The sequence below is a fragment of the Thermostichus sp. OS-CIW-29 genome (assembly GCF_054058195.1).
The window spans coordinates 55839-100218 of sequence record NZ_JBSSAB010000007.1 but is presented as its reverse complement, the minus strand read 5'-3'; the positions used below and the strand labels follow the sequence as shown (position 1 = coordinate 100218).

Below are 44380 nucleotides of genomic sequence, written 5' to 3'. Positions count from 1 at the left end.
ACTCCGTCCCGCTAACGCGAATGGAAACAAACAGAATGCTATCGCTGCATAGTTGAACAGTGATGTTCAGCAGTGTTCAGCGTAAATGTATCAGCATGTTGTTGGAGCTAACCCCAGAAGAATGCGAATCGGTGATTCCGGTGGTGCCAACGCGCCTTCAGTATGCGGCTTACTGGAGCGATGCCCTCAAGAGCACGGGCCGCATCATCACGGCCATTTTGGTGGGTGTGGCGCTGCTGGTTCTTTCCCGCGCTTTCGGCGAGGGATCCTTTCTGGGGGCAATCGCCTTCCTGGTCGGGATTCTCTCGTTGCTCTATCCCTTCCTGTGGGGGCCGCTCTATACCATCTCCCGCCGTCAGCTAGCCTTTCGCGAGATTCCCTATGGGGGATTGTTTTTTGGGCAGGTGTTGCGCACTCGCCGCTTCGAGGTGGTGGTGGAAGAGCGAGAAAAGCTGGATGAAGAGGGCAACTTCTACATTGAAGAGGTGCGGGAGCGCCAGTTTGAGATGGAAATTGGCGATGAGACCGGAGTCGTCTATCGTGTGCGGGCCAAGGACGATCCCCGCTACAGGCGAATTGTCAAAAAGCAATCGGTGCTCGGGTTGGTGAAAGCCTATTCCCGCGATTTGCAGCGCCGGCCCACTTTGAGCGAGGTCTACGTGGTCAAGCTGGGGGAGTGGGTGGGAGATGTCTCCTATCTGGATCGGGAGGCTTTTTTGGATATGGCAGATGAGCTGTTGGAGCTACAGGCCCAAGGACAAGCTTGATCCCCTGGATCCCTGGTGTTCTCTGGGATGGAGGGGAAGGGATCCCTGCCTTTTTATTCTGAAACCTAAACGGCTGCCTATCCGGGAGCGCCGCTTTTAACGCTGGGTTAGCCGCATTATTGTACTGGCCAGGGGTAGGGTTGGGTAGTTTACTGTGGACTGGCGGGAGCTTTAAACTGAGGGCTGTAAGCTAAAAACAACTGCCATGGGCGATCCTCTCACCCCCCAAGTTAGCGAGCGCATCTGCAAGCACATGAACGAAGATCATGCCGATGCAATAGCCCTCTACGCCAGGGTCTTTGGCCAGGTGGAAGGAGTTACCCAAGCCCGCATGCAGGCCATTGACCCGGAAGGGATGGACTTGCGGGTGCAGGTCGACGGGGCCGTACAAACGCTGCGGATCCGCTTCGACCACCCCCTGCGGGACTCCGAGGACGCCCATCAAACCTTAATTGCCATGGTGAAGCAGGCTCGCGCTCAAGTTAAACAGGCTACAAAGTGATGAGAGATACAGTTGAGGCTTAGCTGGCCTGCTGTAGGAGCAGATCCAACTGGCCGCGAGCCTCTAGCGCGTAAAGATCGTCGCAGCCGCCGATATGCTGGTCGTTGATGAAAATTTGCGGCACCGAACGGCGGCCGTTGGCCCGCTTGGCCATTTCCGCCCGTGCTGCCTCGTCTCCATCGATGGCGTACTCGATATACTTCACGCCTTTGCGATCCAGCAGTTGCTTAGCCCGGATGCAAAAGGGACAAAAACGCCAGGTGTAAATCTCAACAGTCATAAGAAAACAACAAACGCTTTTACATAGCTTAACATTTTCACGGAGCCGGGATCCCTTTCCTTGCAAACCTGGGGTTTTCTGCCTCCCATGGTCTAGTTGGCTTCCTTCCAATTGTGGCCAATTTGGATATCCACCACCAGCGGTATGGAGAGGGGCACTGCTCCTTCCATTTCCCTTTGGATCAGCGGTTTTAGGGCCTGCCATTCCGAGGGATCCACCTCAAACACTAGCTCATCATGCACTTGCAGGAGCAAGCGGGAACGAAAGTTCTGCAGCTTTTGCTGCAGGCGCACCATTGCTACTTTGATGATGTCTGAGGCGGATCCTTGAATGGGAGCATTCACAGCTGCTCGCAATTCCGCTTGTTTGCGATGGCCTGTCAGACGAGACAAATTGGGAAAATAGCGACGGCGACCCAAGATCGTTTCTACATAGCCATGTTTTTCCACAAAGGCTTCGGTGGAGCGCAGGTAGGCGAAAATACCGGCGTAGCGCTCGTTAAATCGCTGTAAAAATTGCTTGGCTTCCGACAAAGAAACCCCCGCAGTGCGGGCAAAGCGCTGCGCTCCCATGCCATAGATCACCCCATAGTTGATCGTTTTGGCCAGGCGGCGTTCTTCGCTGGTTATTTCCTGTTTTTCCAGGAGCAGACGGGCGGTTAGGGTATGCACATCTTCCCCTGAGCGAAAGCCTTCCAGCAAGGCAGGTTCTTGGCTGAGGTGGGCCAAAATGCGCAGCTCAATTTGAGAGTAATCTGCTGCCGCCAATAGCCATCCCTCTTGGGGAATAAAAGCTTGTCGAATCCGGCGACTGAACTCGGTGCGAATGGGAATATTTTGCAAGTTGGGGTTTGAGGAGCTGAGCCTGCCGGTGGCAGTAACGGTTTGGTTAAAGTCGGTGTGGACTCTGCCGGTATCGCTTCTTACCAGGGCGGGCAGAGCATCCACATAGGTCGATTTTAGCTTGGCCAAGGTGCGGTATTGCACAATGGTTTCGATGAGAGGATGATCCCCCTCTAGCTTTTCTAAAACTGAGGCATCAGTGGAATAGCCAGTAGCCGTTTTGCGGGTTTTGCGAATGTCCAATTTCAGCTTTTCAAAGAGCAGGGATCCCAGTTGCTTGGGAGAATTGAGGTTAAAGGTTTCTCCAGCCTGGGCATAAGCTTTCTGCTCCAAACTTTGCAGCTCTTGTTCCAGCTCTTGGGAAAATTGCCTCAGAAACTCGGTATCAACGCGAATGCCGATCCACTCCATCTCTTCCAAAACTTGGGCCAAGGGCAGCTCGACTTGAATAAAAAGATCCCACAGGCGTGGATCGGTTTTCTGCAGCTTTTCGGTGAGGATTGGCACCAGACGATAGGCACAATAGGCGTCGGTTCCACAGTATTCTGCAACTTTGGAAATCGGGATATCGGCAATGGACTGTTCCTTGCCCAGCAACTTTTTGTAGCTGGTGGTTGGCAAACCCAAATGGGTAGCTGCCAAATCGGCCAAGTTGTGGCTGGCTTCTGGATCCAAAACGTAGCTGGCCAACATGGGATCAAACTGGATCCCTTGCAGGCGGATCCCGTGGGCGCGGAAAATGCTCAGGTCGTACTTACAGTTTTGTAGGCTTTTGGGTCGGTTGGGATCTTCCCAAAGGGGTTGCAGGCTTTGTTTCACCAGCTCCCAATCCAGGTTGGATCCCTGGCGGTGGCCGATGGGCAAGTAGGCGATATCTCCCTCTGACCAACAACAGCCGATCCCCACCAATTGGGCATCCCGTGGATCTAGACTGGTGGTTTCAGTATCCCAAGCTACAATCCCTGGGCAGGTCAACAGCTCTTGCCGCAACAGCTCCAGTTGCTCCGGCGTATCGATGATGCGCACCGCCGGCAGAGAAGGGACGGGATTGAGGGCAAAATCAAACCACAGGGCTTCGTCAGGAGCGTTTGCGGGATCCCCGGTGGGATTAAAAGCGCCAACCACCTCTGCCTCGGTTGGGATCCCCCCCAAAGCCGTTTGTATTTTGCGCACTTGGGCGATGAAGCTGTGAAACTCCAATTTTTCCAGCAGCGGCAGCAATTCTGCTTGATCAAACCCGGTTAATTTCATGCTCTCCCAGTCGGGAGAAAGAGGAACGTCGCATTTGATCCGAGCCATAAATTGCGAGTGATGGGCCGCCGGGATCCCTTCTTTGAGGTATTGCTGGACTTTTCCTTGGATCTCGTCCAGGTGGTCGAAAATTTCATCCAAACTGCCGTAGCGCTCCAGCAGCTCCACAGCTCGTTTGGGGCCGATCCCTTTCACCCCGGGAATGTTGTCAGAAGGGTCACCACAGAGGGCCTTATAATCCACCACCTGCCAAGGCCAGATGCCCAATTTTTCTTTCACTTGTTCGGGGCCAAACTCGCTGATGCGATCTTTGCTGTTGAGGTGCAAAACCCGAACTCTTCCATCGGTATCGATCAACTGGAACAGATCTTGATCGCCACTTAAGATCTGCACCCGGTAATCTTGGGGGGCTAGCCTACTGAGGGTGCCCAAAATGTCATCGGCTTCAAAACCAGGCACCACCAAAATCGGGATGCGTAGTGCCGTCAACACCTGCTTCAGGTTCTCCACATCTTCGATAAACTCCGGTGGCGTTTCCGGGCGGCCTGATTTGTAGGTTTCGTCGGCCTCGTGGCGAAAAGTGGGCTGCCGTGTATCAAAGGCAACGGCTACATGGGTAGGGGTGTATTTGTCCAAGACTTCTAACAGCGATTTCAAAAAGCCAAAGCTGACGCTGGTGGGGATCCCAGTGGAAGTGCGCAACCCCCCCTCGCGGCTGTAGGCAAAGGCGTAGAAGGAGCGATAGGCCAGAGAGTGACCATCCACCAGCAGCAGTGTTGGAGTTTGCCAAGCCATCAGCTGATACCTTGAGGGTGAATCTAGCCTATCGGATCTGGGCTATGGGCAGAAGGGATCCCACATCCGTCTCAAGAACTCGAGCGGCGGGCTGCTGCCGACACCCAATGGCAACTTCTGTAATCACAATCTGTAGGCACAATCTGTAATCACAACTGGCTAGGACGAGATCCAAAAGCCCATCGACGGGCCCGCCAACCCTGATTTCCGTTTTGCGGGCTACAATGCTCATGCCCATTTTTTCAATTGGTTGGCTCAATCGGCAATACCTAAATTTGTTACCCAGTTGATCACCCAAAGCATTGCCCTCTGGTTCTGGACAAAATACAGCCCACCACAATGCTCTTCTCTTCTCAGCAAATCCTGCCCCCATCTCTCTACCCACCCCTGCATTGGGGCCTCAAGACCCTTTTTCCCGACGGCCTGTGGGAGTTGCCGGCAGATCCCCATACCCAGCGGGTGGCTCTGACCTTTGACGATGGCCCTCACCCTGAGTACACCCCTGCTTTGTTGCAGGTTTTGATGGATTTTCAGGTGCCGGCCACGTTTTTTGTGTTGGGAGAACGGGTGCAGCGCTGGCCCCACCTGGCCCGTCAGATCCGCCAACAAGGCCACCGCATTGGCCTTCACGGCTGGCAGCATCGCTCCTTCACCCAGCTTGCCCCTGGAGAGCTTTATCAGAGCCTGAAGCGCAGCCAAACCACCCTCGTGGCTGCCTGTGGCGGGATCCCTGACGATTATCGGGCTGTGCGCCCGCCCAATGGCTTGTTTTGGCCGCAGACGCTTGCGGATTTGCGCCGTTGGGGCTTTTGTCCGGTGATGTGGAGCGTGGTGCCTGAGGATTGGCTGATCCCACCGGTATCGGTGGTGGTGGAGCGGGTGCTGGCCCAGGTGCGGCCTGGCTCCTTGATCGTGCTGCACGATGGGGTAGAGGGGGGATCCCAAGTGGCTGAGGTGACGCGGCAGTTGATCCCAACTTTGAAGAAGCGGGGATTTGAATTTGTCCACTTGCCGGATCCCTGAGATCTTTCCAGTTGGGGAGAAATTAAATACAGTAGAGGCACGCGTAGGCAAGAGGGTCAAGCCATGGGCGCACGCAAGATCATCTACGGCATTTTTGGGCAACGGGCCGGCAGCGTCATCGTCGGAACTTGGAACTGGCTGTGGGGGATCCCGGTGGAGAAAGGTGGCACAGGGGCGGTGATGGTGGCGGAAGAATCCCTACGCACGATGCAGGAGACGGTTCAGCGTCTCACGGAAGCCGTTGCCACCCAAGTGGCTGCCTATCAGCGAGCTGAACAAAAGTACATGCAAAAGGTGCGGGAGTACCAGGCCCTGGAGAACAAAGCTCGCCTGGCCGCCCAACGGGGCGATCAAGAGGCTGCCCGTCTGGCTATGTCCCAAGCGCTGCAAATTGAGGCCATTCTCGGCCCCCTTAAGGAGAACGTGGAAACTGCCGAGCGCTACGTCAACGCCGCCAAGCAAAAGCTGGCCCGCGAGAAAGAGCGATTGGCCGCTTACAAGAGCGAGCTGAGCAACCTCAAAGACATCAACGAGGTGAACCAAGCTCTGGAGCAGATGGCCCGCGTCAACAATTCCTACAACATCGACTCGGCCAAGTCGCAATTTGAGGCGGCGAAGAATGCTATCCAGGCTCGCCAGCTCAGATCCCGAGCCATGAGCGAGCTCTCGGAAGATCGCAGCGAGCAGATTGCTGCCCAATTGGATGAAATGGCCATGGACGATGAAATCTCCCGCCGCTTGGCAATGCTCACCGGCCAAGGAGGTGCCCAAGCCAACCTGCCGCTACCGGATCTGGATTTCGAGAAGCGGCTCCCCCAATAGCGGCAGTTGCTTCCAAGCTTGGGGATCCCTCGCTTTTCAACCCACGTCGGCAACCCCGCTGCTAAGTTGCAGGGGGAGTTTTCCGTTGGGAATTGACGGTCAACGGGCTAGAGGGAGTGCGCTCGTACTAGGATGATAAAGGAACAATAGGCAACCCATCTGAGGAGAGGATCCCAGCAATGTCAGCAGCACGAGGCGCGCATTCTGCCCGATCAGGCCTGTGGCCCACTTACGCAACCAGCCCGTGGCTGTCTAGAGCGCTGTTGCTGCTCTGTGTCTGCCTCAGCTTGGTGGTCGGTGCCTGTTCCGCGGGCTCTAACCTGCGGGCCTACAGGGATCCCAGCGGAGCCTTTGCTTTTGCTTACCCCAACGGCATGGTGGCGGTCAATCTTGGGCCGGGGAAAGGGCCGGTGGTACTCCTGCGCGACCTGGTGTACGAGACCGAGAACGTCAGCCTGATGATCGCCCCGTTTGACAAGGGGGAGACGATTGCCGATTTGGGCAGCCCGGCTGAGGTGGGGCAGTTGGTGGCGGAGAAGATCATTGCTCCTGAGGGATCCGGTCGCTCGGCCAAGCTGTTGGCTGCCGAAGCCTTTGAGCGGCAGGAGCACCCCTATTACCTGCTGGAATACCAAACCGATATGGGATCCCAGCTTCGCCACGAGGTGGTGACGGTGACCGTTCGGCACCATCGCCTCTATACGCTGACGGCCTCTACCCAGGAATCCCGCTGGCCTCAGGTGCAGGCTGCTTTTAGGAACGTGGGCCGCTCTCTGAATGTTTCCTAAGGCTTTCTCAAGGGGTTGAACCGGGTTGACGGACTTGGGTAGGTTAAGGTTGAGCCCTTTAGGGCTGAGTTATGGTCATTTTAGGTTGGGGGCGAGACGCCTGGGCTACTGAGAAAAGCCTTGTGGTTCTGGGAATTATTGCTCCGCAACGCTGACGCGAAGACGCGACCAACGTTTCGGGTGTGGGTGCAGTGTCCTAGCTTGAATCGAAATGACCCTACCTACTGGTTCCAGCCGGGCCATCTGGTGTTAAAACGTAAAACGGTAGTGTTTTAAACCTGCGGAGATGGGATCCCACCCTCTTGGGCCTGCTCTATGACCGTATACGTGGTTCAGATCAGCGACCTGCATCTGTTTGCCAAGCCCCATCACCGGCTGCTGGGGGTGGACACGGAAGCCTCTTTCCTGCAGGTGCAAAAGGCCATTGCCGCTCTGGATCCCTTGCCGGATCTGCTGCTGCTTACCGGAGATCTCTCTCAAGATGGCAGTGCGGCATCTTACGCCCGTTTGAGAGCCCATTTGCAGGCTCTCCCCATCGATACTTACTGGTTGGCAGGCAACCACGATCGCCTGCACACCATGAACCAAGAGCTTCATGCCGAGCGGCTATTTGGGGACAAGAGCTTCAGCCGGGAAAATTGGAGCTTTATTTTGTTGAACTCCCTCGTGCCCGGCAAAGATAGCGGTTACCTGACGGAGCGCACGCTGCTGTGGCTGAGACAGGAATTGCAGCGGAGCAAAGCTGCCCAACACCATGTTTTGTTGGCCCTGCACCATCCCCCTTTTTCGGTGGATTCTGCCTGGCTGGATCAAAGTGCCCTGCAGCAGCCGGAGCGGTTGTTTGGGGTTCTGGACGAGTTCGACCACATCCGCCTCGTTGTATTCGGCCATATTCACCAAGACCTGCACCGCCGGCGGGAGGGGGTTGATTACCTGGCTTGTCCCTCAACCTGTGTGCAATTTCGTCCCAAGAGCCCCCAGTTTGGCCTGGAGGTAATTCCCCCTGCCCTGAGGCAGATATGGTTGGAGCGAGATGGCAGCTTCAAAACTCAGGTTCAACGGGTGGGAGCTGCTCTGCAACGGCCCAACCTGGCCCTGAAGGGATATTAGCTCTCCCCCTCTTGAACCTCTGTGGGGGGTAGCCCGATGGCCTGCCCCAAACAGACGCTGGCCCCCAGCAAGGCCAACCACCCCGGCAGCAGCGACAGGAAGGCCACTGCAGCCACCAGGGTATTGTTTCCCCCTTGCAAAAGGCTGTAGAGCAGCATTGGCAGCGTGAGAACCCGCCCACCGCCGACAAAGAAGGTGAGCAAAAATTCGTTCCAAGAGATCAAAAAGGCAAATACCGCCCCAATGGCTGCCCCAGGGGCAATGAGGGGCAACGTCACCTGCCACCACACCTGCCAGGGATCCGCCCCCAAACAGCGGGCCTGCGCCTCGTAGCCGCGGTCGAAACGGGCGAACACACTGCCCATCACCAGAGCCATGTAGGGAATGGTGGGGATCAGATGCACCAGCACCACCCCCAGCAGGGCACCGTCTAGCCGCAGGCGAATCAGCACCCCTTGGATCCCCATCAGCACAGCCAGAGGAGAGGTGATGACGGGCAACAGCAGCAGCAGGCGCAGCCAGGCAGGCACGGGACGGGTGCCCAAAACTCGCCCTGCCGGGATCCCCACCCCCAGGGCCAGCAGGGTGGTGAACAGGGCAATTTGCAAGCTCTGGCCGAAGGCTGCTCGGAACTGGGATCCCCAGCTCAGCAGTTGCTGCCAACCGGCTATGCTCCATGCCCGGGGCAGGGCATCGGGAAAATACCAGGCCCGCGTGAAGGCCCAAAGGGCCAGCACCCCAAAGGGCAAAGCCCAAAGGAGGGCCACTCCGGCCACCCCAAGGCGGAGCAGGGATCCCCCAATCCATCTGCGTCCTTTCACGGCTTTCTCCAAGGACTCCGTCCCGCTGAGCCAAACGGCAGCTGCAGAAAGGATACTCTGGCTGCAAACAGCCCTCCGATTAGGCTGACCACCGCTGCCGAGACAGCCAGCAGGATGATCCCCAGCGCCACCGCCTGCTGCCGCTGCTCCAGGTTGATGTGGGTGAAGCGCTGATAGATCAGAACGGGCAAGGTGCGCGGGTAGGTGGGCCCTAAGAGCAAGGGAACCTCAAAGGCGCTGAAGACAAAGCCGAAGATGAGAATCCCGGTGGCCAGCAGCCCCGGCCTGAGCAAGGGCAGGGTCACATACCAAAACGTTTGGGCGGCAGAAGCCCCCAGCAGCCGAGCCTGTTGCTCCAGCTCGGATCCCATCCCGCGCAGCAGCGTCAGCGCCACCAGAGCGGCAAACGGGATCTCCTTCCAAAGCCAATAGAGCAACACCCCCACATAGCCGCGGTCGTTCACCCACAAGGGAAAATCCTGATCCGAGGCAATCCAGCCCAGTTGGAAGGCCAGCCGCGCCAGCCAACCGCTGGGCCCCAGCAGCAGCAGCATCCCCGCCACCCCCACCAAATGAGGAATCGGCAGCGTCAACTGGCCAAGCCAGATGGCCCACCCCCCCACCCCCCGCAACAGCAGCGCCAGCCCCAGCCCCAAAAGCAGCGCCAACCCCGTTGCCAACAGAGCGATTCTGAGGCTGAGCAACAGGGATCCCCTGACTTCCGCATCCCGCAGCAGCTCCCCATACCCCTGCAGGGTAAACCCCCTCTCGCCCAGGCCGTAGAGGCCCACACTCTGGGCCAGAGCCAGCAGCAGCCCCCCGCCGTAGAGCAGGCCCACCAACCCCAACGCCGGCAAAAGCGGCCCATACTGCCGGATCCCCTTAAGCCCCACCGGCCCAGATCCCCGTCCATTTAAGCTATTCATTGAGCCAGTCCCAAGAGCTGCCTCACGAGAGAATTCAAGATGGGAGCGGATCCCTCCTTAAGAGAGGAAAGAGCAGTGGGTAGTGAGAAGGAAGTATGCTCACGCCTCTTATTCCTCCACACCGCCAACGCGACCAACCATTGCGATCTTTACATCCCATGGAGAGAACCCTAGACCAGATTAACCAACGCATTGCCAAAGGCCAGGTGCGGGTGTGGACGGCCCTGGAAGCCAAAGCCAAGCTGGCCACCTTGGGGATCCAGGAAGCCTTTGAGCAGGTGGATGTGATCACCACCGGCACCTTTGAGCCAATGGAGTCTTCAGGAGCCATTGTGAACCTGGGCCATACGGATCCGCCCATCAAGATTCGCCAAGCTTGGCTGAACGGGGTACCGGCCTATGCCGGATTTGGCGCGGTGGATCTTTACCTGGGGGCAGCCCAACCCAGCGAGCAAGCGGATCAAGCCTATGGGGGCGGCCATGTCATTGCCGACCTGGTGGCGGGCAAGCGCGTCCATTTGCGGGCCATCGGCCAAGTGACCGATTGTTACCCCCGCGCCGACTACGAGACCACCCTGACTCGGGATCAGCTCAACCAGTTTTACCTGTTCAACCCCCGCAATGCCTACCAAAACTTCATCGTCGGGGTGAACGGCGGGGATCGGCCTTTGTACACCTACTTGGGTCTGTTGGAACCGCATCTGGGCAATGCCGTCTATTCCAACCCGGGAGAGCTATCCCCCTTGTTGAACGATCCCCTGTTGCGCCGGGTGGGGATCGGCAGCCGCATCTTTTTGGGAGGCGGCATCGGCTACGTCGCCTGGGAGGGCACCCAACACTTTCCGCTGCAAAAGCGATTGCCCAACCAAACTCCCATCGGCCCGGCGGCCACTCTAGCCCTGATTGGAGATGCCAAGCAAATGCAGGCGGAATGGGTGAGGGGCTGCTACTTCCGCAACTACGGTCCCAGCTTGATGTTGGGGGTCGGGATCCCCATTCCCATCCTCGCTCCTGCGGATTTGGAGGCCATCGCCATCCGGGATGAAGAACTGGTGGCACCGGTGATCGACTTTTCCATTCCCCGCCGGGTGCGGCCCACCTTTGGCTTGGTGAGCTATGCCCAGCTCAAATCCGGCCAGATCACCCTCAATGGCCGCAAGGTTCGCACCGCTCCCCTGGTCAGCCTGCGCCGCTCCATGCAAATTGCCGAAATCCTCAAGCAATGGATAGAAAGCGGCCAATTTACCCTCACCCAACCTGTCGCCCCCCTGCCCCTGGATCGGGAGTTTCTCCCCCAAAACCCTCTCAGGTGACGTCCTGATACATTTACGCTGAACACTGCTGAACATCACTGTTCAACTATGCAGCGATAGCATTCTGTTTGTTTCCAACCAGAATGGCGGTATCCCGCAAAGCTTTGAGTAGAATACCCAAAGCGCAGTTTCCGTGTCGTCTTACTACCAATTTTCTGCTTTGCTTTGGCTACCATGTTGGCAGACTCGAAAGTAAACAGAAAGATCAACTGGTAGTAATCCGTACTGAACATATTATACATTATTTTCAGTATAGTTGAGCTTATTATTGACTAGAGTCATGCTCCCCTCAATGAATTGGGAGCCTCCTCAAGCGGATGCACGCAGCGCTTTGGTTCGGGGACACCGTGCCTCCCTACTTTTGGGGTAAAGCAGCTCTCCAGAAGAACCGCTACCGGAATTCGCCCTGGCAGCAACTTCTCCAGGCAACCCCATCAACCCCACTTCAGGTGCTGTCTCAACAACTGAGCGTGCTGAGCCGATTGCCTCGCCCACAGGTCAGCTTGGGCAGGGCTGAGAGCTAGGCTCTCTGAGTAGCAGGCCAGCCAAGCTTGGTGTAAGGCTTCAGGATCGGTGGGCATCTCCTGCAGATCCCAGCCAGGCATGCCCAATTCCTGGAGCAGCGTTTTCACCTTGGGATCGTAGCTGAGACCAAAACAGGCGCAGCCCTCTGCCGCCGCCATCACCAATCCGTGGTAGCGCATGGTGATCGCCAGCCTGACACCCCGAAAGACTCCTTTCAATAGACAGGGATCCCGAATTTCCAGCACTTGGCTACGGTGGGGTAGGCGCTGCTGAAGCTGCTGAGCCAAGTGGTAGTCTGGCCCAAGGTCAGGGGATCCGGGAGGAGCCAGCTGAAAGGGCACGAAGAGAAGGTATGCCCCCGTGGAAGCCTGGAGACGCTGTAAACCCTGGCTCAAAGCTTCTAGACAGGCTCCAGTCAGTTGCGGATGCGGACGCAAGACCACAGCAATGCGGGGCTGAGGCCACGTTTCCCATTCCGGCAAGGTTTTGGACGGCAAACTCCAGACGGGATCCGGAGCCACCTGGTGAGGGATCCCCCACTCTTGCAGCCATTGGGAGGCAACCCCATCCCGCACACTGATGGCCGTGCAACCTGCCAACGAGCGACGGGCTAGTGCGCGAATCCACCCCCGCTGCAGCGGCCCGATCCCCTGGGCCCAGGCAACGGTTCTTAGCCCCCATCGCTGGGCTAGGCCCATCACCCCCAGGTAGTAGAGAGGGCTGCGCCAACTGGTGCGATCCTGCAGCAGGCCACCTCCACCCCAGATGAAAGCCTGGGCCTCCTGGAGACAGCGCCGTAAAGCCAAACTGTTGAAGCGCGGATAGGCCAGCACCCCATAGGTGGCAGCCGTTTCGGCAGGGCGACGGGAGAGCACCACCGGCTGTACGGGGCTGGGCAACTGCTCTAGCTCTCGTAAGAGAGCCAGCAACAACGCCTCATCGCCGGCATTGCCGTAGCCGTAGTAGCCACAGATCAAAACCTGTGGCCGTTTCATCGAGTCCATCTGAGTAACAGGGATCCTAACTCACCCACAGAGTCCTGTGAGGTTGGAAAAGGCCGCGACGGCAAACCCTAGTTGGATGATGACTCCCTGAGCCATTGGATCAAATCGGCCAGGGTTTGGAAGTCCAACAGCGCTTCCGCCAAAGCCTCCAGTTGCTCGGTAGGTAAGAGGCGGATGGTTTCAGACAGGTCTTCCGGCAAAGATCCCAGCTTGCGCCGCAGTTGACTCAGAGTCAGTCGAGCTGCTTCTTGCTGCAGACCTTGCTGCAGACCTTGTTGCAGACCTTGCTCTAGGCCTTGTTTCAGGCCCTCCTCTCGCCCTTCTTTGAGGGCTTCTGCTCGCCACATCTGATAGATGGTCGATTCCCGCACAGCCAGACCTCCCAGTACCCTGCTAATTTCCTCTGGCGTCCATGTTAATCCTGCCAAAACAGCAGTGGCCGCTTTCAACTCCTGCCGCAGCTTGGGATCCTCCATCTCAGCTATGGCTCTGGCCACCTGCCGCAGACGGGGTTCTGGATTGTCCGGCTCTGCCAGTACCGCCAAGGGCAAGAGGCCTGGGTATCGGGATAGCACCTCTGGATCTTGTTCCCACAGGCGCAAGACCTCAAAGCGATGGGACAGGGATCCCCGTTGAAAAGAAGTCTGGTACACCCGTTCTGACTGGGTTTTTCTTAGGTAGATGACAATCTGCCGCACTTCCTGGGCAGGATAGCGGCGGTAGAGGCGCAGGCAGTAGTCGGCCATGCGCAAGGGAATGTCGGGATCCGGGTCGGTTTGAAACTCCAGATGCAAAATTAAGTTTTGGGCCCGCAGCAGGATAAGAGAGTCCGCGCGGATGGGCTCGGTGGACAGCTCCGTCGGCTGTAGCTGAGCCAAGGAAACAGGGGATCCCAGCAGCCACCGGGCAAAGGACTCGGGGAACCATTCCACCAAGTACTTGCAGACGTTATCGTAGGCCACAGGATCCCTTTCCTACAAAAGCCGATTCTCCCGATGGCCCCTCTGCCGAGATCAGCCGTAGTACCCTTGGTTGATGCGGTTTTCCAGTTGGTTAGCCCCTTCCTGATACTCGCCAAACACGAAGTTCTCGGCGTTGGCTTTGATCAGGGCCTTTTGCTGCTCTGTCAGGCCTGAGATCTGCAACATGTCTTCCAGGCTCTTGTAGGGGGCATTTTTCACCAGGATGCGAGCTAGGGTGGGATAGAAGCCGGGCAGTTGGCGGTAGTTGCGCAAGATGGTGTTGTTCACGTCAATCGGAGTGTCCAAGTGCTTTACCGGGGGAAGCTCTGCGGCCCTGGCCACAACAGGGATCCCCAAAGGAGCGAAGCACAGACAGAGCACTAACACCACACGAACCAAGATGGACAGCAGCCAGCGCATAGCATCACTTCTCCAAGCAGAATCCAAAAGGCTCATCTGTATAGGTTGCTAACATTCTCCGACCATCTAGTGTCTCATCCCCTCCACCCCGAATCGAGGGCCAAGACAGGATTTGGATCCCGACAGAAACAATTTTTAACAACTATGATCAGGAGACAGTCTTTCTTGCTCTCCCTTTCTCGGCTATCGCACCATGTCCGACTTGGCCCTTCTCCACTCGACTCGACTTGACCCCCCCAGCCGGGATCCATCTCCAGGGATCCCACAACCCACGCCTTCTCCGGAGCTGGAGTTGCTGGGGCAGACCGAACTCTTTCTCAGACGGCACATTGGGCCGGATGCCCGGCAAATTGGGCAGATGTTGCAAGTGTTGGAGCTGAGTTCGCTGCAGGAGCTGGTGGAGAAGGCGGTGCCGCCGGCCATTCGCAGCAGCCAGCCTTTGCAATTGGGATCCCCTTGCCCTGAGCTGCAGGTGTTGGCGGAACTGCAGGCAATGGCTGCCCAGAACCAGGTGTGGCGCTCCTTTTTGGGCATGGGCTATTTCAACACCCTGACGCCACCGGTGATTCAGCGCAGCATCCTGGAAAACCCTGCCTGGTACACCCCCTACACCCCCTACCAAGCTGAGATTGCCCAGGGACGGTTGGAAGCCCTGCTCAACTTCCAGACGATGGTGATCGACCTGACGGGGATGGAGATCGCCAATGCTTCCCTGCTGGACGAGGCCACCGCAGCCGCTGAAGCCATGGCTCTTGCCTACACCTTGGCGGGCAAGGGATCCCCGGTTTTCTGGGTGGATCGGGGCTGCCATCCCCAGACGATTGCCGTGGTACAGACGCGGGCGGAACCATTGGGAATCCAGGTGCGCATAGCCGATCCAACAGAACTCTCCCTGGAAAAGGGCTTTGGGTTACTCCTGCAATATCCCAACACCTTTGGGGAAATCCGGGACTACCGGCAGTTGGTGGAGCAGGCTCACCAGAAGGGGATGGTGGTGGCGGTGGCTGCCGACCTGCTCAGCTTAACCCTATTGCAACCCCCAGGAGAGTGGGGAGCGGACATCGTGGTGGGATCCACCCAGCGCTTCGGCGTGCCTTTGGGCTATGGCGGCCCCCATGCGGCTTACTTCGCCACCCGCGAGGCCCACAAGCGGCTGCTGCCAGGACGGCTGGTGGGGATTTCTCAGGATGCTCAAGGCAAGCCAGCCCTGCGCTTGGCGTTGCAGACCCGCGAGCAGCACATCCGGCGGGACAAGGCCACCAGCAACATCTGCACTGCCCAGGTGCTTTTGGCGGTGATGGCTTCTATGTATGCCGTCTACCACGGCCCCCGCGGCTTGCGACACATAGCCGAGCGCATCCACCGCCAGGCCCATCACTTGGCCACTGGGATCTGCCAGTTGGGTTATGAGGTGGGGCCCGAGCATTTCTTCGATACCTTCTGGGTCAAGGTAGCTTCTCCAGAGCAGGTGCAGGCGATCCAGGCCGGCGCTGCCCAGCGACAGATCAACCTCCGCCAGATCGATGACCGGACGCTGGGGATCAGCTTGGATGAGGCCACCACCACTCAGGATCTGCGGGATCTGTGGGAGATCTTTGCCGGAACCCTTCCCGGCAGCGGAACGGAGTCCTTACCGCCAGCTTGGGATCCCGACAGCCCAGAGCTGGACTTGGGCCAGAGCCTGCCGCCCCAGCTCCTGCGCACCACCCCCTACCTCACTCACCCGGTATTTAACCGTTACCACTCGGAAACCGAGCTGCTGCGCTATATCCACCGCCTGCAAAGCCGGGATCTGGCTCTCACCCATTCCATGATCCCCTTGGGCTCTTGCACCATGAAGCTGAACGCCACGGTGGAGATGATGCCGGTCACCTGGCCGGAGTTTGCCCAGCTCCATCCTTTTGTGCCCCTGGAGCAGGCCCGCGGCTACCAAGCCCTCTTTGCCCAGTTGGAAAAGATGCTGGCGGAGATCACCGGCTTTGCCGGAGTTTCTCTGCAGCCCAACGCCGGATCTCAGGGGGAATATGCCGGCCTGTTGGCCATCCGCCGCTACCACCAAGCCAGAGGGGAAGGCCGACGGCAGGTGTGCTTGATCCCCACCTCGGCCCACGGAACCAACCCGGCCAGCGCCGTGATGGCGGGGATGCAGGTGGTGAGCGTAGCTTGTGATGAAGCCGGCAATATCGACATTGAGGATCTGCGGGCCAAGGTGGAGCAGCACGGGGAGCGGCTGGCCGCCTTGATGATCACCTACCCTTCTACCCACGGCGTGTTTGAGGAAGGGATCCGCGAGATTTGCCAGATCGTCCACGAGGCGGGGGGACAGGTGTACATGGATGGGGCCAACCTCAACGCTCAGGTGGGCCTCTGCCGTCCTGCCGAGCTGGGGGCCGATGTCTGCCACCTCAACCTGCACAAGACCTTCTGCATTCCCCATGGGGGAGGTGGGCCGGGGGTAGGGCCCATTGCCGTGGCCCGCCACCTTGTGCCCTATTTGCCTGGCCATCCTGTTTTGCCCGGCTGTAACGGCCCCGTCAGCGCTGCCCCGTGGGGCAGTGCCAGCATTTTGCCCATCTCCTGGGCCTACATTCGCCTTATGGGATCCGCCGGCCTCACCCTGGCCAGCCAAGTGGCCATCCTCAACGCCAACTACATCGCCAAGCGGTTGGATCCCTACTACCCGGTGCTCTACAAGGGGCCGGGGGGGTGGGTGGCCCACGAGTGTATTTTGGATTTGCGCCCCCTGAAAAAAAGCGCTGGCATCGAGGTGGAAGATGTGGCCAAGCGCCTGATGGACTATGGCTTCCACGCCCCCACCATCTCCTGGCCGGTGGCGGGGACAATGATGGTGGAGCCCACCGAGAGCGAATCTCTGGAGGAGCTAGATCGCTTCTGCGAGGCGATGATTGCCATCCGCCAGGAGATTGCCGCCATTGAGCGAGGCGAGATGGATCCGGTGCGCAATCCCCTCAAGCTGGCCCCCCACACCGCCGAGGTGGTGGCTGCCGACCACTGGGATCGCCCCTATCCTCGCTCGGTGGCTGCCTACCCGCTCCCCTGGGTCAGATCCCACAAGTTCTGGCCCAGCGTCAGCCGCATCGACAACGCCTACGGGGATCGCCACCTGGTGTGCAGTTGTCAGCCCTGGCTCGACGAATGATGGCTGCTCTGGAACTTGGCCCAGAAAGGGAGATTGGTTGTATCCAAAGGCGGGATCCGCTATAACCAGTCAGGGATCCCTGGCCAACGGATGAGAAAAAATCCCCGTCTTGAGCGGTTCACGTCAGTGGGGCCAAGTTCTTTGCCTATTCTTACTCGGCTAACCCTGGGGCTGTTGGCGGGATCCCTCGTGGCCTGCTGCAAGATGCCTGATCCGGTTGCTCAAGAAGTGGATCAGGATCCCGTGCGGCGTCACATCGGCAAAGATGGCACGCATTTTGAGGCTTCCCTGGGGGATACCCGCGCCCTTCCCCCTCAGTTTCCCCCTCACTTGCAGTTGCCCAACGCTTCCATCATCTCTTCGGGACAGATTCGGGATCGAGAGGGGGGCCTTGCTTCCCTGATCTTGCAGACCTCTCAGCCTCTGGAGGCGATTGCCGCCTACTATCGCCGCACCCTGTGGGGCCGGGGCTGGGACATCCTCTCGGACATCGAGCAGGCCAATGGGATCCGCACCTTGGTGTTCGAGTCTCCCCCCCACCCCAAAAAGCCTCTCCAACAGGCGGTGGTGCAAGTGGGATCCCCCCGTCGCGGGCCGGATCAGGTGGAATATCGCGATATCTTGATTTTGCTGAGCACCGTATCCCCCTCTGCCACGGCAGAAGACCTCTCTGCGGCCAAGCTCGCTCCCCCAACTTTCCCCTGAGGATGCCCATCTATACCCAGTCGATTCAGATTGCGGCCAGCGTGGCCCAGGTGGATCGCTGCCTCACCGACCTGGAGTTGATGAAGCGCTGGCTCAACCCGCTGTTGGGCTGTGAGGCGGTGGGATCCCCTCTGGCGGAATTGGGCAGCCGCTACCGCTTTTTCCTTCGCCTGCCTTTCGCTTCCCCCAGCTTGGATTGCGTGATTACAGAGCGGGCAGAAGGCTTGGTGCAGTGGCAGTTTAAGGGATTTTTTGAAGGAACCGACCGCTGGGAATGCCATCCCCAGCCGGGGGGTACCCTTCTAGTCAATTGCTTCAACTTCCGCATCCCCAGTCCCTGGGTGGCGGCAGGGTTTTACCTGTTGGCAGCAGGGCCGACCCAGCAGGATATGCGGGCCCAGCTCCGACGGCTGAAGGCGGTGGCCGAGGCTTTGGGTTAGGCTGGTGGCAAGTAGTAAAGAAACGTAAAAAACTGCAATGACCAGCAACAGCGGACTGTTTAACCGTCGCTTTGCCGACAACTTCATCCCCCAACCAGCCAACACTTCTCTGGAAATCGGCCAGATTGCCCCCGATTTTGAGCTGCCGCGCGTGCAAGGGGATCCCGTGCGGCTATCGGACTACCGCGGCCAAAAGCCGGTGGTTCTGGCTTTTACTCGTATCTTCACCGAAAAGCTTTTTTGCCCTTTTTGCTACCCCCACATCCAAGAGCTGAAAGCCCGCTACGGCGAGATCCAAGCTCTGGGGGCGGAGCTGCTGATGGTCACCAGCACCGATCCGGTTCAAAGCCAGCAGATTCAAGCAGACCTGCAGCTGCCTTACCCGCTGCTGGTGGATCCCGAGTGCAAAACCTTCCGCCTCTATGGGGTTGGCCAAGCTTTGGGAGCACCCCTGCCGGCCCAGTTCGTTGTGGATCAGGAGGGCAAACTGCGCTTCAAGCATGTTTTCTCCTTTGCCCAGCCCAATGCCGATACCGATGAGGTGCTGCGGGTGTTGCGGGAGGGGCTGCAAACCGGCTGGGATGGAACCCGTAGGGTGGCCCCTATCCCCTTTTTCTAGGGATCGGGCTTCTCTGCCATTGGACTTCCAGGGAGAGAGACTGCGATGTTTGCCCGTCTGGCCCAGAGTGGGGCGCGTCAGGCCGAGATCCTGGAGGTGGTTTTGCGCCACGGTTGGGACTACATGCGCCGCTTGCTCTCTTTTGGCAAGGCTGGGGAACCCCAACTGCCCCCCCCAATGGTGCTGCGCAACATTTTGGTGGATCTGGGGCCGGTCTATGTCAAGCTGGGCCAACTGCTGAGCACCCGTCCGGACCTGTTGCCGCGAGAGTACATCGAGGCCCTCAGCACTCTGCAGGCCGACGTACCTCCTGTTCCCTGGAATGCGGTGGAGATCCTGCTGCGGCAGCAGTTGCGGCAGCCGTTGGAGCAGGTGTTCAGCAGCCTGGACACAGAGTCGGTTGCGGCGGGATCCATTGCCCAGGTCCATCGGGCTTGTCTGGTCAGCGGCGAGTGGGTAGCCCTCAAGATCCAGCGGCCTGGGCTGGAGGCGGTGGTGGAGCGGGATACGCGGCTAATCCGGGGCATTGCCGAGCTGGTGGCGCAAACGGAGTTCGGCAGGTTGGCAGATGTGGTGGCCTTGGCGGATGAGTTCTGCCGGGCCATTCAAGCAGAGCTGGACTTTACCCAAGAGGCCCGCCACACCGAGCAGCTCCGCCAACAGTTGCAAAGGGGGCGTTGGTTTGATCCGGCCCAACTGGTGGTGCCGCGCGTCTACTGGCCTCTCACCACCCCAAAGGTGTTGACGCTGGAGTGGATCGAGGGCCGGCCCTTGTTGGAGGCGGATCGCAGCGACGCGGATCCAGAAAACATCGCTCGCCTGTTGACCCGCGCCTTTTTTCAGCAGATCTGCATTGATGGCTATTTCCACGCCGATCCCCACCCCGGCAACCTCTTTTACTTGGGATCCGGTCGCGTGGCCCTGCTGGATTGCGGCATGATTGGGCGGCTGGATCCGCGTACGCAGCAGATTCTGCTGGAGCTGATGCTGGCCATTGTCAGCCTCGATGCCCAGCGCTGTGCCGAATTGACCCTGGAGTTGGCCCTGCCGGAAAGATCCGCGGCCCGCTCGCGGGAGCAGCCGGTTAGCTTGGCCCAGCTCCAAAGCGACTACGAGCGTCTGCTGCGCCAGTACTACGCCCTGAGCATTGCGGAGCTCAACTTCAGCCAGCTCTTTTCTGAGATCCTGCAGGCGGCCCGGCGCAACCAGATCCGCATTCCCGGCAATTTGGGCCTCTGTGCCAAGGCGCTGGCCAATTTGGAAGGGATCGCCCGCCAGCTCACCCCCGACTACAACCTGCCGGAGCAGCTTCGCCCCCTGATGGCGGATGTGTTTCGGGCGCAATTGCTGGGGGAGGCCCCTCTGCCTTCGCTGCTGCGCACGGCTTTGGATTTGAAAAATCTCTCTCTGCAATCGCCGCGCCAGATGGAGCTGCTGCTCAGCCGCATCACCTCGGAAACCCAGCGCTGGAACTTGACCATCCAAGAGCTGGACGGGATCCGCAGCAGCCTGGATCAGTCGGCCAACCGCCTTTCCTACAGCATTGTGGTCGGCTCTCTGATCGTCGGAGCTGCCATCATCTCGGCTCAGACGCAGCGGTTTCAGGTCTTTGGGCTGAGTGAACTCCTGTTCGGGGCGGCCAGCCTGTTGGGGCTGTGGCTTGTCATCAGCATTCTGCGCTCCGGTCGCCTGCGCGGCTAGATTGGCTGAGGTTGGCTCATCAGTGGACTCAGGGCCCTACTGCCCTTGTCTGGATCTCGATGTTTCCAAAAGAACACCAAAACGGTATCAACGCCTCCGCGAGCGATCCGCCAAAAGCCGCAAAGGCCGATTCTTTCGTTCGATCCCTCGACGCCTTGCGCCACAAGGCTTTCCGGCCCCAAAACCCCCTCGCCAAAACTCTTTTTGCCGACTTTTTTCCGGATCCCTCGCAAATGGGCCTTGCATTCCTTGCCCTGCTTGGGTTTAATAGGGGTGGAGTTCCCCCTTCGGGGGGATCCCTAGAAATTGGAAACGTGGGTATTTCAGGTAACAATGGCGCACGTATAGGTCCCTGCTGTTCCCCCTTCGGGGGGATCCCTAGAAATTGGAAACATCAAGTCCGTCTGGCCAACGGGCGTGACTTCTGGGTCAGGTTCCCCCTTCGGGGGGATCCCTAGAAATTGGAAACACGGGCAGCGACGAGTTAACCTCGTCCACCGTTGGTGTTCCCCCTTCGGGGGGATCCCTAGAAATTGGAAACGACTATTTGGATAGTCTGCCACTAGGCTGTAAGCAACAGTTCCCCCTTCGGGGGGATCCCTAGAAATTGGAAACCGTACTGTCGTCTTGGGTTGGAAGTCTGGCCCAGGCAAGTTCCCCCTTCGGGGGGATCCCTAGAAATTGGAAACTCATTGTTTCCCCCTTTCATGCGTGCGTGTGGATAAGTTGTTCCCCCTTCGGGGGGATCCCTAGAAATTGGAAACGCCCAATATAAATGCCTCTGCTAAAGCCCTCGACTTTGCCATTGTTCCCCCTTCGGGGGGATCCCTAGAAATTGGAAACAGATGGTGGTGAACCTTGCATGGATCCGCAGTGAGGTTAAGTTCCCCCTTCGGGGGGATCCCTAGAAATTGGAAACTTGGCAATTAGCAAGTGAACCAATTCAGGATGAACATCGTTCCCCCTTCGGGGGGATCCCTAGAAATTGGAAACTACCAAACTATCGGAAGAGGGGAGGGATGGCAGTAGTTAGGTTCCCCCTTCGGGGGGATCCCTAGAAATTGGAAACAGAACTACCTCTGGACTAGCTTCTTTGGTTGCTTTGTTCCCCCTTCGGGGGGATCCCTAGAAGTTGGAAACCAGAAGACGAAGTCTAGAAACAAAACGAGAGGAGTGTAGTTCCCCCTTCGGGGGGATCCCTAGAAATTGGAAACCTTCATTTGGTCAGCAATTATGCGGTTGGCTCTATCGTTCCCCCTTCGGGGGGATCCCTAGAAATTGGAAACAGGGCCAGTGCCCGTGCCCTTTTGCGTTGACGGTGGTTCCCCCTTCGGGGGGATCCCTAGAAATTGGAAACTCCCGGAGAGTGTTTAGTTAATCTATTTCTCTTAAGTAAGGTTCCCCCTTCGGGGGGATCCCTAGAAATTGGAAACAACTTGTTGGATCCCTTGCAACCTTGGGGTGTATTTGTTGAGTCAGTTTCCCTGCAGTGAGGGATCCCTAGGGATGGGGAAAGGACTCAACAGCTTGCGCTGGCTGGCGCGTCAGTATGCGCTTCGAGTTCTGGATGCTGCCGGTATAACCCTCAATGGCTCGCAACCTTGGGATATTCAAGTTCACGACGAGCGGCTATATCTGCGCTGCCTGCTCTATGGATCCCTGGGCTTTGGCGAGGCCTACATGGAGGGCTGGTGGGATTGCGAGGCCATTGATGAGTTAGTTTGTCGTCTCCTAACTGCCCAGGCACCGCAGCAGGTGGGTTGGCTAACTCAGCCCTTGCTTGGGTTGGACAGTTGCCTTATCAACCGCCAGCGGGGCAAGGGGGCATTCGTCATTGGCCAGCGCCACTACGACATTGGCAACGATCTCTATGAGGACATGCTGGATCGCCGCATGATCTACAGCTGTGCCTATTGGGATGGGGGCGCGCAAACTCTGGATGAAGCCCAAGAAGCTAAGCTTGACCTCATTGCCCGCAAGCTGGAACTCCAACCCGGCATGCGGGTGCTCGACATCGGCTGTGGCTGGGGCGGCACAGCCCAGTACCTGGCCGAACGCTACGGGGTGCAGGTTGTGGGGATTACTGTTTCCAAAGAGCAAGCCAAACTGGCCAGCGAACGCTGCCGCGGCCTGCCGGTCGAGATTCGGTTAGAAGACTATCGCCAGACCCAGGGAAAGTTTGATCGCATCCTTTCTGTCGGCATGTTTGAACATGTTGGCTACCGAAACTACCGAACGTTTATGCAGGTAGCCCGCCGCTTGTTGAACGACAATGGCTTGTTTCTTCTGCACACCATCGGCAGCAACGTGGCCTACCAGGGGCGGGATCCCTGGATTGAGCGCTACATTTTCCCCAACTCGATGCTGCCCTCGCCTCATCTGATTACTGCAGCCTTTGAGGGCTTATTTGTGCTGGAAGACTGGCACAATTTTGGGATCAATTACGTGGCCACCTTAAAAGCCTGGCACGCCAATTTCGAGCAGGCATGGCCAAAATTAGCCGACCGCTACGATGAGCGCTTTCGCCGCATGTGGCGGCTCTATCTCCTGATGAGTGCCGGTAGCTTCAAGGCCCGGGCCAGCCAACTTTGGCAACTGGTCCTCTCACCACGGGGAGTAAGTGGCGGCTATCGCTCGCTTCGGTAACGACAGTCCCAAAAGTTTGCAGGTGCCCCTGCGCCCTCGCTGAGTGGGGGTGTTATGATGAGTTTGATTATCATTCTCACTCTAGACAAGCTGAGGGATGCCCGCAGCTCTGCAGCAAATTGTCAATCGCTTCCAGAAGGCCAAGACCTCGCGGCAGAAGTATGAGCTTCTCCTAGCCTATGCCAAGCGCCTGCCACCCTTTCCCGAAGCGGAGAGGAAGGAGGAGAACCTAGTCAGAGGTTGCGCTTCGCGGGTGTGGCTGGCCACCGAGTTTAGGGAGGGCAAGGTCTACATCCAAGGAGATGCCGATGCTCAGTTGGTCAAGGGTTTGGTGGCCATTGTGGTGGAGGGGCTAAGTGGCCTAGCGCCGGAAGAGATTTTGGGGGTTTCCCCAGAGTTTGTGCGGGAGATGGGCCTCAATTTCAGCCTTAGCCCTTCCAGGAGCAACGGTCTGGTGAGCATGTTTTCTTTGCTCCAGCAGAGGGCTTTGGCTTTTCGAAGGTCGGGTTCTGCAAGTTCTGCTGTCTCTGTTGTTTTGTGAGGTATTTCTGCACATGACCGATAGGCTTAACTCTCTTCGCTCTGTTCGATCCATGCGATCGCTGGTATCTCTGGTGGCCGCTCTTTCGGTCGGGATCCTGGGCGGCTTGCACCTTCGACAGGAGGGATCCCAAGCCCAGCAGGGATCCAGCCCCCCAAAGGTGGTGACCACGATTTTGCCGATAACGCAATTTACCCGTGCTGTGGCCGGGGATCGGGCAGAAGTCACGCCACTCCTTCCCCCTCAGATGGGGCCCCACGACTTTCAGGCTCGACCTGAGGAGGTTCGTTTGCTGGCTCAGGCGGATGTGCTGGTGATCAACGGGTTGGGTATGGAAACGTTTTTGGAAGGGTTGATCGCCAGCGCTGGGAACCCCCAATTGCAAATCGTTGACAGCAGCGAAGGGATCCCAACTTTGCGGGCTGAGGAGCCAGAGCATGGGCACTCCCACGGTCACGGCCATGGACACTCTCATGGACACAGTCACGGCCATTCTCACGGGCATGGCCATGGCCACTCTCATGGGCACAGCCACGGCGAGTTTAACCCCCACATTTGGCTGGATCCCAGGCGGGCCATTCAGCAGGTGGAAAATATTCGTGATGGCCTCATCTCTGTAGATCCGGCGGGGGCAGAGATCTACCAGGCCAATGCGGCTGCTTTTATCGAGAAGCTCAAGGCTTTGGATGAGGAGATTGCCGCTCGGCTAGCTCCCTTTGCCGGAAGAAGCTTTGTGGTCTTCCACGACTTTGCCCCCTATTTTGCCGAGCGCTACAACCTCAAAGCCGAGTTCTTGGTGGAGATCCCAGAGGCCAATCCTTCTCCAGAAGATGTGCGACGGGTGATGGAGACGGTGCGGGAGTCGGGCCTGAAGACCATCTTGGTGGAACCTCAGGTGGGAGACAACAACCCCTTCCAGATCTTGGCCAGGGATTTGGGGGTGGAAGTGCGGGTTTTCGATCCCATCGAAACCGCTGGCCCTGAGGGGATCGAGCCGGAATATTACCTGACCATCCTGCGGCAAAACGTGGAGAACCTGGTCTCCGCCTTTGAGAAGGAGACAGCCTTCCTGCCCCTGCAATTGCCGCTGCTGGGCCAAGCTGCTCTCGAACACCTGCTGGCGAGGGGGCGGTGATCTCCTGCTCCGGCGAGGTTGTCCTGCGCGTCGAGGGGCTGACGGTCTATCGGGGATCCCAGTTGGCGGTGCAAAATGTGTCGTTTGAGCTGAGGGCGGGATCCCATACGGCGGTTGTTGGCCCCAATGGAGCCGGCAAAAGTACCTTGGTACAGGCGATTTTGGGGATCCTGCCGCGGCAGTGCGGCTCGGTTTGGATTCTGGGAGAGCCGGTGCGCCTGTCCGGCTATTTGCCCCCCTCGGTGCGGCAGCAGGTGGCTTACGTGCCCCAACGTTTTCAGTTCAATCCTGGGATCCCCATGGTGGTGGAGGAGTTTGTGGCTTTGGGTTGGGGGGCGTTGCAACCCCGCTGGCCCTGGCAGCAGCGCTCTGCTCGGCAGCAGGCGGTGCAAGAGGCGCTGGAACGAGCCGGCGCATCCCACCTGTCCTCCAAGGCTCTGGGCCAGCTCAGCGGCGGGGAGCTGAAACGGGTGCTGTTGGCCTATTGCTTGGCTTGGCCGCGGCGGCTGCTTATCCTCGACGAGGCACCGGCAGGCTTAGATACGCTCAGCGAGGGGGAGTTTTACCGGCTCCTGGAAGAGCTGCGCCAATCTCTGGGCTGGACCATTTTGCAGATCTCCCATGATCTGGAAATGGTGTCTTGCTATTGCGACCGCGTGCTGTGCCTCAACCAATCCCTCATCTGCCAGGGATCCCCCCAGGTGGCTTTGGCACCAGAAGTGCTGAGCCGGGTTTATGGGCCTGTTCGCGACAGCGGTGCGGAGCACCATTTTGTCCGCTACATCCACCGTCACTGAGGGGAAGGCGATGTTGGAGGGCTGGGTGCGGGTAGTGGAGCTGTTGCAGTTGCCCTTTATGCAGCGGGCCATGCTGGGTGGGATCCTCACCGGCATGACAGGTGGGCTGCTGGGCAGTTTTGTTATTCTGCGGCAACTGTCGTTTTTTAGCGATGCCCTGGGGCATTCGGCTCTGCTGGGGATTGTTTTGGGAGTGCTGCTGGGGCTGAATCCCACCGTGGTGTTGATGGTGTTTGGGGTGGGATTTGCTTTGGGCGTCACCTTTGTCTTGGAGCGCACTCAACTGTCGGCGGATGCGGTGCTGAACATCATCTACTCTTCCTCTTTGGCGCTGGCCGTTATCGCCCTCAGCTTGCTGCCCGGCTATCGGGGCAACCTCAACCAGTTGTTGTTTGGGGAGATTTTGGGGATCAGCCCGGCAGCCCTGTGGACGAGCGGGATCCTCTTGCTGATCAGCTCGGCCTATGTGGGATTGACTTTGCCCTCCCAAATGTTGCTGACCCTGGATGAGCCGCTGGCGCGGGCGCGGGGGGTTCAGGTGGGCTGGCAGAAGCTGGCTTTTGTGGTGTTGCTGGCTGTGGTGGTGGCCCTGGCGATTCGCTCGGTGGGGGTGTTGCTGGTGAGCGCTTTTGTGGTCATCCCGGCCTCGACAGCACGGATGTTGGGATCCCGCTTTACAACCTATGTGCTGCTGGCCATAGGTATTGGGGGACTGAGCGCGGTGCTGGGGATGATCGCCTCGGCAACCTTCAACCTGCCCTCCGGCCCCAGCATTGTTGCCACCCAGTTGCTCTTTTTTCTCCTAGCTATGGCGCTCAAGGGGGTGTCGCAACTCCTGCAGCTCTAGCTAGCGGCAATCCAAGAGCTCTCTCGGGCAGCGGCTTTTCCTGCAGAAGCTGGCCAAACAGGCGGCGATAGCTCTCTGGAAAGACCTGCCCGCTGAGGGTGGGCTGCTCGTAGACGCGCTTGAGGGTGTTGAGATCCCGCTTGGTAATGTTGGGCACCCGCAACACCCGCCGATTGCCGGTAGCCGCCGCATGGTGTCCGCCATACATCAGATCCCGCAGGTTCGGGCTATGGCCCCACAGCCCCAGCCCATGCCCGATCTCGTGTCGGGCCACCGCCGTTATTTCGGCCAACCCCTGTCCTTCTGCAATGACGATGCGCACCCGCTGCTGCAAAGAGCCATCGGAGGCGAAGAAAAACTCCGGGCGGGCCGCCCCAGCCACCCCGCCGCCAATAGGAGGAACGCGGTAAATGCTCATCCCGTAGAAAGCCTCCTCCTCTTTGGCCACCACCTTGAGCGGGATGTAGGCCGACCACTCCTTCACCGCTTGCTCCACGGAGGCCTTCCACTGGGGGTGATCCCCTTGGATGTAGATAGGGACGGGATAGAAGGCCCACTGGGCATAGGCTCCACCTGGCAAAAGCGGCTCGATTTCCTCAAAGTAGTCTCCCACCGCCTTGTCGTAGGCGTAGCGATCCAGGCCGGGGGGAAGTTTGAGCCGCATCGGCTGCGGCAGTTCTCCGGCTTGAGTTTGAGCCTGGGCTTGCAGGGCTTCAATGCCAAAAAAGTGGGGAACCGGCAGGGATCCCCTGCCCCCCACTGCCAGGACGAGGAGCATCGTCCAGCCGAGGATGCAAAGCTGTAGAATGCGCCGCCGCATCAAAGCCGCCCTTTCGCCCTTGTCTTTCTACAAGGTTAGTGGCTCAGAAAGCAAGTGTCGTTCGTTTGACATCCTCCCCGGCCTGAAGGCTGGAGATTCCTACCACGCTGCGCATGGATGGCTCCTTGCGCAGTCGTCTCGGCGGGTTCCTGCTTCCGACCGCCCGTGCAGTTCGATCCACAGGCCATCCGGGCTGACACGGGTGGTTCACCCACCCGCATCCCGACCGCAGCGTCGGCCGTGTCCTGCCCTTCGTCTCGCAACAGCTGTATCCCGCGAGCAAGGATGTTGATGGCACCGACCAGAAAGGCCTCCGGCCCGCTGCCGCGATCGGCGTTATTCTCATAACTGCGTTTTTAAAGGGCGTCGGCTACGGTCGGCGCTATCCTTCCCTGCCCTGAAGGACGGGGCTTGCCGCGCCTTTTGGTCAACCACTGATAGGCTACTTGCCTGAATAAAGCTGGGATCGGCAGCGCAGCCTCAATGCTAGCCTAGTAAGGCTGTGTTTTTGTGCGAAGCCATGCCTGTTCCTAAGAAGAAAACTTCTAAAGCCCGCAGTCGCAGGCGCTACGCCGTCTGGCTGGGCAAAGCTAAGCTCCAGGCCCAGCGAGCCATGACCATTGGGCGCGCCATTCTCAGCGGTCGCAACACCGGTTTCTACTATCCCAAAGCTAAGTCTGAAGAGGATGAGGAAGAATAGAGGCTTGCTGCAGGGATCCCGGTGTCTGCGCGAGTGATTACACTGGACTAGAGCTGTGCTCCCCTGAAAGCGGTTTTGCTGCCCCTGTAGTCTTGCTCCTCCATAGGTTGCATGCGCTCCTTGACTTCCCTCACCTACTACCAACGGCTGGGTCTGTCTCCAGGGGCATCTCCTGAGGCCATCCGGCGGGCCTACCGGCAATTGAGCAAGCGCTACCATCCCGATACTTCTCCCCTGGCTCCGGAAGTGGCCATTCGCTGCTTCCAAGAGTTGCAGGAGGCCTACCTTGTCCTTAGCAACCCGGCGAAACGGGCCATCTACGATGCCAGCTTACGGGCGGTGACCGCCAACACGGGATCTCTGGGCATGCCGGGATCCCTTGGTGCCGATTCTCTAGAGCTGCGTATGGAAACCCGCCCACTTTCGGCTGGCGAGCTGTGTGCCCTGTTGCTGATGGGATCCACCCTAGTCGTGTGTTTGCTACTGGCAGGTGTCCTCGCTTGGCTGCGAGAGAGTGGGGCAAGCTGATTCTGCGAGCATTTCCTGCCCTCTTCGGTAGGACATTGGGATCGAGTTTTCGGATTCTGGATCAGGAGTGCTTGAATGAACATAGCCCGTTGACTCTAGGGTTTGATTGCTTTTCTTGAATCTCGCCATGCCTTTGCCTCCTGCAACCACGCCCCTGTACAATCACCCGCTCCACACCATCGAACGCTGGCTGGAGGATCAGGGCTGCACCCGCGATCCGCAGGATGTGGAGCAGTGGTTTTGCGAACGGCCTGGCTGGAAAGCCATTTTGCGCCTGGAAGAAACCAGCATTTGGGTGCGATACACCTACCCAGACGGCAACACGAAAACTTTATCTTTTCCCTATTCCCTCAGCCGGCAAGACGTAGAACAGGCCATTTTTGAGAGTTAGCCGAGCCATGCGCGTTCTCCAGTTGCCTGCCCTGCGCGATAACTACATCTACCTGCTCCACAATCCCGACACTGCAACAGCAGCCGTGGTGGATCCGGCAGTGGCTGAGCCCGTGTTGGAAAAGCTGGCCGAGCTGGGGGCGGAGTTGGTGGCCATTTTCAACACCCACCACCACCACGACCACGTGGGGGGCAACCGACAGCTTTTGGAGCGCTATCCCCGTGCCAGAGTCTATGGCAGCCAGGTGGATCGGGGGCGGATCCCTGGCCAGACGGTGGAGCTCAAGGCAGGGGAAACAGTGGAGTTTGCGGGTCGGCTAGCAAAGGTGCTGTTTGTGCCCGGCCATACCCGCGGCCATATTGCCTACTACTTTTCCGAGAGTGGGGATCTCTTCTGTGGCGATACCCTGTTTGCCGGGGGATGCGGGCGGCTGTTTGAAGGCACGCCGGAGCAGATGGTGGGATCCCTGGATCAACTGCGGCAGTTGCCGGAAGCCACACGGGTGTGGTGTGCCCACGAATACACCTTGAACAATCTCAGGTTTGCCCTGACAGTGGATGGAGACAACCCCGACCTGCAGGCGCGTTATCAGCAGGTGGCTGCCCTGCGCCAATCGGGATCCCCAACAGTACCCAGCACTATGGGCGAGGAACGCCGCACCAATCCCTTCTTGCGTTGGGATCAGCCGGCTTTGCAGGCAGCCACCGGAGCTCAGGATCCGGTGCGGGTTTTTGCCCGGCTGCGCGGTATGAAGGATCAGTTCTGAAAATCGGGTTCTGACAAAAGCTCCTGGAGGTGGCCCAAAACCTGAGGGGATGGTGCTCCTCACCACTAGCACAAACGAAACCCCCGAAGAGCTGCACCGTAATCTGGTGCAGGGGCTTTTCATCAGCCCACCTCGGCCTGCCTCCTGGACACTAGAGCCAGCAGGATAGCCGCCCCCAGCCCTTGAGTGACTACCGAAAAGAGCACTAAGCCAGTCAGGGAGAAATCGTAAAGCACCCCCATCAGGGCGCTGCCCACAAACCAAGCCAATCCATAGACACTGGTAAACAGGCCAAAGGCAAAGCCCCTCGTCTCGGGAGCTACCATACCGGCCACCGCCGCCTTCATGATGGATTCTTGGGCCCCCAAACCAATCCCCCAGAGCACCATGCCCAGCACCGTCAGAGCATAGGTACCGGAAAAGGCCAGCGGCGCAAATCCAGCCGATACCGCCACCGCTCCCAGCAGGCTCCACAGCCCCACGCGGTCAAACAGCCAGCCACAGCCCAGGGCTGCTAGGGCATCCACCCCCATGGCCAGGGCATAGAGCAAAGGGATCCCTGCCCCATCGCTCCCTGACTGTTGTTGCAGATGCAGGGCAATGAGGGGAAAATCCGCAAACCCCATAGCCACACAGGCTGCTGCCAAAAGATACAGCCAGAAAACTCTGGGCAAGCCTTTTGCCGAGGTCATCTCCGGCTCCGGCTCGAAGTCTCGTGGGCTGGGATAGAGCCATTGCGCCAGCCCCAAAACCCCCAGTCCTATTGCCGCCGGGATCCCCAAGGCCAAAAACCCACCCCGGAAGCCATATCCCGCTCCTAGCATGGCTGCCACCAGCAGCGGCCCTGCCACTGCCCCAATTTGATCTAGGGTCTCATGCAGGCCAAACCCCAAGCCCCGTCCCACCTGCAGGGCTGCATGAGAAAGCAACACGTCCCGCGGCGGGGTGCGGATCCCTTTGCCGGTCCGCTCGGCCAAGAGCAGCACGGCGGCCCAAGGCCAACTGCCCACCCAGGCCAAAGCCGGGATCACCGCCGTGTTGATGACATAGCCCAAGGTGGTGAGCTGCCAGTGCCCCCGACTGCGGTGCAAGGGATCCCTGCCCAGCTGGTCGCTCCAATAGCCCACCCCTAACCGCAAGCCATAGGCCAATAGCTCCCCCCCGCCGGCCACCAGGCCCACCACCGTGCCGCTGGCCCCTAGGGATCCCAAAAAAGCCCCAGAAATGCTGCGGGCTCCTTCGTAGGTGGCATCGGCACACAAGCTCACAATGCCGAGGAGGAGAATAAAGCGCCAGGCAGAGGGAGACATAGTCAGCAACCGCTTGGTCGAGGCTGGCCAAATAGCTGGAGAAAGGGACAGGAGCTGCTCGCTCCCAAGAGGGCTCCCTATCTAGCAGCTCTAGCTACAGAGTAGCCGAGGGAGGTTCTCAAATCTTGCAAGTCCATCAAGGTCTTGCACTCCTTGCCCTGTCTAGGTTTAATAGGAGCGGGTGATGTTTTCCTCCAAGAACTCCTGCCCGAAGGAGCCAAGAAATGGCCAACAAAAGGATGGCTTTGAAGTTAATTTTCAACCTTTTGGGTAGCTGCCTAATCTCAATGGCCGTTGCAGGGGCAAGTACGACAATAGATAAACGGGCAATCTTAAATGCCGAATATCTCATAGCCACTCTGGATGGAGTAGAGCGGATTCGTTTTCAGAACGGAGAGTATCAACGAGGTTCTAGTGTCTTTCAGGAAGGGTTCCTAGTGGCAAAGCTCCAAGACCTAAAATTTAGCGACCTCAATAACGACGGGTTTCAGGATGTTGTTGCCATTGCAGCAAGCAATACAGGAGGATCCGCTAGTTGGATTAGCTTGTCAGGACTACTAGGTGGCCAAAAACTTGTGCCCTTGGAGCCTGTATTTCTAGGAGACAGAGTTGTAGTTAGTAACATTTCAATTGAGAAAGGCTCTCGAGGGAGTGCTCAGGTTTGCCTGGATATGCTGGTTCACGGGCCTAACGATGGCATGTGTTGCCCTACCAAGAAAGAGAGAAGATGTTTCGTGCTTTCTGAGAGGAGATGGATACCTCGTAAGTAAAGAAGCTACTGACCTCCTCGCAACTCCCAGCGAGCTAGAGTTTTCAACGTAAGTCAAACGTATTCATGCCCAGCGTAGTTTAGTGTTCCCTTGATTAGGGTCTCGCCCGGGATCCAAAGTTGGTCCTGGGGTAATCCCTACTTTGAGTCCTCCCCTCTTGACAAGCTAGAGAGGCTAGTCTGCCGCTCATCCCGAGGAAGCTCCACCAAAATGACAGGGATGGAGCTGGTTTCCAGCACCGCCTGGGAGGTAGATCCCACCAAAACCTGCTCCCAGCCGCGGTGGCCCCGCTTGCCCATGACGATGTCGGTTACCTGCCGCTCCTGGGCTATGTTTACAATGGTCTCCGCCAAGGGCCCGGAAGCCAGGCAGAACTGGTGGCGAATGTCCGCCAAAAGACGCTGGGTGAGTTGCCGCAACAGTTCTACCCCTTTCCCCTGCGGCTTATCGGTAACATGCAACACAATCACTTCCCCATCCACCCGCCGCGCCAAATCGGCCACCTTGCGCAGCACGGCTTCGGCCAAAGGGGAGGTGTCCACCGCTGCCAAAAAGCTCACCTTGCCCTGGCTGCCTACCTTGGTGGGATCCACCTCTCCTTTTTCCAAAAGCCGGGGGGCGCAAACCTGGGTCAGCCAAGCACCCAGGGGGGCCGTGACCAAAATCGACAGAGCCGCCAAAGCCAAAATGATCTCCCCACCGGGGATCCCTTGGGCCAAAGGGATCCCACCAATAGCCGCCTGCACCGTCGCCTTGGCCATGTTGCCCGGTAGCAAAAACAGCCGCTCCCGCCCGTTCCAATTGCTTCCCAGAGTGGAAAGCCACCAACCCAGGCCCCGCCCCAGCAGCAGACTCAAGGTCAAGAGCAGCAAGCCCGGCCAAAACACGGATCCCAGCACCCCCAGATCCAGCGACGCTCCCAGTAGCACAAACAACACGATCTCCGCCACCGTCCAGAGGGCATCGAACCCACCCCGCAGCCGCCGCGCCAAAGGGGCATCCAGCTCAATCAGAAAAAACCCCATGGCCATCACCGCCAGATAGCCGGAAAAATAGGGCCACACCTGCGGCGCCAGCACCAAGCCCAAGGCCATGCAGGCAGCCAGCAGCACTTCCTGCACGCTGTTGCGAGTCCAGTTTTGTTGGGTTAGCAGCGACACCAGAACCCGCGCCCCCAGGTAGCCTATGGCTATGCCCAGCAGGATCTCCATCCCCACTTGGAACGGCAGCCACTGCAGCGGCGATAGCTCCAGCCCCAGCAGGCGAACGCTCTCTGCAGAGCCCTGGCCCAAAAAGCTGAGCAACAGGCTAAACCCTAAGAGCAGCAGCACATCGGAAAGGGCGCTGCCGGTCAAAATAGCATCCGGGATCCCCTTGGCCACCCCCCAGCCCAGGCTTTTGAGGCGCAACATCTCCGGCACGATCACGGCTGGCGACTCCGCCCCAATCACGCAGCCCAACAGCAAACCGGTAGGCCAGTCCAACCCCAGGATCCAGGTGCTCAACAGGGCCACCGCCACCGCCTCGCAGGCTGCCGGCAAAAACCCCAGCCGCAACGCCACGGATCCCTGCTGGGCCAGCTTCTCCCGATCCATCCCCAGGCCCGCCTTCATCAAAATGATCATCACCGCCACCACCCGCAGATCCCCCGCCGCTGCCAGCACCTCCGGGGATAGGACATCTCCCAGCAAGATCCCCACGAGGATCATCCCCAGCAGGGGGGGCATCCCCAACCGACCCACGATCTGGCCGACAAAAAAGCCCATGACCAGGATCCACAGCCAACTGCCCAGCATCAACAGATCCTCTCTCCTTGCCGTGTTGAAGGGCAACTCAGGGGGGAGAGCCTCTGGGGAGTGCGGACGCAAAGCCAAAAACTCCTACCCCCTGGATACCCCCAGAAGTGTAGGAGTCATCAGCCTCAGCCTTGGATGTCAGAACAATCCCAGAAGAATTCTGAATCGGTGCGAGGCGGTTGCGGTGAACTCCATCACCGGTTGCCGGAGCAAGGCTCAAAAGCCGACCGGCAACTGATCCCGCTTGCAGGGTATCATGCTTTCTCTTCCACAACAACTAGGCGATAGGGGCAATCTGGACGGCCAATGGAGCGGTAGAAATCCCGGCAGACATTGTCGGTAAAGCGATCGCTGAGGCCGCGGGTTACCTGCTGCACCACTTGACGGGCCACCCGATAAACCAACTTGCGGGGCAGAACCTGCAAAAACCTGGGCAAAGCCAGCCAGATCTCCAGATGAAGAGCCCAGTGAACACGGGTGGTGGGCAGGTCTTTCAGGGATCCCTGTAGCTCCTCCAGCCGGAAATCGGCTTGGCAGTTAACCCGGTAAGGCATTCCCTCATCGCCGGGCAACTCAATCGAGGTCAGACAAAACCGGTAATCTTTATCCGGCCAGATCTTGACCCCAAAACTGGGCTCCAGCTCAAACCCCAGCCCGCCCATGCGGAAAAACTGCAACCTGTAAGTCTCGGCAGACAAAGCTTCCACCTGCAATGGCCTGAAGCACCGCTGGATCCACTGGGCATGGCCTCTCAGGTAACGGGCCAAGGTCTCCCGATCGGTTTCCAGATCCACTTGGCCACAGCGCGCGGCTCGTAAATCCAGGTGGGCTTTGTCCAGGGAGGGATCCCAAGAGGACGGAGAGGGATCTGCGGGAGCACCGCCTTCGGGGGACATGGCCCTTTCACTTGGCGGAACGGCGGGCTTGGAGCTGGCGATAGACATCCCTAACATCTACCTGATAGTGAGCAAGGGCCACGAGGCAGTGGTACCAGAGGTCGGCCATCTCACGGGCCAAAGCCACGCGGTCTTGATCCTTAGCCGCCATCACCACCTCAGCCGTCTCCTCGCCAAGTTTCTTCAAAATGGCATTTTCCCCCTTGGCTAGCAAGCTGCTGGTGTAGGAATCGGGACGGGGATCCGCCTGGCGGGCCTTGACCACGGCAAACACCTGCGACAGGGTATCGGCTGCCGGGATGGGATCCCTTTGCAAAGGGCGAAAGAAACAGCTCCGCGCTCCTGTGTGGCACGCTGCATCCCCCACCTGCTCCACCAGGATGACCAGGGCGTCGCCGTCGCAGTCGTAGCGGATTTGTTTGACCCACTGCACATGGCCAGAAGTTTCCCCCTTAGGCCACAACGCCTGCCGCGAGCGGCTCCAAAACCAGGTGCGGCCTGTTTCCAGGGTTTTTTGCAGCGACTCCCGGTTCATCCAGGCCACCATCAGCACCGTCCCATCCAGGTAGTCCTGCACAATGGCCGGGATCAGGCCCTGTTCGTTGTAGCTGAGGCTGCCTAACCAAGCCATCTCCTCCGGTGAAAGGGCTCTGGGGGACTGCCAAGAGAGGCCCGAGATCACAGCAGCAGCCATAAGGGTTTGGCAGAAAACCAATCGAGATTATTAGCAGGATAGCAGAGCAAGCTCTCCCAGGAGTACCTCCAAGAGCGCCCTCCAGGCCAAAGCCAGTTTCGAGAAGCCATTGAGAAGTCCTGCTGCCCAGGCCAGCAAAGCTTAACTTGGTTTTAACTTCAGTATCAGGCCAATCTGCTAAGTTTGTTACCGGTTTTCCCGCCGTGAGGTAGCTTATGCGCATCCAAGTCGAGAACCTTTGGGTTGCCTTCAAAAACAAGGTTGCCCTAAGGGAGGTTTACCTTGACCTATTTGGCGATGGAGCGCAGGTTGTGGCCTTGATCGGACCTTCGGGAGCAGGAAAGTCGACCTTTCTTAGGCTTTTGAAAGGGATGGTCAAGCTCAGCGGCGGAAAAGTTTGGGTTGATTCTCTTCCTCTCCATGAAGGCCAAAGGGATGCCCTGCAACAGCTGCGCAGGCGCACGGCCATGGTCTACCAGACCTTTCAACTCATCGGGCGCCTGACGGTTCTGGAAAACGTTCTTGTTGGGCGTCTGCCTCACATGAGTCCCATTCGGGGTCTTTTCAAGCACTTTTCTGTTCAGGATTTGGCCAAGGCGGAAAAGCTGCTGGAAGAGGTAGGGTTGCTAGAGCATGCCTGGCAAAGGGCCGACGCTCTCTCAGGGGGGCAGCAGCAGCGAGTGGGTATTGCTCGCGCCTTGATCCAGGAGCCAGCCCTGATTCTGGCCGACGAGCCCATTTCGGCTTTGGATCCTAAAAATGCAAAGGTAATTATGGAGCTGCTGCTGGGAGCGGTGCGCCGCCAGGGGATTCCGTTGCTGGTTACCCTGCACCACCTAGAAATGGTGCGCCATTACGCCGATCGAGTCGTTGCTTTCAAGGAGGGCCGGGTTTTCTTCAATGGGCCGCTTTCCGATTTTACCTCTGAAAAGGAAAAGGAGCTCTACTTTGGGGAGAAGGAAACCCACGAGGCAAGCGAATGGTTTTCCTCAACCTTGATGGTCTAACAAGATCCACCTTCAACCGCAAGTTAACTGCAAAGGAGAAAACCTTATGCGGAGAAGAAAAATTCTGTTCCTTGCTGCCTTCCTCATGGGAATTTCCAGCTGGGTTCCAGGGCTGGCTCAGAAGCAAAACTGGCCCAAGGAGCTGGTGATTGCTGAAGTACCGGTGGAGAGTGCTGCCGATTACGAAGCTCGCTATGCTCCCTTTTTGGATTATCTCAAACAAAAACTGGGGATCCCCGTCCGCCTGTTTGTGGCCGGTGACTACACGGCGGTGATGGTCTCCCAGGCACAAGGCCAAACTCACGTAGCTTTCTACGGCCCTGGCTCCTACGTAGATGCCATTGAAAAGGCCAACGCTCCCATTGAAGCGTTCGTGAAAGAGGACTCGCTGCGCTCGGGTACCGTTTATCACTCCTTGATACTTTCCAAGAAAGGCAGTGGCATCAAAACTCTAGAAGACGCCAAGGGCAAAGATTTTGCTTTCGTCGACCCAGAGAGCACCTCTGGCTTCAAGGTGCCCATGGCCTACTTCTGTCTTGAGGCCAAAATCAAGCCCAAGGAGTATTTCAAGCGGGTGGCTTTTGCTGGCACCCACGAGTCGGTCATCTTGGGGATAGCTCAGGGAACCATTCCCGTTGGTGTAACCTGGGATACCGGGATCAGCATTGCCACCAACAAGGGGCAGATCAAAGGCATAGAGGACTTTGAGATCATCTGGAGATCGGATCCCATTCCTTCCTCTCCCTGGGCCTACCGTAAAGATCTGCCAGAGGATCTCAAGGAGGCCTTGCGCACGGCCTATCTGGAGTACGAAAACACGCCGGAGGGTCAGAAATGGCTGGAGGCTCGTGGGCTGAAGGGCTTTGAGCCGGCTAGCGACGCAGATTACGATCCCTTCCGCAAGGTCAACGATGCTCTTAAGAAACCTGAGTGCCAACTCTAGGAGACTTCCCCCCCTGCCAGCAGAGCTTAAGCGCAGGGAGCTGAGCACGGTTGTGCTGTATGGGGGGGTTTTTCTCGCTCTCTTGCTGACGGCGGAGCCTGCCGGGATCTCGCCAGGAAACTTGTTAGCTGGCTTGGGGAGGAGTGCGGCCTTCTTGGCTCGCTTCTTTCCTCCCAGCTTTTACTTCTTGCCCAACTTCCTTTACTCCCTGTTGCAAACCCTGATGATGGCCCTCTGGGGCACCTTCCTGGCCACTTTTCTCACGGTTCCCTTGGCCTTCCTGGGATCCAGAAATGTCATGCGTTCCCCTGCGGTTTACCTGCTTGTGCGCGGGCTCATGGATGTCCTCAGGGGGCTTAACGAACTGGTCTTGGCATTGGTTTTTGTGGCCGCGATTGGCCTAGGGCCGTTGCCAGGGATCCTAGCTTTGACCCTGCACACGGCGGGTGTGGCAGGCAAGCTCCTCTCAGAGGCCATCGAGACAGTAGATATGAAGCAGGTGGAGGCGGTAGAGGCTACAGGTTCCCACCCTCTCCTGGTTATTGCCTATGGCTTCTGGCCACAAGTGGCTCCTGCCTTTTACTCCAGCACTCTCTACCTTTTTGAGGTTAACGTGCGCTCGGCAACGGTCTTGGGCTTGGTGGGGGCAGGGGGCATTGGGTTTGATTTGATGCAGACCATACGAGCCTTTCGCTTTCAAGATGCGGCCACGGTCGTTCTCCTGATTCTGCTGGCTGTATTTACAATTGACAAAGTTTCGGCGCGGATCCGCCAGACCCTGATTTAGGAGGCTGGGATGCAGCCCCTAGAGATGCTAGAGCTGTTGCAGGAGGCCCCCGAGAAGGAGGTGCTGGCTTTGGCGCGGGAGGTCAGGCCTGCTCTGGGATCCAGCCAAAAGCTCAGGGAAGGGGCAGGGCTGCTGGCGCTCCCCTTTGAGGACTCCCGCACGGGGACGCCCTTCTACGTGGGAGAAGTGCTGGTCTACGAGGTCTGGCTGCGCTTTCCAAAAAAGGGAGTAGAAGGATACGGGATGGTGCTGGGGGAAAAGCCGCGTCTGGCGCGCGCCCTGGCCTACCTAGACGCCGCTCTGCAGGCGGGAATTGCTGTGGAGAAGATCCAGGCTTTGGCGCTAGCGGCTCAGAAGGATCTTCAAGAAGAAGACGAGCGCCTCTGGCGCAAGGTAGCTGCAACTCGCCTGGAGGTGGAGACTCTGTGAGCCTGGGGATGTCCAAAGCCTACGGCCCCACACCGGGACTGGCAGAAAAGCAAAGCCAGCAGGTCTTCCGGGCGTTGGTTAGGGCGTTGAGCTACCCTGGCCGTCTGGAGAGCTTTCCCGCTCGCTCCCTTCGCCAAGCCTTTCGCCTCATTGGGCTGACGCTGGTGGACGGCAATGTAGGGGTTTGGGCGCCAAGCTGGCTGCTGTCGGATTTGCGTGGGCAGGATCCCCGGCCTGTGGCTTTGGAGGCTGCTGACTTTGTCTTTGCCGAGCAGCTGGAGAGTTTGCCCGCTGGCCCAGACAGCCTTTTGGCTCTCAAAAGAGGCACCCACCTTGAGCCTGAAGCGGGAGCGACCCTTATCCTGGGGGCCCCCTTGGGCCGGGGATCCCCTGTGTTGCTCAGAGGGCCCGGCATAGCTGGGGAGATCCAGTTGGCTGTAGGCTTGCCCTCTCTGTTTTGGCAGCTGCGCTCCCAGATCCTGGCCTACCCGCTGGGAGTAGACATCCTGTTAACTGACGGCCCCCAAGTGGTAGGCTTACCCCGAAGCGTGGAGGTGGGTGGATGGGCTATGTCGTAGCGCGGGGCAGCCAAGAGGCCATTCTCAATGCCGAGGCCCTTTTTCGCGAGCTGTTGTCAGCGGCAGAAGCCAAAAGCAGGCGAGGCCGGACAAAGCAGCTGGCTGGGCTGCCCTATCTCCTGGATCATGTGATGGCAGAGGCGGGGCTGTGGGCTCCGGAGCTGGCGGCCACTGCCCTTGTGCAGACAGGGGGGGACCTCTACGAGGCCCTGCTGCTTCTGAGAGCACACCGGACTACTCTCCCTCGCCTAGGGAAAGCCCAGCTGCAGAAAAAGGAAGATCTCCTGCTGGTGCGTCGGCTTTCCTCGGCTTTCAAGAGCATTCCCGGCGGCCAGGTCTTGGGGCCCACCCTAGACTACAGCCTGCGTCTTTTGGGCTTTTCTGAAAGCCCCCCGCTAGAGCCGGCGGCCGTGGCTGCTGCCCAGCACTATCCTTCTGTGCGCAGCTGGCTGAGGGAGCAAGGTCTGCTGGAAGAAGATCCCACGGCAGAGCAGCAAGCCAGTAGCCCTGCTCCAGGGGAAGAGATTCCCGACTTGACGCGGCAGCCACTGCTGTTTCCAGCGCCGCGGGCCCACCGCCTGCAAGCTTTGGCCAGGGGAGATACGGGGGGACTTCTGGCTCTGGCCTACAGCGCCATGCGCGCCTACAACGTCCACACCCACCCAACGGTTGCCGAGTTGGGCGTGGGCTATCTCGAGGTACGCGCCTTTCATCCTGTGCGGGGGGGAAGCTTTCGCCTGGGGCGGATCCGCCTGGTCTTTACTGAGGTGGTGGGACACGGAGAAAAAGGATACCGCTTGGGCTTTGCCGCTAGCCTGGGTTGGAACGAGGGGCGGGCCATCGCTGGCGCCATGCTGGATTTGGAAATGGATCGCCCCAGCCATCCGGCTCGCAGCGAGGAGTTTGTCCTGGTGCATACGGATCCCGTGGAGGCCTCCGGCTTTGCCCTCCACTACAAGCTACCCCACTACGTAACCTTTCTCAGCAACTGGATGAGCCACTTCCAAAAGGAGGCCTCCCTTGAAACCCAAGCATAGCTATGCCTACCTGGATCCGGAGGCCAAGCGAGAAATTCGGCGCAAGGTTCTCAAGGCCCTGGCCATACCGGGCCATCAAGTTCCCTTTGCTAGCCGGGAAATGCCGCTGGCTCGCGGCTGGGGCACAGGGGGATTGCAGCTTACGCTCAGCCTGGTGGGGCCGCAGGACGTGGTGAAGGTCATTGACCAGGGGGCCGATGACTCTGTCAATGCCGCCAACTTGCGCCGCTTCATTGCCCAGGTCAGCGGCGCTCGAACAACCACCGACACGCTGGAGGCCACCCTCATCCAAAGCCGCCACCGCATCCCCGAGGAGCGGCTCCAAGAAGGTCAAATCCTAATCCTGCAAGTTCCCATCCCTGAGCCTCTGCGCTATGTGGAGCCCTCTGACGCCAGGGCGCGGGAGCTACATGCCCTGGGCGACTATAGCCTGCTGTGGGTGGATCTTTTTGAGGAGCACCTACGCCACGGCCGGAGCCGCAAGGGAGCGGCCTACCCAGTTCTGGTCCATGGGCGCTATGGGATGGATCCCAGCCCTATGCCCCGCTGGGATCTGCCCAAGCTGCATCTGGCAGCCCATATCACCCTCTTTGGGGCCGGGCGGGAGAAGCGGCTCTATGCCGTCCCTCCCTACACCCGGGTGGAGCCCTTGGCCTTTGTGGATCGGCCCTTCCAGCCGGAGCCCATTTTGGGATCCTGCCGTCGCAGCGGTTGCCGCCACGTCTTCCTCAACGCCATTCCCCAAGAAGATGGCAGCTTGGCCTATGAAATCTCCGACCAGGGCTATATGGAAAAGCTGCTGGCCGGGAAAACGAGCGGTCCTCTATTTGTGGAGAAAGAGCATGGCTGAGGAGACCCCCCTTCTGGAGCTGGTCAAGGTTTGCAAAGCCTACGGGGATCGCTGGGCGCTTAAGAACGTCAGCCTCAAGCTCTATCCCCAAGAGGTGCTGGGGGTGGTGGGAGCTTCCGGCAGTGGCAAGACTACTCTTCTGAAGATCCTTTACCTTCAGGAGACAGCCCAGGGGGAGTATCGGCTAAACGTGCCGGGTTGGGAGGGACGTAACCTGCTGTTGCTCTCTCGCTACGAGCAGCCTGCGGCGCGGCACTACCTGGCCATGGTCTATCAGGATGCCGCCCAGGCCCTGCGCATGGGCTTTGCGGCCCTGACTAATGTTGCGGAGCCCCTTGTCCTTAGAGGAGAACGGCGGTTTGGAGTGCTGGAAGCGGAGGCGCAGGAGGCTTTGGAGCGAGCCGATTTTCCTTTAGAGCGAGCCGGGGATCCCCCAGCTTCTCTTTCGGGAGGAGAGCGCCAGCGGGTACAGATTGCCAAAGCTTTAGTCCAAAAGCCTCTGGCTGTTCTTTTGGACGAGCCCACCACCGGTTTGGATTTGCTGGTGCAGGCCACCTTTCTGGATACTCTGCGCCGCCTCAAGCGGCAGTTGGGGATGAGCCTCATCCTGGTAAGCCACGATCTCTCGGTCGTGAGGGCTGTGGCGGATCGAATTGTGGTGTTGTACCAGGGGGAGGTAGTGGAGGAGGGATTGGCCGACCAAGTGCTGGAGGATCCTCGCCACCCCTTTACCCAGGATCTGGTTGCCGCAAGACTTTAGGAAGGGCAAGGTGTTGCAGGTCGTTAACTTAGAAAAGCGGTTCTTTCTTCACCGACTGGGGCGAGAGGTTCTGGCCTTCCAGCAGGTGAGCTTTTCCCTGCAAGCCGGAGAGTTTTTGCTGCTGGAGGGCCCCAACGGCTCTGGCAAGTCTTCTCTACTGCGAACCCTCTACCGCAGCTATTGGCCTACGGCAGGACAAGCCCTCCTGCAGACCCCTCTGGGAACGGTGGATCTGGCCCGCTTAGGGGATCGCGAGGTGTTAGCAATCCGCCGCGAGCGCATCGGCTACGTCAGCCAGTTTCTGGATCCCAGGCCCCGCACCACGGCCTTGGAGCTGGTTGCGGAGCCCTTGCTGTGGCAGGGAGTAGCGGAAAACCAAGCGCGACATCGAGCAGCAGAGCTGCTCCTGGAGCTGGGTCTGAAGCCAGAGTTGCTGGAGACTTTTCCAACCAGCTTCTCGGGGGGCGAGAAACAGAAAGTCAACTTGGCTCGCTCTCTCATCCACCCCTATCCGCTGCTGCTTCTGGACGAGCCCACCGCCAGCTTGGATACTGCAGCCAAGTTGGCCTTGCGAGAACGCCTACGAGCCTTGAAGCAGCAGGGAACAGCTATCATTGGCGTTTTTCACTCCTTAGACGATGTGTCGGGTTTGGTTGACAAAACCTATTCCCTGGAGGTGAGGGCAAATGTGGCTAGCAGGGCCTAAGCTAGTTCTCCCCGATGGTGTCCTCCCGGTGGGATCCCTGCGGCTGGAGGAGGAGCGGATTGCCGAGATTCGGCAGGGGCAAGTGGGGGAAGGGATCCCTTTGCGAGGACTTACCCTGGTGCCCGGCGTAGTCGACCTCCATACCGATAGCCTGGAGCCCGAGCTGGAGCCGCGCCCAGGGGTACAGCTGGCGGTGGACATGGCCTTGGGGATTTGGGAAAACCGAGCTTTGGCGGCGGGGATTACCACTGCCTTTGTAACTCTGTCCTTTTGGGAAGGCCTGCCTGGCTGGCGCAGCCCAGAAACGGCCTTGGCTATGGCAGAGCAGTTGGTGGCGCTGCGTTCCCAGCTGGCTCTGGACTTGAGGATCCACGCTCGCTATGAACTCTCGCGCCCCTTGGGAGCAGCAGCTGTTCGCCAAGCTCTCAGCCAAGGCTGGGTGGATCTCCTTTCCTTCATGGACCACACCCCCGGCCAAGGCCAATTCCGGACGCCGGAGGACTACATCCGCTACATGGCTCGCCATCTGGCCCGGCCTTCCGAGGAGGTTGCCGCTAGTTTGGCGGCCAAGGCGGGGGAGGAGACCTTGCAGAGCTTTGCCCAATTGGCTCAGCAAGCGCAAGCTTTGGGGGTACCTTTGGCTTCCCACGACGACGACTGCCCCGCCAAGGTTCAGTTAATGGCCAAGATGGGCCTGAAAATTAGCGAGTTTCCGGTTACCCTAGCAGCAGCTTTGGAAGCGCGGAAACTGGGCCTGCTGGTGGTCATGGGGGCTCCCAATGCCCTGAGGGGATCCTCCCATGTCGGCAATCTCTCCGCTTCGGAGGCTCTACAAGTAGGAGCCCTAGGCGCCTTGGCCACTGACTACTCCCCCGCTTCAGCCTTGAGGGCTGCCTTTGCCTTGGCGGAGAAGCAGCTGCTGGATCTGCCCCAAGCCATAGCTTTGGTCACTCACAACCCTGCCCAGGCGGTTGGTCTGCAGGATCGGGGAGCCCTTCGCCCAGGCCTAAGAGCCGATCTAGTGGTGCTGCGGGAGAAACCCTTCCAGGTTATGGGTGTATTCGTTGCCGGCAGGCCCGTCTTTCTCAGAGATAGCCTCTGTTGGAGGGGGGTCTTCTAGGCTTCCCGCCAAGGCCTAGGTTGGAAGGCGAAGACAAGACTTAGTCCTGCCCGAAGGCAACCCTGGGCAGCAGTTTCCGGGTTGGCTTGCGCTCCAGGGACAGGGCAGGCCGTTCCAAGCGCGTATCCACCAGTACCGAGGGAGAGGCCAAGTTAACGCGCTCCAGCAGACGCCGCAGCAGTTGAGCATCGATGATGTCCACCCCTTGGCGGGCTGTCGCCGTTCCGGCCACCAGGGGGGTAGGGGTGGCTGGAAGGGGGGATCCCATCTCACTGCGCTCAGGTGCAGCCAGCACCAATTCCGCCATTGCCTGGGCCAGCTCTTGACCATACACCCCATCAGGGCCCGAAGGGAGTAGATCCAGCCGTCCCTGCTGAGTGGCCAGGTGGCTCAACCCCAGTTGCACCGCCACCACCGCCGCCCCCCGATCCCCCCGCCTCAAAGTGCGTTGGCTGGCCAAGACGCTCTCTAGCTGGGCTTTGGCTGCATCTTGGTCGCTAGCTGGCAAAAGTTGCACTAGCCCTTCCAGCTGATCTCCCTCAGAGCCAGCCTTGGCCTCGGGATGGGGATCCTCCCGCCAAAGGCGAGTCAGGTCGTAGAGCAAGATGGCATGGGGCACAGGACGGCTGGGCTGGTTGGGACCGGCATGGCCGGTGGCGAGGATCTCCCCTTGGTAGACCAGGGAGGTGCTAAAGCCAGAGTCCAGCAGCACGGCTTCCCGGATCCCGGTTTTGGGCAGCAGACTGGCCA

Annotated in this window: 45 protein-coding genes, 2 pseudogenes, 1 CRISPR repeat array and 1 riboswitch (1 of these 49 running past the window's edge); of the genes and pseudogenes, 31 read left to right on the top strand and 16 right to left on the bottom strand. The window is 58.8% G+C overall.

Features of this window, described 5'->3' with window-relative positions:
* Positions 1-62: 62 nt before the first annotated feature.
* Positions 63-767 (top strand): hypothetical protein, encoded by a 705-nt coding sequence (locus ACVWZJ_RS04395; RefSeq protein WP_457394868.1) that lies wholly within the window; start codon positions 63-65, stop codon positions 765-767.
* Positions 768-972: 205 nt separating this feature from the next.
* On the top strand, positions 973-1269 hold the full coding sequence (locus ACVWZJ_RS04390; RefSeq protein ID WP_011431796.1) for a DUF2470 domain-containing protein: 297 nt from the start codon (positions 973-975) through the stop codon (positions 1267-1269).
* Positions 1270-1288: 19 nt separating this feature from the next.
* On the opposite strand, the gene grxC is transcribed toward ACVWZJ_RS04390, so the two are convergent.
* The 3 genes from grxC to ACVWZJ_RS04375 form a co-directional block, all read right to left on the bottom strand.
* Positions 1289-1549 (bottom strand): glutaredoxin 3, encoded by a 261-nt coding sequence (grxC, locus tag ACVWZJ_RS04385; protein WP_011431797.1) that lies wholly within the window; start codon positions 1547-1549, stop codon positions 1289-1291.
* Between the two features lie 92 nt (positions 1550-1641).
* The gene (gene polA, locus ACVWZJ_RS04380) at positions 1642-4437 is read right to left on the bottom strand and encodes a DNA polymerase I (RefSeq protein WP_457394866.1); all 2796 of its coding nucleotides are present in this window, start codon (positions 4435-4437) and stop codon (positions 1642-1644) included.
* A 28-nt stretch (positions 4438-4465) separates the two neighbouring features.
* Positions 4466-4669: a hypothetical protein gene (locus tag ACVWZJ_RS04375; RefSeq protein WP_457394863.1), complete on the bottom strand. Its 204-nt coding sequence runs from the start codon at positions 4667-4669 to the stop codon at positions 4466-4468.
* Between the two features lie 107 nt (positions 4670-4776).
* On the opposite strand from ACVWZJ_RS04375, the gene ACVWZJ_RS04370 reads away from it, so the two are divergent.
* From ACVWZJ_RS04370 to cpdA, 4 genes are all read left to right on the top strand, one after another.
* Positions 4777-5460: a polysaccharide deacetylase family protein gene (locus ACVWZJ_RS04370; protein ID WP_457394860.1), complete on the top strand. Its 684-nt coding sequence runs from the start codon at positions 4777-4779 to the stop codon at positions 5458-5460.
* A gap of 63 nt (positions 5461-5523) precedes the next feature.
* The gene (locus ACVWZJ_RS04365) at positions 5524-6282 is read left to right on the top strand and encodes a PspA/IM30 family protein (protein WP_414400768.1); all 759 of its coding nucleotides are present in this window, start codon (positions 5524-5526) and stop codon (positions 6280-6282) included.
* Between the two features lie 263 nt (positions 6283-6545).
* Entirely contained in the window at positions 6546-7070 is a 525-nt protein-coding gene (gene psbP, locus ACVWZJ_RS04360) for a photosystem II reaction center PsbP (protein ID WP_011431801.1), read from the top strand.
* A gap of 315 nt (positions 7071-7385) precedes the next feature.
* A complete protein-coding gene (gene cpdA, locus ACVWZJ_RS04355; protein WP_011431802.1) occupies positions 7386-8180 on the top strand; it encodes a 3',5'-cyclic-AMP phosphodiesterase in 795 nt (264 codons plus the stop codon).
* Here cpdA and ACVWZJ_RS04350 read toward each other — a convergent pair.
* Both ACVWZJ_RS04350 and ACVWZJ_RS04345 read right to left on the bottom strand, forming a co-directional pair.
* Positions 8177-9001, bottom strand: a complete 825-nt coding sequence (locus ACVWZJ_RS04350; protein ID WP_011431803.1) for an ABC transporter permease — start codon at positions 8999-9001, stop codon at positions 8177-8179. The two genes, cpdA and ACVWZJ_RS04350, sit on opposite strands and share 4 nt — an antisense overlap.
* Positions 8998-9927 (bottom strand): ABC transporter permease, encoded by a 930-nt coding sequence (locus ACVWZJ_RS04345; RefSeq protein WP_457394856.1) that lies wholly within the window; start codon positions 9925-9927, stop codon positions 8998-9000. Before ACVWZJ_RS04345 ends, ACVWZJ_RS04350 begins: the two co-directional genes overlap by 4 nt.
* A 158-nt stretch (positions 9928-10085) precedes the next feature.
* Between ACVWZJ_RS04345 and ACVWZJ_RS04340 the strand changes: the two genes are divergently transcribed.
* Positions 10086-11240, top strand: coding sequence for a homocysteine biosynthesis protein (locus tag ACVWZJ_RS04340; RefSeq protein WP_011431805.1), 1155 nt, complete (start codon positions 10086-10088; stop codon positions 11238-11240).
* A 46-nt stretch (positions 11241-11286) separates the two neighbouring features.
* On the opposite strand, the pseudogene ACVWZJ_RS04335 reads toward ACVWZJ_RS04340, so the two are convergent.
* The 4 genes and pseudogenes from ACVWZJ_RS04335 to psbU all read right to left on the bottom strand — a co-directional run.
* A pseudogene (locus ACVWZJ_RS04335) lies at positions 11287-11470 on the bottom strand (hypothetical protein); the annotation flags it as partial.
* Between the two features lie 204 nt (positions 11471-11674).
* Positions 11675-12760, bottom strand: coding sequence for a polysaccharide pyruvyl transferase CsaB (csaB, locus tag ACVWZJ_RS04330; protein ID WP_414406849.1), 1086 nt, complete (start codon positions 12758-12760; stop codon positions 11675-11677).
* A 77-nt stretch (positions 12761-12837) separates the two neighbouring features.
* On the bottom strand, positions 12838-13731 hold the full coding sequence (locus ACVWZJ_RS04325; RefSeq protein ID WP_457394851.1) for an Rpn family recombination-promoting nuclease/putative transposase: 894 nt from the start codon (positions 13729-13731) through the stop codon (positions 12838-12840).
* Between the two features lie 51 nt (positions 13732-13782).
* Positions 13783-14151 (bottom strand): photosystem II complex extrinsic protein PsbU, encoded by a 369-nt coding sequence (gene psbU, locus ACVWZJ_RS04320; RefSeq protein ID WP_041436072.1) that lies wholly within the window; start codon positions 14149-14151, stop codon positions 13783-13785.
* A gap of 193 nt (positions 14152-14344) precedes the next feature.
* Here psbU and gcvP point away from each other — a divergent pair, with 193 nt between their 5' ends.
* The 10 genes from gcvP (at position 14345) to ACVWZJ_RS04270 (ending at position 26742) form a co-directional block, all read left to right on the top strand.
* Positions 14345-17311 (top strand): aminomethyl-transferring glycine dehydrogenase, encoded by a 2967-nt coding sequence (gene gcvP, locus ACVWZJ_RS04315; RefSeq protein WP_457394848.1) that lies wholly within the window; start codon positions 14345-14347, stop codon positions 17309-17311.
* 141 nt (positions 17312-17452) lie between these two features.
* Positions 17453-18016, top strand: coding sequence for a hypothetical protein (locus ACVWZJ_RS04310; protein WP_457394845.1), 564 nt, complete (start codon positions 17453-17455; stop codon positions 18014-18016).
* Positions 18017-18018: 2 nt separating this feature from the next.
* On the top strand, positions 18019-18456 hold the full coding sequence (locus tag ACVWZJ_RS04305; RefSeq protein WP_457394842.1) for an SRPBCC family protein: 438 nt from the start codon (positions 18019-18021) through the stop codon (positions 18454-18456).
* Between the two features lie 37 nt (positions 18457-18493).
* A complete protein-coding gene (locus ACVWZJ_RS04300; RefSeq protein ID WP_457394839.1) occupies positions 18494-19075 on the top strand; it encodes a peroxiredoxin family protein in 582 nt (193 codons plus the stop codon).
* 45 nt (positions 19076-19120) lie between these two features.
* The gene (locus tag ACVWZJ_RS04295; RefSeq protein WP_457394836.1) at positions 19121-20776 is read left to right on the top strand and encodes an ABC1 kinase family protein; all 1656 of its coding nucleotides are present in this window, start codon (positions 19121-19123) and stop codon (positions 20774-20776) included.
* 278 nt (positions 20777-21054) lie between these two features.
* A CRISPR array of direct repeats spans positions 21055-22209; the repeat unit is 36 nt; unit sequence GTTCCCCCTTCGGGGGGATCCCTAGAAATTGGAAAC.
* Positions 22210-22282: 73 nt separating this feature from the next.
* Positions 22283-23422 carry a cyclopropane fatty acyl phospholipid synthase gene (gene cfa / locus ACVWZJ_RS04290; RefSeq protein ID WP_011431814.1) on the top strand — a complete coding sequence of 380 codons (1140 nt, stop codon included), beginning with the start codon at positions 22283-22285 and terminating at the stop codon, positions 23420-23422.
* 97 nt (positions 23423-23519) lie between these two features.
* Positions 23520-23963 (top strand): SufE family protein, encoded by a 444-nt coding sequence (locus ACVWZJ_RS04285; RefSeq protein ID WP_011431815.1) that lies wholly within the window; start codon positions 23520-23522, stop codon positions 23961-23963.
* A gap of 13 nt (positions 23964-23976) precedes the next feature.
* Positions 23977-25098, top strand: coding sequence for a metal ABC transporter solute-binding protein, Zn/Mn family (locus ACVWZJ_RS04280; RefSeq protein ID WP_457394833.1), 1122 nt, complete (start codon positions 23977-23979; stop codon positions 25096-25098).
* Complete coding sequence (locus ACVWZJ_RS04275; protein WP_011431817.1) at positions 25095-25895, top strand: metal ABC transporter ATP-binding protein; 801 nt, start codon at positions 25095-25097, stop codon at positions 25893-25895. Before ACVWZJ_RS04280 ends, ACVWZJ_RS04275 begins: the two co-directional genes overlap by 4 nt.
* Before the next feature lie 10 nt (positions 25896-25905).
* Positions 25906-26742 carry a metal ABC transporter permease gene (locus ACVWZJ_RS04270; protein ID WP_011431818.1) on the top strand — a complete coding sequence of 279 codons (837 nt, stop codon included), beginning with the start codon at positions 25906-25908 and terminating at the stop codon, positions 26740-26742.
* On the opposite strand, the gene ACVWZJ_RS04265 is transcribed toward ACVWZJ_RS04270, so the two are convergent.
* Both ACVWZJ_RS04265 and ACVWZJ_RS04260 read right to left on the bottom strand, forming a co-directional pair.
* Positions 26711-27562: a hypothetical protein gene (locus tag ACVWZJ_RS04265; protein WP_011431819.1), complete on the bottom strand. Its 852-nt coding sequence runs from the start codon at positions 27560-27562 to the stop codon at positions 26711-26713. The two genes, ACVWZJ_RS04270 and ACVWZJ_RS04265, sit on opposite strands and share 32 nt — an antisense overlap.
* Before the next feature lie 110 nt (positions 27563-27672).
* A pseudogene (locus ACVWZJ_RS04260) lies at positions 27673-27909 on the bottom strand (RNA-guided endonuclease InsQ/TnpB family protein); the annotation flags it as partial.
* Between the two features lie 173 nt (positions 27910-28082).
* Between ACVWZJ_RS04260 and ACVWZJ_RS04255 the strand changes: the two are divergent.
* The 4 genes from ACVWZJ_RS04255 (at position 28083) to gloB (ending at position 29947) form a co-directional block, all read left to right on the top strand.
* Complete coding sequence (locus ACVWZJ_RS04255; protein ID WP_011431820.1) at positions 28083-28262, top strand: 50S ribosomal protein L32; 180 nt, start codon at positions 28083-28085, stop codon at positions 28260-28262.
* A gap of 111 nt (positions 28263-28373) precedes the next feature.
* Positions 28374-28790 (top strand): J domain-containing protein, encoded by a 417-nt coding sequence (locus tag ACVWZJ_RS04250; RefSeq protein WP_414351179.1) that lies wholly within the window; start codon positions 28374-28376, stop codon positions 28788-28790.
* 127 nt (positions 28791-28917) lie between these two features.
* A complete protein-coding gene (locus ACVWZJ_RS04245) occupies positions 28918-29181 on the top strand; it encodes a DUF3143 domain-containing protein (RefSeq protein ID WP_011431822.1) in 264 nt (87 codons plus the stop codon).
* Positions 29182-29188: 7 nt separating this feature from the next.
* On the top strand, positions 29189-29947 hold the full coding sequence (gene gloB, locus ACVWZJ_RS04240; RefSeq protein WP_414522627.1) for a hydroxyacylglutathione hydrolase: 759 nt from the start codon (positions 29189-29191) through the stop codon (positions 29945-29947).
* Between the two features lie 122 nt (positions 29948-30069).
* On the opposite strand, the gene ACVWZJ_RS04235 is transcribed toward gloB, so the two are convergent.
* The 4 genes from ACVWZJ_RS04235 to hisIE all read right to left on the bottom strand — a co-directional run bounded on the left by ACVWZJ_RS04235 (position 30070) and on the right by hisIE (position 35350).
* On the bottom strand, positions 30070-31257 hold the full coding sequence (locus ACVWZJ_RS04235) for an MFS transporter (protein WP_457394828.1): 1188 nt from the start codon (positions 31255-31257) through the stop codon (positions 30070-30072).
* Between the two features lie 907 nt (positions 31258-32164).
* On the bottom strand, positions 32165-33823 hold the full coding sequence (locus tag ACVWZJ_RS04230; RefSeq protein ID WP_457394876.1) for a cation:proton antiporter domain-containing protein: 1659 nt from the start codon (positions 33821-33823) through the stop codon (positions 32165-32167).
* A 103-nt stretch (positions 33824-33926) separates the two neighbouring features.
* Positions 33927-34031, bottom strand: a riboswitch (Fluoride riboswitch).
* Positions 34032-34077: 46 nt separating this feature from the next.
* Complete coding sequence (locus ACVWZJ_RS04225) at positions 34078-34767, bottom strand: DUF1997 domain-containing protein (protein ID WP_457394825.1); 690 nt, start codon at positions 34765-34767, stop codon at positions 34078-34080.
* A complete protein-coding gene (gene hisIE, locus ACVWZJ_RS04220; protein ID WP_457394822.1) occupies positions 34727-35350 on the bottom strand; it encodes a bifunctional phosphoribosyl-AMP cyclohydrolase/phosphoribosyl-ATP diphosphatase HisIE in 624 nt (207 codons plus the stop codon). Before hisIE ends, ACVWZJ_RS04225 begins: the two co-directional genes overlap by 41 nt.
* Positions 35351-35628: 278 nt before the next feature.
* Here hisIE and ACVWZJ_RS04215 point away from each other — a divergent pair, with 278 nt between their 5' ends.
* The 10 genes from ACVWZJ_RS04215 to ACVWZJ_RS04170 are packed head-to-tail and all read left to right on the top strand — an operon-like array spanning position 35629 to position 43630.
* Positions 35629-36420 carry a phosphonate ABC transporter ATP-binding protein gene (locus ACVWZJ_RS04215; protein ID WP_457394819.1) on the top strand — a complete coding sequence of 264 codons (792 nt, stop codon included), beginning with the start codon at positions 35629-35631 and terminating at the stop codon, positions 36418-36420.
* Positions 36421-36466: 46 nt separating this feature from the next.
* A complete protein-coding gene (phnD, locus tag ACVWZJ_RS04210; RefSeq protein ID WP_457394816.1) occupies positions 36467-37363 on the top strand; it encodes a phosphonate ABC transporter substrate-binding protein in 897 nt (298 codons plus the stop codon).
* The gene (gene phnE, locus ACVWZJ_RS04205) at positions 37332-38150 is read left to right on the top strand and encodes a phosphonate ABC transporter, permease protein PhnE (protein WP_457394813.1); all 819 of its coding nucleotides are present in this window, start codon (positions 37332-37334) and stop codon (positions 38148-38150) included. Before phnD ends, phnE begins: the two co-directional genes overlap by 32 nt.
* Positions 38151-38159: 9 nt before the next feature.
* Complete coding sequence (phnG, locus tag ACVWZJ_RS04200) at positions 38160-38579, top strand: phosphonate C-P lyase system protein PhnG (RefSeq protein WP_011431834.1); 420 nt, start codon at positions 38160-38162, stop codon at positions 38577-38579.
* Between the two features lie 8 nt (positions 38580-38587).
* Positions 38588-39157, top strand: a complete 570-nt coding sequence (phnH, locus tag ACVWZJ_RS04195; RefSeq protein ID WP_011431835.1) for a phosphonate C-P lyase system protein PhnH — start codon at positions 38588-38590, stop codon at positions 39155-39157.
* The gene (locus tag ACVWZJ_RS04190; protein WP_011431836.1) at positions 39142-40194 is read left to right on the top strand and encodes a carbon-phosphorus lyase complex subunit PhnI; all 1053 of its coding nucleotides are present in this window, start codon (positions 39142-39144) and stop codon (positions 40192-40194) included. The genes phnH and ACVWZJ_RS04190 overlap by 16 nt, the downstream gene beginning before the upstream one ends.
* Positions 40178-41044 (top strand): alpha-D-ribose 1-methylphosphonate 5-phosphate C-P-lyase PhnJ, encoded by an 867-nt coding sequence (locus ACVWZJ_RS04185; protein ID WP_457384690.1) that lies wholly within the window; start codon positions 40178-40180, stop codon positions 41042-41044. Before ACVWZJ_RS04190 ends, ACVWZJ_RS04185 begins: the two co-directional genes overlap by 17 nt.
* Positions 41037-41804, top strand: a complete 768-nt coding sequence (locus ACVWZJ_RS04180) for an ATP-binding cassette domain-containing protein (protein ID WP_011431838.1) — start codon at positions 41037-41039, stop codon at positions 41802-41804. The genes ACVWZJ_RS04185 and ACVWZJ_RS04180 overlap by 8 nt, the downstream gene beginning before the upstream one ends.
* Before the next feature lie 10 nt (positions 41805-41814).
* The gene (locus ACVWZJ_RS04175) at positions 41815-42510 is read left to right on the top strand and encodes an ATP-binding cassette domain-containing protein (RefSeq protein WP_011431839.1); all 696 of its coding nucleotides are present in this window, start codon (positions 41815-41817) and stop codon (positions 42508-42510) included.
* Entirely contained in the window at positions 42491-43630 is a 1140-nt protein-coding gene (locus tag ACVWZJ_RS04170) for an alpha-D-ribose 1-methylphosphonate 5-triphosphate diphosphatase (protein WP_011431840.1), read from the top strand. The genes ACVWZJ_RS04175 and ACVWZJ_RS04170 overlap by 20 nt, the downstream gene beginning before the upstream one ends.
* A gap of 40 nt (positions 43631-43670) precedes the next feature.
* Here ACVWZJ_RS04170 and ACVWZJ_RS04165 read toward each other — a convergent pair whose 3' ends face one another.
* On the bottom strand, positions 43671-44380 hold the final stretch of the coding sequence (locus ACVWZJ_RS04165) for a polysaccharide deacetylase family protein (protein WP_457394809.1). It continues 1645 nt past the right edge of the window; 710 of the gene's 2355 nt are visible here — the last part of the coding sequence; its start codon lies off the right edge, out of view; it ends in the stop codon at positions 43671-43673.

Bases quoted from the DNA above. Each gene is read 5' to 3' on its own strand.
- ACVWZJ_RS04395 (WP_457394868.1), top strand. From the start codon at position 63: ATGTTCAGCAGTGTTCAGCGTAAATGTATCAGCATGTTGTTGGAGCTA.
- ACVWZJ_RS04390 (WP_011431796.1), top strand. From the start codon at position 973: ATGGGCGATCCTCTCACCCCCCAAGTTAGCGAGCGCATCTGCAAGCAC.
- grxC (WP_011431797.1), bottom strand. From the start codon at position 1,549: ATGACTGTTGAGATTTACACCTGGCGTTTTTGTCCCTTTTGCATCCGG.
- polA (WP_457394866.1), bottom strand. From the start codon at position 4,437: ATGGCTTGGCAAACTCCAACACTGCTGCTGGTGGATGGTCACTCTCTG.
- ACVWZJ_RS04375 (WP_457394863.1), bottom strand. From the start codon at position 4,669: ATGAGCATTGTAGCCCGCAAAACGGAAATCAGGGTTGGCGGGCCCGTC.
- ACVWZJ_RS04370 (WP_457394860.1), top strand. From the start codon at position 4,777: ATGCTCTTCTCTTCTCAGCAAATCCTGCCCCCATCTCTCTACCCACCC.
- ACVWZJ_RS04365 (WP_414400768.1), top strand. From the start codon at position 5,524: ATGGGCGCACGCAAGATCATCTACGGCATTTTTGGGCAACGGGCCGGC.
- cpdA (WP_011431802.1), top strand. From the start codon at position 7,386: ATGACCGTATACGTGGTTCAGATCAGCGACCTGCATCTGTTTGCCAAG.
- ACVWZJ_RS04345 (WP_457394856.1), bottom strand. From the start codon at position 9,927: ATGAATAGCTTAAATGGACGGGGATCTGGGCCGGTGGGGCTTAAGGGG.
- ACVWZJ_RS04340 (WP_011431805.1), top strand. From the start codon at position 10,086: ATGGAGAGAACCCTAGACCAGATTAACCAACGCATTGCCAAAGGCCAG.
- csaB (WP_414406849.1), bottom strand. From the start codon at position 12,760: ATGAAACGGCCACAGGTTTTGATCTGTGGCTACTACGGCTACGGCAAT.
- psbU (WP_041436072.1), bottom strand. From the start codon at position 14,151: ATGCGCTGGCTGCTGTCCATCTTGGTTCGTGTGGTGTTAGTGCTCTGT.
- gcvP (WP_457394848.1), top strand. From the start codon at position 14,345: ATGTCCGACTTGGCCCTTCTCCACTCGACTCGACTTGACCCCCCCAGC.
- ACVWZJ_RS04305 (WP_457394842.1), top strand. From the start codon at position 18,019: ATGCCCATCTATACCCAGTCGATTCAGATTGCGGCCAGCGTGGCCCAG.
- ACVWZJ_RS04300 (WP_457394839.1), top strand. From the start codon at position 18,494: ATGACCAGCAACAGCGGACTGTTTAACCGTCGCTTTGCCGACAACTTC.
- ACVWZJ_RS04295 (WP_457394836.1), top strand. From the start codon at position 19,121: ATGTTTGCCCGTCTGGCCCAGAGTGGGGCGCGTCAGGCCGAGATCCTG.
- cfa (WP_011431814.1), top strand. From the start codon at position 22,283: ATGGGGAAAGGACTCAACAGCTTGCGCTGGCTGGCGCGTCAGTATGCG.
- ACVWZJ_RS04285 (WP_011431815.1), top strand. From the start codon at position 23,520: ATGCCCGCAGCTCTGCAGCAAATTGTCAATCGCTTCCAGAAGGCCAAG.
- ACVWZJ_RS04280 (WP_457394833.1), top strand. From the start codon at position 23,977: ATGACCGATAGGCTTAACTCTCTTCGCTCTGTTCGATCCATGCGATCG.
- ACVWZJ_RS04270 (WP_011431818.1), top strand. From the start codon at position 25,906: ATGTTGGAGGGCTGGGTGCGGGTAGTGGAGCTGTTGCAGTTGCCCTTT.
- ACVWZJ_RS04265 (WP_011431819.1), bottom strand. From the start codon at position 27,562: ATGCGGCGGCGCATTCTACAGCTTTGCATCCTCGGCTGGACGATGCTC.
- ACVWZJ_RS04255 (WP_011431820.1), top strand. From the start codon at position 28,083: ATGCCTGTTCCTAAGAAGAAAACTTCTAAAGCCCGCAGTCGCAGGCGC.
- ACVWZJ_RS04250 (WP_414351179.1), top strand. From the start codon at position 28,374: ATGCGCTCCTTGACTTCCCTCACCTACTACCAACGGCTGGGTCTGTCT.
- ACVWZJ_RS04245 (WP_011431822.1), top strand. From the start codon at position 28,918: ATGCCTTTGCCTCCTGCAACCACGCCCCTGTACAATCACCCGCTCCAC.
- gloB (WP_414522627.1), top strand. From the start codon at position 29,189: ATGCGCGTTCTCCAGTTGCCTGCCCTGCGCGATAACTACATCTACCTG.
- ACVWZJ_RS04235 (WP_457394828.1), bottom strand. From the start codon at position 31,257: ATGTCTCCCTCTGCCTGGCGCTTTATTCTCCTCCTCGGCATTGTGAGC.
- ACVWZJ_RS04230 (WP_457394876.1), bottom strand. From the start codon at position 33,823: ATGCTGGGCAGTTGGCTGTGGATCCTGGTCATGGGCTTTTTTGTCGGC.
- ACVWZJ_RS04225 (WP_457394825.1), bottom strand. From the start codon at position 34,767: ATGTCTATCGCCAGCTCCAAGCCCGCCGTTCCGCCAAGTGAAAGGGCC.
- hisIE (WP_457394822.1), bottom strand. From the start codon at position 35,350: ATGGCTTGGTTAGGCAGCCTCAGCTACAACGAACAGGGCCTGATCCCG.
- ACVWZJ_RS04215 (WP_457394819.1), top strand. From the start codon at position 35,629: ATGCGCATCCAAGTCGAGAACCTTTGGGTTGCCTTCAAAAACAAGGTT.
- phnD (WP_457394816.1), top strand. From the start codon at position 36,467: ATGCGGAGAAGAAAAATTCTGTTCCTTGCTGCCTTCCTCATGGGAATT.
- phnE (WP_457394813.1), top strand. From the start codon at position 37,332: ATGCTCTTAAGAAACCTGAGTGCCAACTCTAGGAGACTTCCCCCCCTG.
- phnG (WP_011431834.1), top strand. From the start codon at position 38,160: ATGCAGCCCCTAGAGATGCTAGAGCTGTTGCAGGAGGCCCCCGAGAAG.
- phnH (WP_011431835.1), top strand. From the start codon at position 38,588: ATGTCCAAAGCCTACGGCCCCACACCGGGACTGGCAGAAAAGCAAAGC.
- ACVWZJ_RS04190 (WP_011431836.1), top strand. From the start codon at position 39,142: ATGGGCTATGTCGTAGCGCGGGGCAGCCAAGAGGCCATTCTCAATGCC.
- ACVWZJ_RS04180 (WP_011431838.1), top strand. From the start codon at position 41,037: ATGGCTGAGGAGACCCCCCTTCTGGAGCTGGTCAAGGTTTGCAAAGCC.
- ACVWZJ_RS04170 (WP_011431840.1), top strand. From the start codon at position 42,491: ATGTGGCTAGCAGGGCCTAAGCTAGTTCTCCCCGATGGTGTCCTCCCG.